Below are 57,671 nucleotides of genomic sequence, written 5' to 3'. Positions count from 1 at the left end.
CTTGCCGGAGCCGGTGCGGCCACGGCCGAGGACGTCCCGCCCGGCGAGGGAGTTCGGCAGGGTCGCGGCCTGGATCGGGAACGGTACGGTCACGCCTTGCGAACCCAGCGTGGCCAACAGCTCCCGGGGCATGTCGAGATCGGCGAAGCCCTCCACGGCGGGAAGCGCGGGAGTGACCGTCTCGGGGAGGGCGAACTCTCCCTGAATCGCGGCAGGCCGGCGTCCGTAACCGCCGGAACGGCTCGAGCCGCCCGACCGGTTCGGGGCCGACGAACCGAATCGGCTGCCGCCCCTCCCGGAGTCGGCACCGCCCTTACGGGTACGGGCGAAACGGTCGTTCGTACGTGTGCGGTTCATGCGGAACCTTCCTCGATGCGGCACATATCAAGGAACTCCCGCAGCGATGAGCAGCACGGAGAATTGCAAGAACGGGCCGGTGGAACGCGACAGCGCATCTGGCCGACGGAAATCCGTACGCGCACAGGCGCTGAAATGAGTGGCGCGGAGTGGACGCAATGTTCGGGCGTCCATCGCGATGAAGCCATGACGGGTTGTGCGCACCCCTGAAGGATGCTTCGCATGCGGTGAGCATACGGGTCTCCTGGTTGCCGTCCTCAGGAGAAACAGCTACGGGAAACGCAAGCAGCTGGGACCCGCACCCCAAAGGATGCGGGTCCCAGCTACGAAATGCGCGTCAGCGTCAGGCGGGAACGATGTTCTCGGCCGTCAAGCCCTTCTGACCCTGCGCGATGTCGAAGGTCACCTTCTGGCCCTCGAGCAGCTCACGGAAGCCCTGGGAGGCGATGTTCGAGTAGTGGGCGAACACGTCGGCGCCGCCACCGTCCTGCTCGATGAAGCCGAAACCCTTTTCCGCGTTGAACCACTTCACAGTACCAGCAGCCATGTCATTTCTCCTTCGGGGCAGTGCCTCGGGGTCCGCACCGTGCGGACCCTGTGTCGCTGCGATGATCACCCCGCCCGGAAAAAGACCGGATATACAAAAGCGCTTCCAGTGGCACAGGAGCCGAGCCGGAGGCACTTGAAGTTTTCGGGAACCACAACTGCAACTGGGATCGACAGTAGCACGCCGCAGCGGCCTGCGTGCGGGGAAAAATCCGAGTTCATTTATTGCGGCAGAGAATCTGTCTGCGTGTTCCATTGAAACCTCAGCCCGCGGGCACAGATATTGATCCAGCCGGAGCGCAACGTTCCGGGAAGCATGGGGCGCGCCAAACGGCAGGTCGGATCACGTTTTCAGACCTGCGCACCGATCTTCGGACCGGCCGGAGCGTCGAACGAGCCTCACGACGGCTACCGAGGTCGTCGGCGGGCTGGACGAGGTGATGAGGGCCGGGCAGGGCCTGCGAGGCGCCCCAGTCGCGTCGGTCGAAGCGGACCGTCACCCGCCCGGGCGGCAGATCACCGATCACGTCGTTCCATGTGTCGGCGAAACCGCCCCAGTGGTGGACGAACACCAAGGCTGGTGCGGAAAACAGGTCGAGCAACCGCCGGCGAACCTCAGCGATCCGGAGAAATCGGGGATCGGAACCCCTTTGCCGCAGGCTCCCCACTGACTTCGGTTTGTCAGGGTGACGCTGGATCGTCGAGGGCCGGGCCGGTGCGGCTATGAAGCCGTCGAGGGTGCCGGGCCGGTACTGCCTCCAGTGTCTGCCGCGATGCCCTCTGGTAGTAGCTCTCGACGTCCGCGTCGGGTGGGTTCGGGGCCGATGCCGCCCTCGCCGCCCACAAGCCCACAAGCCCATAAGTGGGAAGCCATGCCGCTCATGGTGGCGTAGGGCACGTCCGACCCGCAGCTGCACGGCGCGCTGGACGGTCAAAAGCCGGCCCACCTGCGGGTGGTCGTCGGGAAGTTCCCCGAGGTACCCCTCAACCACCGGCACCGGCGTCAAGCCTCGTCCTCACCCAGGAGCTGTACACCCTTGCCGCCCGCCAGGGCGTATACCGGGAGCTCACCCACGAATGGACGCGCCGCAGCCACGTCCGCTTCGAGAAGCACTGCGGATCCGGATACCGCACGCCGTCCGGACGCCTTCGCCGGAGGACTGCCCCTCCCACGACAACAGGTCGGCCCGACCCTCCCGAGGTTGACAGGAACAGAAAAGCGCAGGTCAGGAGCCCTTTGCTGCAGGCTCCAGAATCGCCACGCACTCCACGTGGTGCGTCATCGGAAAGAGGTCCCGGCAGGATGGATCTCGCATAACACCAGGTCAGGGGCCGTTTCCTGCTCCGCCGAAGGGCCCTTCGTGCGCACGGAGCGTCAAACGGGCGTCACGCCCAAGGGCCACGTCCTGGTCGGTCATTGCTGGGGATTTCATGACCCCTGCCAGTACAGCCAGCCGCTTGGCCTCCACGGCCCAGTAGCCGGACCGCCCGGTGAGCGAAGTGGTCAGTTGTCGGGTTTCTTCTTCGAGCGCCGAGGGGCGGCGGCCTGGGTGGGGCGAGCGCCGGCCTCGATCTGCTGGGCGTACACGGCGTTCGTCACGAGCTCGCGCGCGTATGCGGCGTCCAGTCGGCCAGGGCGGAAGAGGATGCGGTACATGATCGGCGCCACGACACGGTCGATCACCAGTTCCGCCTCGGGCACCGGCTCCCCCCGCCGCACCGCACGGGCCAACACGGCGTCGATCTGCTCTGCGGCATACGCCGAACACTGACCGGCATTGGTTCCGTCGGGGTCGCCGAGCAGGGCGTCCCGGATGTAGGCGCGCCCGGGCGGCGAGGCCATCTCGTCGAGGAACTGTTCCGCCCACGCGTCGAGATCGGCCCGCAGGCTTCCGAGATCGGCCGGATCCGTTTCCGGGCGCAGTCGTTCGACGGCCACGTCGGACAGGAGTTCCTGCAGGTCGCCCCAACGACGGTAGATCGTGGAGGGAGTCACGCCCGCCCGAGTGGCCACCATCGGGACCGTGAGCGCGTCGCGGCCCACCTCCCCTACGAGTTCGCGTACCGCCGCATGGACGGACTCCTGTACGCGTGCGCTGCGCCCGCCGGGGCGGACCATGGGCTTGGGACTCATGCGATCCACCCTAATGCGATTTTGTTGCTTCTAGGCGGTGGCCGGCGTCGGCGACCCGCGGGGCTACGTGTCCGGGCGCCCGAGCACGGCGGACGCCCCTGCAGCGACGCGACCACATGCCGGCTGGAACGTCCGCCTTCCCTCAGGCAGCGAGGGGAGCAAGCCGCCCCGCGCCGGCCACCGACTCCTCGTAGACCCGGCCCACCCGGAGCACCGTCGCGTCGTGGAAGGGGCGCGCCATCAGCTGCATACCGATCGGCAGTCCGGCGTGGTCGTGACCGACCGGCAGGGTGAGGGCCGGGACGCCGGTGATGTTCGCTGGGGCACAGAGGCGGACGTAGCTGTCCGACACGGCCTCGGTCGTGCCATCGGCCCACTCGACGGCTTCCTGCCCCGCCTCGGCGGCGGTCATCGGCACCGTCGGCCCGGCGAGGACGTCGATTCCGTCGAACATGCGAGCCCAGGCGTCTCGCATCAAGGTGCGGGCCCGCTGGGCGCGGAGGTAGTCGCCCGCAGAGGTGAGTTCGCCGGCCTCCAGCAGGATGCGAACGTCCGCCGCGTACAGGTCGGGGGTGGCCCGCAGCGACCGCTCGTGGTAGGCGGTGGCCTCGGGAACCATCAGCCCCCACTGAACGGCCTGGACGTAACGCGCCATCGGGATCTCGACGTCGACGAGCTCCGCCCCCAGCTCCGCCAGCCGCTCGATCGCGCCGCGTACGGACTCCTCGACCTCGGGCGTGACCCGGTCGAAGTAGTGGTTCCGCGGTACGCCGACCTTCAGTCCTCGCAGGTCGCCTCCCGGGAAGCGGTCCGGCATCGGGCCGGACACGCTCGCCGGGTCGCGCGGGTCGTGGCCGGCGGTCGCCGACAGCACCAGCGCGACGTCCTGGACGGTGCGGGTGAGAGGGCCCACGTGGTCCAGGGACCAGGACAGCGAGGTCACGCCTGTGCGTGGGACCAGGCCGTAGGTCGGCTTGAGGCCCACCACGCCGTTCAGGGCAGCGGGGACCCGGATGGAACCGCCCGTGTCCGTGCCCATGGCGAACGTCGCCCCGCCGGCGGCGACAGCTACCGCCGAGCCGCCGCTCGACCCGCCCGCAACCCGGCTGTGGTCCCAGGCGTTGTTCGTCTGCGGAGTGGTCAGGCCGTAGGCGAACTCGTGCGTGTGCGTCTTGCCCAGGAGGACGGCCCCGGCGGCGCCGAGCCGTTCGGCCACCCGGCTGTCGCGTTCCGCCACGTGCCCTGCCCGGACGTGCGAGCTCGCCGTGGTGGGTATCCCCTCCGCGTCGATCAGATCCTTGAGCGCCATGGGGATCCCGTGCAGTGGCCCGCGCGGTCCGCTTCCGGAGATCTCCCGTTCGGCGCGGACCGCTGCGGCCAGGGCCGCGTCGGCGGCGACGGTGACGTAGGCGCCCAGCCGTCCTTCGACGGCGGCAATACGGGCGAGCACCGATTCGGTGAGTTCGACGGGGGACAGCTCCCGTGCGCGCACCGCACGGGAGGCTTCGGTCAGCGACAGCTCAAACGGTTGCATCGGCGTTCCCCTGTCCGGCTCGGTAGGAGGACGCGGGAGGGGTCTCGCCGAAATCGAGCTCGCGCAACGTGCTGATCACGGAGTGGATGTAGTTGGCCGTCATGGCCACTCCTTCGTGTCGGCCGTCCCCGAGGGGGAGCCCCGCCCGCAGCGCCACTCGGGCTGCCTCTTGGGGGGTGAGTTCGCTGGTCATGGCTTCCTTCCGGATCTGTACGGCGCGACGGGCCGGGGCTGGTACAGGACCTCCGACCACCGCAAAAGCGAATCGTTTGCTTTAGTCGATCGTAGGACCTACGGTGGCTTAAAGCAAATGAATCGCTTTTAGCACTGGAAGGATCCTCATGCAGAGCGTCCCTGCGGGCCTCGCGCCTCCCCGCACCTCCCCATCCGGACGCCTGCCGTTCGCACTGCACGCCTCGATCCTGATCGCGCTGCTCGCCGCATCCAGCGCGCCGACCCCGCTGTACCCCCACTACCAGGCTCAGTGGCAGTTGTCGTCCCTCGACATCACCGTGGTCTTCAGCGCCTACGCCCTGGCGCTCCTGATCGCACTGCTGACGACCGGAACCCTTTCCGACCATGTCGGACGCCGCCCCGTGCTCCTGGGCGCGCTCGCGGTCCAGGTCGCCTCCATGGCACTGTTCGCGACGGCCGGCGGCCTGACCACCCTGATCGGCGCCCGCGTGCTGCAGGGCATCGCGACCGGCGCGGCGACCAGCGCGGCAGGTGCGGCTCTCCTCGACCTGGAAGACCCCGCCCGGCCGGGTCGCCCCGCTCTGGCCAACAGCATCGCGCCGGTGACGGGCATGGCGGCCGGCGTCCTGGCAGCCACCCTCATGGTGCGCTTCGCCCCCGTTCCGACGATCACGGTGTACGCGGCCCTGATCGCCGTGTTCGCCGCGCAGGCCATCGCCCTTGCCTCGACGCCCGAGACCGTCCGCCGCCGTCCCGGAGCACTGCGCTCGACGCGGCCCCACCTGGCGCTGCCGTCGGCGGCCGCCCACGCTCTCCTGCTCAACGGCGCCGGCGTCGTCGCCGTCTGGGCACTCGGCGGCTTCTACTCGTCCCTGGGACCGGGCTTCACACGGCTCATCTCCCCCGGCGGACCCGAATACGCCGGCGGCATGGTCTTCTTCACGCTGACGGCCGTCGCCGCCCCGACGGTGTACTTCACGCGCAGGATGCGTGCCGACGTCTCCGCTCTCCTCGGGAGCTGCGCGGTGATTCCGGCGGCCGTCCTGACCCTGGGTGCCCTCCATCTCGCCGGCCCCGTACTTCTCTTCGCCGGGGCGGCGCTGGCCGGGTTCGGCTTCGGAGCCGTCTCCCAGGGTGCGCTGCGCGCGGTCGTCGACTCGGTCCCGGCCCGGGAGAAGGGCGGCACGCTCGCCTCCTATCACGTACTCAGCTACCTGGCGATGAGTCTGCCCGCCATCGGCGCCGGCGCCCTCACCGCCGGCTTCGGGCTGCGTGCGGCAGCACTGGCCTACGCCGGCTGCGTGGCCGTACTGGCGACCGTCGCAGTCGCGACGCTGACCGCGTCGCTGCGCAGTCGGCGCCGGGCACCGTCCCCGGACACCCACTCCCGCCCGGCAACGAACAACTACTCATCCACCTCACCCGACACACCCGCTCCAGACATCTCCGTCCTCGCGACCCACAACAGGTAAGGAAAGCCGCCGTGTTCACCTCATCGCAAACGACCAAGTCCATCACTCCCCCCGCCTCTTCCTGGACGGTGGGCGACCACACCGTACGACGCATCGACGAAGTGGTCCTGCCCGCCCGGACCGGTCCGTGGCTGCTGCCCGGGGCAACCACCGACCTCGTGAGCCGGACTCCCTGGCTGAGCCCCGAATTCGCCGACGAACAAGGCGTCCTGCGCCTGGCGAGTCACAGCTTCGCCGTCGAGGTGGACGGCATGCGGGTGCTGGTGGACACCGGCATCGGAAACGGGAAGCGGCGCGCCAACCCCGCCTGGCACAACCTGAACAGCGACTACGAAGCACGGCTACGGGCGGCGGGCTTCGCGCCGGAGAGCGTTGACCTCGTGGTCCTGACCCACCTCCACGCCGACCACGTGGGGTGGAACACGCGTGCCGAGGGCGACGCCTGGGTGCCCACCTTCCCGAACGCGCGCTATCTCACCTCACGCACCGAGTGGGACTACTGGGCGGGTGTCGACATGGAGGAGCCGCGTCGGCAGATGTTCCGGGACTCGGTCCATCCCGTCCGGGAAGCAGGTCTGTTCGACCTCATCGATGTCGCGGACGAGGGCACGGACGTCGCGCCGGGCATCCGTCTGCTGCCCACCCCCGGCCACACACCGGGGCAGGTAGCGGTGGAACTGAGCAGCCGTGGCGAGACCGCATTGGTCACCGGTGACAGCATCCACCACCCGGTCCAGATGGCACATCCGGAGCTCTGCAGCTGTGTGGACGTCGCTCCCGAACTCGCGGCCAGGACCCGGAACCAGGTGCTCGGCTCACTGGCCGGTACGTCAACTCTCCTGCTTGGGAGCCACTTCCCGCCGCCGACCGCCGGACACGTGCTACGCGAGGACGGCGGGTTCCGACTGGTCCCGGCTCCCTCGGGGGTAACGCCCATCGGCGGCTGAAGCGGATCGGAGCACCCGGGACGTGCCGCGCACCGAGTCGCACCGAGTCCGTGCGGGTGACGTCCTGGGCGTCCGCGACCGGACGGCCCGGGAGCGGCTATGAGACTCCTCCGGCATGCGCTCCGTCGTCACCGATGGGGCCGGACGACGTCATGACCGATCACCGGCTTGCGCCCTTTGCGCAAGCCGGCTGTCGGCTGTCCCTCGTGGGCGACAGTCACGCCGACGCGTCGCGAACGAGGGCGACCCGCCGGCCCCACTCGCCCATCGCCGGCCGAGCAACGCGGCCCTGCTTCAGTCTCACGAGTCGAGCGTCATTCGAGCGTCAACAATGATGAACGCACGTCGCCGACATCATTCGTACGAACCCCGCCACACCCTGTAACCGCAGGTCAGACGTCCTTTGCGGCCTTTTCAAGAATCGCCACGCACTCCACGTGCGAGGTCATCGGAAAGGTGTCGACCTGCGCAAGCCACAGAAAAGGCCGGGGCAGAGGCGCATTCTCGGCTTGATGCACAGCTTGAAGGGGCCCAGAGCGTCAAACGAGCGTCACGGCGGACAGTGCCGGGTCGGTGTCGGGCCACTCGGTCTCGCGGGCGAGCGAGGCGGATCCCTCGGGATGATCCGGTTGCCGCAGTCTGTTCAGCCCTGGGCAGCACGGAGGAGGTCACGCGGTCTACCAGGATTTCTGGTCTCGCCTGGACACGCCCCACTCTCGTCGGCGCAACAGGTCCTCCGCCCATTGCGGAACCGCGACCGGCACGCCCGCGATCGCCACGGCCATGTCCGGTCACGATTCACGTGCGGCTCTGTCACCCGTTGAGCGCCACGCACTCCCGGAGCACCGGTTCCAGGCGCAGCTGGGTGTCCTCGCGATCGAAGACCTGGAGGGCGTCGAGGAAGTCGACGATCCACCGTGCTTCGTCCTCGTCATCGATCTTGAGCGCGACGGCGGTCACCGCGCCTTCCAGGTCGAAGAGGCCGTCCTTGAACTCGTCGGTGAGGGCCCGGTATCCGGCGGCCAGCAGCGGATCCGCGTACACGCCGGTCGCCTCGGCGAATGCGCGGGCCTGGGCCCGGTCCGCGCGGAGGTCGGCCAGACGACGCAACACCTCGTCGGGGTCGCCCAATTCCTCGTGCAGGCGGTGGGCCCGGTCCACCAGGAGCGGCCAGCCGCCGGTCAGTTCGTGGAGACGGTCCAGGCGGTCCTCCGTGTGGAACATGTTGATGCGCTGGGCCCAGCCGCGCAGGCTGCGGTGGTCGTGCCTACGCAGCACCACCGGTGCGGCCGAGGTGGGCTCGGTTCCCGTCAGCAGGGAGCGCCACAGGGTGAGCTGAGCGGGGTCGGTGACGATGACGACCGCGCGGGTGACCCCCGGAGTGGCGGGCAGCAGCGTCTCGGCCAGGTCAACGGCTTCGCGGCAGGTCTCGGGCCGGACCGGCTCCCGGTAGTTGACGAAGTCGCTGATGACGACCCGTCGTTCTCGGGGGCGTCCGCCGGTGAGTTCCTGTTTGTAGACGCTGGGCTTGCCCACGGGTGGCAGCGTCCAGCCGTCGATCGGTCCGGCGATCGTACGCAACGTCCGGGCGACGTCGGTGACTCCGGTGGCGGTGCTGCCGAGGACGACTCGGGTCCGGTTGGACCGCTCGCCCAGGAGGTCGTCGAGCTGGGTGTTGGTCAGCGGAGCCGGCCGCCCGTCGGGGAGCTCGGGGCGGCCCTCCTGCACGATGCTCTCCTGCAATTCACAGTCCTGTTCGGCCCTAAGCAGACGTGCCTCCACCTCGTGGGAGGTCCCGATCATGCGCAGGGCGTTGGGACCGCGCAGATGCCAGCCCAGTCCGTCGTGGTTGGGCGCGAGGATACCGAGACCCACCATCTCGGAGAGGTAGGCGCGGAAACCCTCGGTGTCGAGCTGTTCGAACCCCATGCGCCAGTACGTCTCGCACTCCTCGCGCAACTCGGTGTCGCTCAGCCGCACCTCCAGGCCGTGATGGCGGGCGTGGTACGCCAGCACATTGGCGATCACGTCGTAGCGGTGGTCGAGGCTCAGCGTGTCCTTGAAGGCCGCCGAGATGCCGTCCCGGAGCGCGGCGTCCGACTCCACGATCTCGATGTCGGTCACCTCCACCTCGTAAGGGGGTTCCCCGGCGCCGCGCCGCGTCCGCTTGCGGTGCATCAGCTCGACCAGCCGGTGCCCGAACATCTGCAGCAGGAACGGCTGGTACGAGCAGTAGCCGAGCACACGGTTGACGAGATCCAGGTCCTTGAACTCGAACCCGAGCGCCCGCATCGGCTCGACCAGCAGTTCCGCAGCCGACTGGGGAGCCAGCGGGCCGATCACCTTCGGGGTCTGAGCGAGGTGGCCGAACGGCCCGTTGCTCGCGAGCTTTGAGAAGCGCTGCACGGAGTGAAGTCCTGCGAAGACGACCTTCGCCGCGTCCTTGGTGTCGGACCCGAGACCCTTGAGCTTTTTGGTCTGGTCGAACCGCGGGGCGTCGGCCTCGAAGAACTGGTCGCACTCGTCGAGCAGGATCAACAGTCGGCGACGGGAGTCCCCGTTCAGCCAGCTCCGAATGCCGGCGCGCACCCGCTCGGAGATCTCCTGTCGTTTTCCGCGCCCCTGCGGCCGGTCATCGAGTACGTGTGCCACGGTCAGCTCCCTCAGCAGGACGCTCCACAGCGCCTCCGGCCCGCGCGAGCTGCCCTTGCCGATGTTCTCCTGGTCGAGGTTGACGTACACCGTCTGGTGATAGCCGGGGCGCTGCTCCGTGAACAGTTCCCCGGCATCAGCGAGCAGCGCCGACTTGCCTAGGCCGCGGCCTCCGTAGATGACCTGGGTGCCGCGCGGGTCGAGGATGCTCTTGCGTTCGGCGTCGCGGCCGTAGAACATCTCGCCGCCGATCCGGCCGCGCTTCTCCCTGATGTACGGGTTGACGCCGGAGAAGGGCAGCAGGGTCTGCGTGGCGGCGCTGACCTGGCGGTTTCCGCGGGCCGCGAGATAGGCGAGGGCCGCGTCGTCCACCACGAGCAGCGGCTGCAACCGGTCGGAGCCGGCGGCGAGTTCGACTCGGGCCTCACGGCTCAGCGTGCCGAAGTAGACGACGAGAAGGCTCGCTCCACTGGTGTCCCGCTCCGCCCAGCTCATGACGACCTTGGCGGGCGGCCTGCCCCAGACCATCATCACCCGCAGGTTGCCGCCCTGCTCCTTGATCTGCGAGCCGAACGCGGGCGCCTTCGCCCTGCCGTTGATCTCCACGCCGGTCGCTTCGAAGAGACGGTATTCCCGCCGGTGCTGGGATCGGTCGTCGAGCGGCCTGGCGCTCTTGGCGTCGTAGCCGAGGAGCTTGAGGAGAGGCGGCACCTGTCGCGTCGGAGCCACCTGGAGCCGGTCCTTGCGTTCGGTGGCGGCAAGCGCGCGCCACTCGTCGAGCGCGTCGGCCGCCAGCGCCGCCTCGTCGGTGGAGAGGCCGCCGTAGTCCAGGACGGGAACCATCGGATGCTTGCCGCCGGACCGGACCAGCTCGACGAGCTCATGGTCGATCCCTCCGGGCAGGCCGTCGGGCACGGCCGGGAAGAACTCGGTCAGATGGGACTCGCCGCCCTCGATCTCCGGGACCGGTTCGCCGATCTCCAGGAAGTAGACGAGGTCGGCAGCGGTGGCCAGGTCGTTCGTCTCCAGGCGCCGCAGGACCTGGGCCCGCTCCTCCACGGAGGGATCCAGGACGTCGAGCCGAGCCCGGATCCGGTCCGCCGCCTGCTCCCGGAAAGCCGGCAGGCCACTCCGTACCGTGTCGAGCGCCCGGCGCACGTGCAGCAGGTCGTGTTGGTCGGCGCTTTCGAGGCGGTTGTGGGCGTCGGCGAGCAACTCCTGAAGACCGAGGTCCTGATCCTCGGTCACGGCACCGTCGGCCTGCGCACGGTGCAGCTCGGCGACGAGTGCGTCGTGTGCCTTCCGCAACTGCGCACGCCGGGCGTTCTCCCTGTCGTCGATCTCGGCTTCCGCGGGCGGGACGAACTCCCCCGCCCCCGCGGCAGGCAGCAGCCCTCGTCCGGCCAGCTCGACGATGTCGCGGGCCGCGGTGAACGCGTCGTGGGAGAGCCGCTCGTCCAGAGCCTCCTGCCAGCTCCGGTGGACCGCGGTCAGCAGTTCGTCGAGCGACGGCCGCTCGTCACGGGTGTCACACACCTTCAGCAGCTCCGCGTCCAGCACGAGCGCTGGGTCGACGGGACCACTGGAACGCGTGGTCACGGTGTCGCCGGCCAGCAGAGCGAACAGCTCCTCCATCGAGGCGTGGGCCGCCCAGGCCATCGCGCCCGAGAGGGCATCCGGGCGCCGCGCCAACCGCTCCAGTTCGCCCAGCGCCGCTTCCCTGCCGTCCAGCAGGGACTGGCGCAGGGAGGAGATCTCCTTGACCGCCCGGTTGCCGTCGGAACGGTCGCCGCGACGGGTGCCGTCGACCGCCAGGCACCACTCCTTGACCAGGCTGACGGCCCGCTCCACGAGATGCACCAGGTCCTGCCGCCCGGAGCCTTGAAGCGGCTTGCCACTGGACGAGCGGTACTTGCGGTCCATGCGGTCGATCTCGCTGTTGACCTCGGCCAGTTTCGACAGCCGATCGGCCTGCTCCCGCACCTGCTGCAGCGCGTCGCGGTCGTCACCGACGACGGTCGTGAGCAGCGATCCGAGCATCCCGTCGTCGGGGGCGAGCCAGCGCTTGGCGATCTCCGTCGCCCGTGCGAACCGCAGCCGCTGCGGCGAGAGCAGGGCACGGCTTTGATCGCGCAGTTCCCGCAGCCGGGCCTCGGTCTCGGAGACGTCGGCGACCAGCGGCGAGGCGATCAGCAGGGCGCCGCTGAGGGCACGGTCGGCGACGGCGGCCGCCGCCTCCCCCAGCCGGTCCGGGAGCCTCGGCACCAGCGCCTTGAGCTGAGCGCCCACAGCGTGGTCACCGGTGATCAGCGCGGTACGCAGCAGGGCGGGCAGCAGGAGGAGTTCGCTGCCCTCGGTGTCCTGGCCCGCATATCCGCCGTACTCCTGGAGCAGGCCCGCCGTCAGCCGGGCACTCTGGCTGTCCCCAGAGGTGAGCAGCGCGGCGGCACCGGCCAGGCGGAGCGCCGCCACCTGGGGCTCGGGGTGGCCGGCGGCCCTTGCCACATGGTGGGCGAGTCCGAAGCGCCGCTCCACGACCAGCTGCGCCAAGACCCCCTCGACCGCGGCCTCATCGGTGGCGTCGTCCGCCGCCGGGGCCGCTTCTCGGACGGGCGTGTCCTCGAAGGGAGAAAGCGTGGGCGCGGCGGGTGCCTGGACGGGCGCGTCAGCGGACGTGGGGGGTGCCGAGTCGCTGTCGGCGGCCGGCCCGGCGTCTGCCTTGGGGGCGTGGACCGGCACGGCGGTCGTCGTGGCTTCCGGCTCGGCGGCGCGCTGGGGCGCGATCGCCTCGGTCGATGCGGCCGACTGCGCGGTTTCGTGTTCTGCGGTCGTCTCGGCGTCGGCGGGCTCGGCGGTGCCGTGTGCCTCGTCGGTCCCGGCGGGGTACGGGTCACCGTCCACCGGCTGGTCCAGCGTCAGCTCGGGAGCGATGAGCACGGCCATGGCGCACGTGGGTAGGACCCGTACGACCTGTCCCTGCAGTGCCAGGATCTCCGTGGCGGCATCCGCCTGTCGTCCCAGCCTGATGAGCCGGGCCAGGGCGGCGAGCGCGGCGCTCTCCTCGTGTTGCAGTTCCTCCCACACCGGCACGTCCAGCAGGCGGCGAGCCGCGCCGCGCACGGCCTCGGCGGCAGCGGCGGCAGCGGCGGAGCTGTCCGGGCGGCAGGCGACAGCCAGCAGTTCCCGCAGCGGCTCGCGGGCCTGGAGGTCACGCTCCCGCGCTGTCCGGTGTACGTGTGCAGCGCGCGTGATGTCCTCCAGGCGACGAGGCACCCCCTCGATCCCGGCGGCCCGGAACACCGCGTCCACGTCGTTGAAAACAGTGCTCAGCGCAGCGAGCCGAGCCAGGTCCTCGTCCTGCGGAGGGCGGCCGTCCATGACCGCGTCGGTGACCTTCTCCGCGGCCTGACGGGCCCCCACCAGGGCGGACTCCAGTTGCTGACATGCCTCCTCGGGAGCTGTCCCAGCCTTGGTCCCGGTGTTGTCGGACGCGGTAGCGGTCTCCTCGTGCGAAGTACCGCTGTCCGCTGCCGCGGTCTGCGGTGCGGGGGCGCTGGTGCCCGGCCGGTCGGCGACGGCAACGGCCCCTGGTTCACTGTCCTCCGCGAGCGCCAGCCCGTCGTCTTCCATCGCTCCAAGAACGAAATCGGGGTACGCCTCCACGAGGGGCCGCGCCGCGGCAGCGACGGCGGCGAGCCGGGCCGCCTCCTCGTCGTCGGCCGTCGCCCCGAACCAGTCCTGGTCCGCCGCCCAGGCAAGGATGTGGGCGTCGGTGACGGAGGCGTTGCACCACGCGAACACGCTGGCCCGGACCAGCGTGGCGCCCCACCGGGCAACAGGGTCGGGAACCGGCTCCCCGTCGTGCGCCAGGACGAAGGCGCCCACCTGATTCATCACGGTGACCGTGAGTCCCTTGATCCCGCTTGTGTAGGTGTGCTGCCGCGACTCGCGTCGCAGCCTGGTGAGGACGTCCCGGCACAGGGCACTGCTCACCCGTCGAGGGGCCGACATGCGGATGCCCAGACTGGTGAGCAACTCCTGGCGGTGCTTGGGCCGCAGGGAGTTGAAAGCGAGTTCCACCATGTCCGGCGTGAGGTCGTTCAGGGCGGCGACGGCCGGGGATTGCAAGGCGTTGAGCGCGGTGGCCAGGCCTTCCAGGTGCTCGGCCGAGACGCCCGGCGGGGACCACGGCGGCCCTGTGACGACGTGGTAGCGGTCCTGCATGTACACACACTCCGTTTCTGTTGGTGACAGGAAGATGTCTGTGGGTGACAGGAGGAAGAGAGGGGGCCGGAGCCGTGGACGCGCGAAACCGTGAAAGGTCAGCGGCCGCGCGTGTGCTCGGTCACGAACGTGTAGCCGTACGGCAGTTCCCAGCCGTCCGCCTTGCCGAGCCTGCGGCAGTACTCCCGGAAGGCCGCGCGCTGGACGTCGCTGGGCAGGCACCCCGGCCGCAGGCGGCGCAGATGACCTGCGACGAACTGAGCGCCGCGCAGTCCCTCACCGACCGGTTCGCCACCGCCCCACGGACGTATCACCCGCGGCCTGGCGGGGCGGTAGCCAATGAGGAGAATGGTCCGCTGTCCGTCACGCGGCGGGAAGTGCGGCTGCCCCCAGGCGTCCCGGCTGCCCAGGGCCGGCTCCAGAAGACGTTCCGCGAGCAGTTCCGCGACGGCCGAGTCCAGGGCGGCGGCCTGCGACCGGGCCGGTCGGCGCCCATAGACCGCGCTCGGCAGGACCGACCGGTCCATCAGGGCGTGACCGTCCAGGGTGAGCAGACCGCAACGGCGCACGGTGCGCATCACCAGTTGCCGGGGATCCAGCCCGACCGCGCTGTCACCGTAGCGGCTGCTGCCCGGCACGTCCTCCCTGGTGAGCACCCGAGGGTCGTAACAGTGCCCCGTCTCACGGTCACCGGCCTGCACCCGTTCCTTCAACCGCGTCGTGGCCAGCCGAATCACCGTGTCGCCACGGAGCCGGCGCAGCTCCAGCATCAGGCCGGGGAAAAAGTCACCGGGCCAGACGATTCCCGTCAACCGACCCGAGTCGTACCCGAGTTCGGCCGCGACGTACTGCACCGCCTCCTTCTCGTCCAACGTCTCACCAGCATGGTCGAGTTCGAGGCGAAGCGTGGGGTGCGCGCCGCGGGGCCGGCAGAGGTCCTGCGCGACGAACGGGGGCAGGGGAAACCAGCCGCCGATGAGATGGGCCAGCCGCAGGGGCGCCCTCCAGACGATCTCCTGCGCGTCGCTTCGCAGGAGTTCGCCGGTGCCGAGGGCGTCGCCGTCGGCGAGGGGCGCATCTACCGGTTCCAGCTCCACTTCCGTTTCCGGCTCCGGCGGTGCGGGCAGTGTGGAGTTCCAGCCGCGCCCGGCCGGGACCAGAGGGTCTCCGGGTGCCTCTGCGTCACCGGGATGGTGGGACCGCCACACCCCTCCCCCCTCGAAGGCGTCGTCGAGGGTGACCCGGGAGCCGTTGCCGAACAGGCCCTGGTCGCTGTCCCCTTGGACCACGTCGGCCAGCGCCACGTTCGCCCGGCACACCGCAGCGGCGTACCCCACTTCCCTTAGCCGTTCCTCCGCCCCGGGAAAACCGCGGAGCCGTGGTCCGACCGCTGTGTACACAGTGACCGGAGCGACGAGGCCGTGTCGCCGCCTCGCCGGGGTGGCCGCGCGCTCGACCGCGGCCACGAAAGACCTGAGGTCGTCGCCGCCCAGCGGTCCGGTGTCCCGCCAGCAGTCCGCGAGGGAGGTACGGGTCATGGCGTAGTGGCCCCAGGTGCGCAACACTGCACTGGAGTTGAGGACACCCCGCACCGTGTCAAGGAGACCGAGCAGTCCCGCCCGCAGATCGTCGTCGTGCGTGCCGCCCACCAGGGAGGCAAGGGAAACAGGGACGAAGGGGCTGAGAAGCTGTTCCCGAGCCGTCGTCAGGAGATGGTCCGCGTAGGCCGTCAGATCGTCGCGCCGGGCTGCCTGCAAGGACGGATAGCACACGTCGACGACGACATGCCCGTCCTCATTGATCCACCGCCCGCGCGTGCGTAAGCGATGAAGCTGGGCCGGTGACAGACTCAGTGCCGGACCGAAAGCGTGGAGGTCCGGCACCAGCAGCTCCCTGCGCCGTGGTTCGGCGTCTGTACCCGGCCTACCCGAGCCCTCGGCGCCCGCGGGTGCCCCCGACACCCAAGCCGGTACGTCACCGAGCGCGTCCACCTCCGGGTGCGCGCCCTCCCTGTAGACGATTTCGGCGTAAAGCGGGTCCGACCCGGTGGCGACACACACCATGGCCCCGACCGGGAGCACGGGAGCGCACTCACCGAAGGTGATGACGGGAAAATCATCGAGGCACAGCGGGCTTCCGCCGTAGCCGTCGCCGCCGAGCTCGTACCCGAAGTACACGGCGTTGAAGGCGACCGTAGTGTGCACCGGCGCCGGACGGGCCGCGACAACGGCTTCGAGATAGCTCCGCAGTCGACTGTGTTCCTGGCCAGGGACGGCGTCGTAGCCCCCCGTCATGGCAGACGTCAGGAGAGCCTGGTCACCGTACGGATCCGGCACCCCCGTCCGCTCGCGTTCTCCGACCCCTTTTGCTGACACATACGGGTCCCCACCCATGACACCTCCGCCGCATTACAGGTCGCCCCCGGCCCACCTGCGGTGATTCCCGCAGAGTATGCCCATCCTTGGGTTTCCTGTGGCGCTTTCATCACTTTGCGGTGGCCCACGACGATCGAATCCGCCTACCGCGTTCACGGATTTCGTAGAACCGGAGCGTTAACGCCATGAACACGGCCCGGCCGGAGAGGTACACCAGCGCCGCCACCTGACGCAGCAGTGAAGCTCCTACTACCAGGGGCGAGCCAGCCAGCCACGCAATAGGCTCCCGTAGCGGCCTGACGAGAAAGATCCACCACCCCGTGGACGGCACGACCGCCCGCTGGCAGTCGTAGTCACCCATGGCCAGGTCCACGATGCGCAACAGGCACAGCCCGGTGCATGGGCTGCTCGTACCGCCGCACTCCACCACCCCGTCGACACCGGACCGCCGGTCACCTTTCTGATGTGCCCGCCCATTGCCACGATCCGTGCAACTCGACGCACGGACCGCATACCGACCTCATACATGAGCTGACGCCCTGTCAAAGCGAACGTCCCATGAGCGTCAGGGCCGCCTTGCGCGGACCCTGTGAAGACCGGTGGCAACACTCGCCCACCTTCCCGTCCGGGATGGGAACCGCAGGTGTCGAGCACGCCCGGCTACACCCGAGCAGCCCACGAAAATCGCAGGTCAGATCCCCTTTGCAGTAAGCTCCAGAATCGCCACGCACTCCACATGAGGCGCCCTTGCCTCGTCGAACGTCAGGAAACGGGAAACCAGGTCGCGAGGCGCTTGGCGATCGCCGGTACATCGACGTTGTCCTGCGCAACGTCCTCGACGAACGGGCCGGCGATGGAAACGGGCGGTGGGACGGTACTCGCGCTGACGCCGTTGAACCGCAGGAAGACGCGCATGGCGAGCCAGGCGGTGCGCTTGTTGCCGTCGATCAGCGCATGGTTGCGGGCGACAGAGTGCAGCAGCGCCGCAGCCTTCTCGTGCAGCGTGGGATACAGCTCGGCTCCGAACACGTTCGTCCGGGGTCGCTCGATCGCCGACACCAGGAGGCCCATGTCACGCACGCTGTGCTCGGTACCGTTGACCGTACGGGCGATGGCCAGGATCTCGTCGAGCTGGATGTAGCGCACGTCGGTCACTTCAGGTAGTCCAGGATCTCCGCATCGCTGTCCATGAGCTCGGCCAGGACGTCATCGACCTTCAGCTCGGCCCGGTCCTGGGCGTCACGGATGGCCTCAATGGCAAGTTCCTGCTTGCTGCGGCCCTCCCGACGAGCCCGCTCGGTGAGCTTCGCGTCAAGGTCGTCGGGGAGTCGGAGTGTCATCGCCATACAGAGATGATACCAAGCCGGTATCAAGTGGCGCGGTCGGGCCGCACTCGGCTCCGCGGAGCGTGGAACCAGGCGGCCGTGCGCATCGCTACCGCGGAGGCCCAAAGACTTCCATTTCGAGCGTCATCCGAGCGTCAGGAATCCCGCAAGAGCCACTTGAGGCGTCGCCGTTGCAAGCGCCTCACTCACGAATTCGCAGGTCAGAGAGCTCTCAAAGATCGATCCGCCCGCTCGAACCGCTACACGGAGGGAAACAGGTCGAGTAACCCGCCCGAACAACAAACCGCAGGTCAGGCCCCCTTGCCAGCAGGCTCCAGAATCGCCACGCACTCCACGTGATGCGTCATCGGGAACAGGTCGAACACCCGCAGCGTCCGCACCCGGTACCCCCCGTCCCGGAAGTACCCCAGGTCCCGCGCCAGCGCCGCCGGGTCGCAGGCCACGTACGCGATCCGGCGGGCGCCCAGGGACGACAGGTGTTCCACCGTCTTGCGGCCGGCGCCGGCGCGCGGCGGGTCGAGGACGATCAGGTCGACCTCCGTGATGCCCGTGCGGGGCAGGACGGACTCGACCTTGCCCTGTTCGATGCGCACCCGGGGGAAGTCCGCGAGGTTGTGGCGGGCGTCCTCGACCGCGCGCTTGCCGGACTCGATGCCGAGGACCGCGCCCGACTCGCCGACCCGGTCGGCCAGCGCGCCCGCGAACAGGCCGACGCCGCAGTACAGGTCGAGGGCCATGTCGCCCTTGCGGGGCAGCAGGCCCTGCATGACGGCGGTGACGAGGGTGTCGGCGGCCTTCGGGTGGACCTGCCAGAAGCCGCCGCCGGCGACGCGGTGGGTGCGGCCGTCGGCGCGTTCGCGGACGAAGGGGCGGCCGTGGACGCGGTGGAGCTGGCCGGAGCGTTCGTCGACGCGCATGACGGAGACGGGGCGGTCGAGTTCGACGAGGGGGAGGCGGGCGCCCGGCTTGGGGGTGAGGACGACCTGACGGTCCTGGGAGCCCGTGGCGGCGATCGCCTCGACGGAGTCCATGCCCGTCCAGTCCCGCTTCTCGATGCCCAGCTCGCTGACGCCCTCGGCGGCGATCATGCAGTGGTCGATCGGCTCGACCTCGTGCGAGCGGTGCCGGCGCAGTCCCGCGCGGCCGTCGGCGGTGACGGCGTACTGCACGCGCGTGCGCCAGGCCGGGACCTGTCCGGCGGGGACCTTGTCGCCCTCGGCCGGCATCACCGTGCCGTCCCAGCCGGCCTCCTCGGGGGTGAGCCCGGCGAGGCGCTGGAGCTGCTCGGCGACGACCTCGCCCTTCAGGCGCCGCTGGGCGCCCGGCTTGGCGTGCTGCCAGTCGCAGCCGCCGCAGCGGCCGGGACCGGCGAAGGGGCAGGGGGCCTCGATCCGGTCCTTGGAGGCGTCCAGCACCCGCACCGCGTCCGCGCGGAGGAAGCGGGCCCCCTCCTCGCCCTCCGTGACCTGCGCGACGACCCGCTCACCGGGCAGCGCGTGCCGGACGAAGAGGACCTGGCCCTCGGACGTACGGGCGATGCAGTGGCCGCCGTGGGCGACGGGGCCGACCTCGACCTCGTACTCCTCCCCCACCAGCGATTTCCTCGGTTCTGCCTGCATGGCGGGGTGACTCCACAACATCGAGAGCGGACAGGCCCGTCAAGGCCCGGGACAACAGCCCACCAGTCTACGTGTGTGTGGAGGAGTCCTTCGCCCGCTCGGCCGGACCGCGGCGCACCGAGCCGGGCGCGGCCCAGTCCTGGCGCCTGCGGGCCCGCTGCTTGGCGGCCTCGGAGGATTCCAGCTGGTACGGCACCGAGGTCACCATCACGCCCGGTGTGAACAGCAGCCGGCCCTTGAGCCGCAGCGCGCTCTGGTTGTGCAGCAGGTGCTCGTACCAGTGACCGACCACGTACTCGGGGATGATCACGGAGACCACGTCGCGCGGGGACTCCTTGCGCAGGCTCTTGACGTAGTCGATGACCGGCCGCGTGACCTCCCGGTACGGCGAGTCGAGCACCTTCAGGGGTACGTCGATGCCGCGCCGTTCCCACTCCGCGCGCAGTGCCTTGGTGTCGTCCGGGTCCACGTTGACGCTGAGCGCCTCCAGGCTGTCGGAGCGCATCAGCTTGGCGTAGGCGAGCGCGCGCAGCGTGGGGCGGTGGATCTTGGAGATCAGGACGACCGAGTGGACGCGGGAGGGCCGCACCATGTCGTCGGCGGGGGTCTCCGGGGCGGCGATCTCCTCGGCGACGCGGTCGTAGTGCCGACGGATCGCCGTCATCGTCGCGTAGAAGATGCACATGCCGAGCAGCGCGACCCAGGCACCGTGGGTGAACTTGGTGACGAGGACGACGACCAGGACCAAACCGGTGAAGAAGGCGCCGAAGGTGTTGATGGCCCGGGAGCGGATCATGTGGCGGCGCTTGGCCTGGCCCTTCTCGGTGGCCAGCAGCCGGTTCCAGTGGCGGACCATGCCGATCTGGCTGAGCGTGAAGGACACGAACACGCCGACGATGTAGAGCTGGATCAGCCGCGTGGAGTCGGCGCCGTAGATCCACACCAGCAGTCCGGCGGCGCCGGCGAGCAGCACGATGCCGTTGGAGAAGGCGAGGCGGTCGCCGCGGGTGTGCAGCTGGCGGGGGAGGTAGCGGTCCTGGGCGAGGATCGAGCCGAGCAGCGGGAAACCGTTGTAGGCGGTGTTCGCGGCGAGGAACAGCACCAGCGCGGTGGCGGCCGCGAGGATCATGAACAGGAGGCTGCCGTGGCCGAAGACGGCCTCGGCGACCTGGGAGATCACCGGGTCCTGGACGTAGTCCGCGCCGAGCGGGGCGCCGTCGTGGATCAGGTCCTTGGCGGGGTTCTCGGCCATGCGGACGTCGGTGGCCATGGCCAGTCCGATGATGCCGCAGAACATGGTGACGGCGAGCAGGCCCATCATGGCGAGCGTGGTCGCGGCGTTGCGCGACTTGGGCTTGCGGAAGGCCGGTACGCCGTTGGAGATCGCCTCGACGCCGGTGAGCGCGGCACAGCCGGAGGAGAAGGCGCGCAGCAGCAGGAAGAGCAGGGCGAAGCCGGCGAGGCCCGGGTGTTCGGGCTTGATCTCGTAGTCCGCGGTCGGCGCCCGCATGTCGTCGCCGAGCACGACCCCGCGGAACGCCCCCCAGGCGATCATGGTGAAGACGCCCGCGACGAAGACGTAGGTGGGGATCGCGAAGAGCGTGCCCGACTCCTTGACACCGCGCAGGTTCATCAGCGTCAGCAGCACGATCACGCCGATCGCGCAGGCCACCTTGTGCTCGACGACGAACGGGACCGCCGAGCCCAGGTTCTCGATCCCGGAGGAGATCGACACGGCGACGGTGAGGACGTAGTCGACGAGCAGGGCGCTGGCGACGGTCAGTCCGGCCTTGGGGCCGAGGTTGGTGGTGGCCACCTCGTAGTCGCCGCCGCCGCTGGGGTAGGCGTGCACGTTCTGCCGGTAGGAGGCGACCACGGTGAACATCAGCACGACGACCGCGACGGCGATCCAGGGGCTGAAGTGGTACGCCGACAGGCCCGCGATCGACAGGACCAGCAGCACCTCGCCGGGGGCGTACGCCACGGAGGAGAGCGGGTCGGAGGCGAAGACGGGGAGTGCGACGCGCTTCGGCAGGAGCGTTTCACCCAGCCGGTCACTGCGCAGTGCGCGCCCGATCAGAATCCGTTTGGGCACGTCGGTCAATTTGGACACAGCAGTGGATCGTAAGCCTTCGGACCAGGGGTGGCCCAACCACCACCCCACATCCATACGGCATCCATACGCCTCTGCCCTCCGGGTGAAATCACCGGGTGACCGGATCGCGGATTCGGCAGGTCGGGGCAGTTCTATGCCTGTATGACCGAGCGTCGTCGCCTCCATGACCGAGCGTCGTCGCCCCTATGACCGAGCGTCGTCCGCCGCCCCGGCCGCTTCCCGTCCGTTGCCGCTCCGTGGAGGTTCCATGCACCCGATCCCCGAACTGATCGGCGCCGCGGCCGCCCTCGTCGGCCTCGGGATCCTCACGCTGGCGAGCGTGCGCAGCATCACGCGCCGCTGACCGTCCCGGGGACCGGCTCGGAGACCGGCTCGAGGTCTCCGGCGAGCAGGGCCTCCGGTCCGATGGCGGCCACCCGCGTCGACGGCACCGTGCAGGCGTACGCCCCCGCCACCGCCCCGAGCCGGGCGCAGCGGAGGGCGCCTTCGCCGCCGAGCCAGCCGTGCAGGAAGGCGGCCGCGAAGGCGTCGCCGGCCCCGTTGGAGTCGACGACCGGTGCCGGGGGCTCGGCCGCGGGAACACGGGTCAGTTCGTCGTCGGCCAGCAGGAGAGCGCCCTCGGCGCCCGCGGTGGCGACGACGATCCGGGCCCGGCCCCGCGCGGCGATCCGGCGCATGACGGGCTCCGGGTCGGTCAGGGCGGCGGCGGAGAGGAAGACGAGGTCCGCGGCGAGGGCGAAGGGCTCGTGGTAGGGGTTGACGCCGTCCCAGTCGTGCAGGTCGGTCGAGATCGTCACGCCCGACTCGCGCAGCAGGGGCAGGGCGTCGGCGCACGGCTGGGTGATGACGACGTGGGCGTGCCGGCTGACGGCGGCCAGCTCGCGCACCGTCTCCTCGGGCAGCCGGTCCGTCTCGGACCAGCGGGTCGCGTCGTACAGGGAGAGCCTCCGGCCGTCGGGGCCGACCAGGTTGACGGCGCGTTTGGTGCCGCACGGCTGCGGTACTGCGGTGAGCGCGATGCCGTGGTCCCGGTGCAGGGCGCGGACGAGGTCGCCCTCGTGGTCGTCGCCGATCAGGTCGAGGTGGTGGGTGCGCAGGCCGAGGGCGCTGGTGCCGAGGGCGACGAAATCGCCGCTCTGTCCCGCGCGGGTGACGATGCCCGGCCGGATCATGTGGCTGTCGGCGAGCGGCACGGGCAGCTCGGGCACGTGCACGATCGTGTCCACGCCCGCACCGCCCAGGACGAGGACGTCGATCTCGGTGGTCATGGCCGGCTCTCTCCTTGCCCCGGGCCTCGGTCGTGCCCGGGTGGTGCGGATACGTTGGACCCGGCACGCGAACGCGACGGCCGGGCCCCGGAGGGCGTCGGGACCGCGATCCCCCGGCATGATGTTGCCTGGCGGCCCGCATTCAGGCCGCGATGTTTGCCTGGCGAGCCGAAAGAGAGACATGAGCACGAAGGTCATGAAGGTCGAACGGCCTGCAGGAAGCGCGGTGTGACGCGATGCATATTGTCATCATGGGCTGCGGAAGGGTGGGTTCCGCCCTGGCCCAGAACCTGGAGGAACAGGGGCACACGGTCGCCGTGATCGACCAGGACCCCACCGCCTTCCGCCGGCTGGGCTCCTCGTTCGGCGGCCGCCGGGTCACCGGCGTCGGTTTCGACCAGGACACGCTGCGCGAGGCGGGCATCGAGGAGGCGGGCGCCTTCGCCGCCGTCTCCAGCGGTGACAACTCCAACATCATCGCCGCGCGGGTGGCCCGGGAGATGTTCGGCATCGAGAACGTCGCCGCCCGCATCTACGACCCGCGCCGCGCGGAGGTCTACCAGCGCCTGGGCATCCCCACCGTGGCGACCGTGCGCTGGACGGCCGACCAGATGCTGCGCCGGCTGCTCCCCTCGGGCGCCGAGCCGCTGTGGCGCGACCCCACCGGCGGGGTCCAGCTCGCCGAGGTGCACACCTCCACGGCCTGGGTGGGGCACCGGATCAGCAGGCTGCAGGACGAGACCGGCGTGCGGGTGGCCTTCCTGACCCGGCTCGGTGAGGCGATGCTGCCCAGCTCGCAGACGGTGCTGCAGGAGGGGGACCTGGTGCACGTGATGATGCGCACCGATGAGATCGACCGGGTCGAGGCGGCGTTCGCCAAGGGTCCCGAACAGGAGGGCGGTCACTGATGAGGGTCGCCATTGCCGGAGCCGGCGCCGTCGGCCGCTCGATCGCGGGCGAGCTGCTGGAGAACGGCCACGAGATCCTGCTGATCGACAAGGCGCCGACCGCCATCTCGGTCGAGCGCGTGCCGCAGGCGGAGTGGCTGCTCGCCGACGCCTGCGAGATCACCTCCCTGGACGAGGCGGCGCTCCAGCGCTGCAACGTCGTCATCGCCGCGACCGGCGACGACAAGGTCAACCTGGTCGTCTCGCTGCTCGCCAAGACCGAGTACGGCGTCCCGCGCGTCGTCGCCCGGGTGAACAACCCGAAGAACGAGTGGCTCTTCAACGAGTCCTGGGGCGTGGACGTCGCCGTCTCCACCCCGCGCCTGATGTCGGCCCTGGTGGAGGAGGCGGTGAGCGTCGGCGACCTGGTCCGGCTGCTGCGCTTCAGCCACGGCGACGCCAACCTGGTCGAGCTGACCCTGCCGGAGGAGTCGGCGCTGGCCGGCACGCAGGTCGGGGACGTCCAGTGGCCGCAGGACACCTCGCTGGTCACCATCATCCGCGGCACGCGCGTCCTGACGCCGACCCGGGAGGACTCCCTGGAGGCCGGCGACGAACTCCTCTTCGTGGCCGCCCAGGCGCGTGAGGAGCAACTGGAGGACCTGCTCTCGGTCCGCAAGGAGTCATGAAAAAGGGGCGCCCGGAGAACTCCGGGCGCCCAGACCCAGCCCGTCCGGCGTTTGAGGACGAGGCCGTTCAGGCCGAAGGGGGGTCTGGGGGCACAGCCCCCAGAGAGCAGGGCGCGCCTACTCGGAGGCAGCGGCCTTGCGCTCCTCCTCCGCCTCCATCTCGGCGAACACGTCGATGGGCGGGGGCGCCTTCGCCAGGAAGACCCACGTCAGGTACACGGCCAGCAGGAACGGCGGAATCTTCAGCGCGACCAGCACCCAGCCCAGCTGCGTGGTGTCCGCCCACCAGTACAGCGGGAACAGGATCGCGCTCTTGCCGAGCAGGATCAGCCCCCAGGCCCAACTGGCCTTGGTGTACGCCTTCTTCCGGCCGGGGTTCCGGGTGCGCCAGGAGAGGTTCTCCTTGAAGACGGGGCCCAGCATCAGACCGATCAGCGGGACGCCCGCCATCGCCGTGACGATGTACGCCAGGGCCAGGCCCAGCGTGTACAGCATGCCCGGCAGGTAGAAGTCCTTGGCGTTGCCGGTCATCATCGCGAAGACCACGCCGAAGGCGACACCGAAGACTCCGCTGAAGGCGTGCTTGACGGTGTCCTTCATCGCCAGCCGGACCACGACCATCACCAGCGCCACGGCGAGCGCCGCGATCGCCGACATGTGCAGGTCCTTGTTGACCGTGTAGATGCTGACGAAGAGCAGCCCGGGGAGCACCGTCTCGACCATGCCCCGCACCCCGCCGAACGCCTCGAAGAGGGCGGCTTCGGTCACCGCCCGGGCGTCGTCCGCGGATGTGTCTTCGGTCGTCGGCTTGTCGAGTGACGTCACCGGCTACTCCCGTCCGAGGGGTCTCAGTTCGTATTTCGGATTGAACAGCACCCGGCGGCCCCGGCTCATCGAGATCCGGCCCGATGCGATCAGCCTGCGCCCCGGTTCTATGCCCACGATGGAGCGCCTGCCGAGCCACACCACGTCGAGCGCGGCGGAGCCGTCGAACAGCTCGGCCTCCAGGGCCGGAACCCCCGCGCGCGGCCTCAGCGTGACCGTGCGCAAGGTACCAGTAACCGTGACGATCTGCCGGTCGCGGCAGTCGCCTATCCGCGTACAGCCGGCCGTCTCGGCGTCCTCACGCAGCTCCTCGGACTCCAGGTCCTCCTGAGACGAGGAGAGCCGGTCGAGCATGCGCCGGAACCGGCCTGCCGGCTTCTCGGGTCGAGGAACAGCACTCATGCTTGAAGCGTACCGGGGTGCACTGACGGTTACGTACCCCCTGCCGCCCCGGTCCGAACGGGCCCCTCCGCGGTACTCCGCGCGGGGACGCCCTGACCTTCACTTCTCGAAGCGGTAGCCCATGCCCGGCTCGGTGATGAGGTGCTTCGGATGTGACGGATCCGCCTCCAGCTTCCGCCGCAGCTGCGCCATGTACACGCGCAGGTAGTTCGTCTCCGTCCCGTACGACGGCCCCCACACCTCCCGCAGCAGCTGCTTCTGCGCCACCAGCCGGCCGCCGCCGCGCACCAGCACCTCCAGCAGGTGCCATTCGGTGGGGGTCAGCCGTATGTCCTTGCCGCCGCGGTTGACCTTCTTCGCGGCCAGGTCGACGGTGAAGGCGGCGGTCTCCACCACCGCGTCGCCCCCGTCGCCGGCGGGCTCCGCGCGGCGTACGGCGGCCCGCAGCCGGGCCAGCAGTTCGTCCATGCCGAAGGGCTTGGTGACGTAGTCGTCGGCCCCCGCGTCCAGTGCCTGGACCTTCTCGTCGGAGGCGTGCCGGGCGGACAGCACCAGGATCGGCACCCGGGTCCAGCCGCGCAGCCCCCTGATCACCTCGACGCCGTCCATGTCGGGCAGGCCGAGGTCGAGGACGACGACGTCGGGATGGCGGGCGGCGGCCGTACGGAGGGCGCCGGCGCCGTCGTGGGCGGAGTCGACCTCGTACGAGCGTGCCCTGAGGTTGATCACGAGGGCGCGCACGATCGCCGGGTCGTCGTCGACCACCAGCACACGGGTCATGAGGGCTGCCTTTCGGGTTCTGCGGCCGTTGCGGCCCGCGGGTTCTCCGGGTGCGCCGCGGCGGCGCGCAGGGTGAGCGTCATGGTGAGGCCGCCGCCGGGGGTGTCCTCGGCGTTCAGGGTGCCGCCCATGGCCTCGGCGAAGCCCCGGGCGACCGCCAGTCCGAGGCCGACACCGGCTCCGCGCGGGGCGTCACCGTGCCGCTGGAAGGGCTCGAAGATGTGGCCCTTGGCCTCGTCGGGGACGCCGGGGCCGCGGTCCACCACCCGCACCTCGATCCGGTCGGCGAGGGCGCTGGCGGCGACCAGGACGGGCAGGCCGGGGGGACTGTACTTGACGGCGTTCTCGATCACGTTGGCCATCGCCCGCTCCAGCAGCCCCGGGTCCACGGCGACCATGGGCAGCGCCTCGGGGATGTCCAGGGTCACGCTGCCCTCGGGCACCCCGCCGAGCGCCATCGGCACCACCTCGTCCAGGTCGATCCCGCGGATCAGGGGGGTGACCGTGCCGGTGTGCAGCCGGGACATGTCCAGCAGGTTGCCCACCAGGTGGTCCAGGCGGTCGGCGCCGTCCTCGATGCCCTCCAGCAGCTCGGCCCGGTCCTCGGGGGACCACTCGACGTCCTCGGAGCGCAGCGAGGAGACGGCGGCCTTGATCCCGGCCAGCGGGGTGCGCAGGTCGTGGCTGACGGCGGCCAGCAGCGCGGTGCGGATGCGGTTGCCCTCGGCGAGGGCGAGGGCCCGGTCGGCCTGCTCGCGCAGCCGGCGGCGGTCCAGGACGACGGCGGCCTGCGCGGCGAAGGCGGCCAGCACCCTGCGGTCCTCGGCGGGCGGCACCCGGCCGGTCAGCGCCAGCGCCATGTGGTCGCCGACCGGCACCTCCACGTCCGCGTCCTCGGGCCGTTCGACCGGGCGTCCGCGCCCCGCCCGGCCGGCGCAGGTCCACGGCTCGACGTCGCCCGCGCGTTCGAGGAGGGCGGCGGACTCCATGCCGAAGGTCTCCCGGACCCGCTCCAGCAGGTCCTCCAGGCCGGTCTCCCCGCGCAGCACGTTGCCGGCCAGGAACGAGAGGATCTCCGACTCGGCGCGCAGCCGGGCCGCCTGGTGGGTGCGCCGGGCCGCGAGGTCGACCACGGACGCCACCGCCGCGCCGACCGCGACGAAGATCACGATGGCGACGATGTTCTTCGGATCGGAAACGGTCCAGGTGTGCAGGGGCGGGGTGTAGAAGTAGTTCAGCAGCAGCGAGCCGACCGCCGCGGAGGCCAGCGCAGGCCAGAGCCCGCCGAGCAGGGCCGCCGCCACCGTCAGGGCCAGGAACAGCAACATGTCGTTGGCGAGTCCCAGGTCGACCGCGCTGAGCAGCAGCGCCACCGCCGCCGGGCCGGCCACCCCGACCGCCCAGCCCCAGGCCAGCCGGGAGCGCCCGAGCCGGGCGCCCCGGGCTCCGGGCAGCCCGCGGCCCTTGGCGACCTCCTCGTGGGTGACGATGTGCACGTCCAGGTCGGGTCCCGAGTCCCGGGCGACGGTCGCGCCGACGCCGGGGCCGAAGACGTACTGCCAGGCCGGGCGGCGCGAGGAGCCGAGCACGATCTGGGTGGCGTTGGCCCCGCGCGCGAAGGCGAGCAGGTCGGCCGGTATGTCGTCGCCGACGACGTGGTGGAAGGTGCCGCCGAGGTCCTCCACCAGGGTGCGCTGTTCGACCAGTTCCCCGGGGGAGGCCGCGGTGAGCCCGTCGCTGCGGGAGATGTAGACGGCGAGCAGCTCGCCGCCGGCGCCCTTCTCCGCCAGCCGCGCGGCCCGCCGGAGCAGGGTGCGGCCCTCGGGACCGCCGGTCAGACCGACGACGATCCGCTCGCGGGAGCCCCATATCGCCGAGACCTCGTGCTCGCTGCGGTAGCGCTGGAGGTGGGCGTCGACCCGGTCGGCCACCCACAGCAGCGCCAGCTCCCTGAGCGCGGTGAGGTTGCCGGGGCGGAAGTAGTTGGACAGGGCGGCGTCGACCTTGTCCGGCTGGTAGATGTTGCCGTGCGCCATGCGGCGGCGCAGCGCCTCGGGCGTCATGTCGACCAGCTCGATCTGGTCCGCCCGCCGCACCACCTCGTCGGGTACGGTATCCCGCTCCCGTACGCCGGTGATCGACTCCACGACGTCGCCCAGCGACTCCAGGTGCTGGATGTTCACCGTGGAGAGGACGTCGATCCCGGCGGCGAGCAGCTCCTCCACGTCCTGCCAGCGCTTGGCGTTGCGCGAGCCGGGGACGTTGGTGTGGGCGAGTTCGTCGACGAGGGCCACCCGGGGGCGGCGGGCGAGGACCGCGTCGAGGTCCATCTCGGTCAGGACGGCCCCGCGGTGCTCGATGTCCCGGTGCGGGATCCGCTCCAGTCCGTGCAGCAGCGCCTCGGTGCGGGGCCTGCCGTGCGGTTCGACGTGGGCCACCACGCAGTCGGTGCCGCGTCCGGCACGGCGGTGGGCCTCGGAGAGCATCGCGTACGTCTTGCCGACGCCCGGTGCCGCACCGAGGTGGATCCGAAGGTTGCCACGTCCCATGACCTCATTGTCTTCCCCCGTGCCGCCCGGCCGGACGCGGGGCCCGGCGGGGGTCAGTGCTCGGTGATCCCGCCGTCGCTCAGCTCCAGGACGCGGTCGGCGAGGTCGAGGAGGGTGGTGTCGTGGGTGGCGACGAGCGCGGTGACGTGTTCGCTGCGGACGACCGCGCGCAGCAGCTCCATCACGGCGTGCCCGGTCTCCGCGTCCAGCTGGCCGGTGGGCTCGTCGGCGATGAGGAGGGAGGGGCTGTTGGCGAGGGCGCGGGCGATGGCGACCCGCTGCTGCTGGCCGCCGGAGAGTTCGCCGGGCCGCTGGGCGGCGTGGTCGGCGAGGCCGACGAGGGACAGCAGCAGGTCGACGCGCTCCTCGCGCTCGCGCGGGTCGGCGCGGCGCAGCCGCAGCGGGACGCCGACGTTCTCTGCGGCGGTGAGGACGGGGATGAGGCCGAAGGACTGGAAGACGAAGCCGACGTGGTCCCGGCGCAGGGCGAGCAGCCCGTTCTCGTCGAGGCCGGCGAGGTCGCGTCCGCCGACGGCGACCCGCCCCCGGTCGGGGGTGTCGAGGCCGCCGACGATGTTCAGGAGCGTGGTCTTCCCTGACCCGGAGCGGCCCTTGAGGGCGACCAGTTCACCGCGCGGGACGTCGAAGGAGACACCGCGCAGCGCGTGGACGGCGGCGGCTCCGGTGCCGTACGACTTGTGCACGTCCTCGACGCGCACCATGGTCGCGGTGACCACCTGCCCCATCCGACCGCCCTCCCCCGTGGACCGGGCGCCAGTATCCCCGCTCGACGCCCGGTCGTTCAACGGTCGAACCGGGTTGCCTCCGGCACACGGACGTGCACGCGAGTGCCGCCGCGACCGCGGGCCACCGTGCCGCGGGGTGATGGGGGGCACTTCCCGCTCGGGCGGAGCCGAGAGTGGGGGAGGCACCCGTCGGCGCCGGGCCACGCGATCCGCCCCGGCCGGCCCCCGCGCCGGGCAGCGGCGTCGGCTCGCGCACACGAAAAGGGCCGCGCCCCGCCCGGGATGCGGCCCTTCGACCCGTCGGAGACCCGGTTAGCGGACCTCGGTGATCTCCGGTCCGCGCTGGAGCTGGCCCATGCCGCCGGCGAAGCGGGAGCCCCCCTCCTCCTGCTGCACGTTCTCGGGGACCATCTGCGCGTCGTTCGGCAGCTTCAGGACGATCGGGTCGCGCGGGGCCATCGGGCCCTCGCCGCGCACCACGACCGTGTCCCGGAAGATCTGCTCGAGGAGCCCGGCGGCCTGCGGCTGCACCGCGCCCTGGCCCGAGATCACTCCGCGCAGGAACCAGCGGGGACCGTCCACACCGACGAACCGCACGACCTGGAAGCCGCCGGTGCCGTCCGGCAGCTGCACCGGCACCTGGGCCCGCAGCTCCCAGCCCAGCGGGCCCTCGACCTCGTCGATGATGCCGCCCTGCTGGGTGATGCCGGCCGCGATCTCCTCGCGCACCTCGCTCCAGATGCCCTCCCGCTTGGGCGCGGCGAAGGCCTGCAGCTGGATGGCGCTGTCCCGCAGCACGACGGTGGCCGCGACGATCGCGTCGCCCGCGACCTCCACCCGCAGCTCCATGCCGTCGACACCGGGCACGAAAAGGCCGCCCAGGTCGACCCGGCCCTCGCCGGGCGCGCTGATCTCGGTGCTGTCCCAGGGACCGTCGGGCCGCGGCGCCGGCTCGAGCCTCAGCCGCTCGGCCTTCTCGCCCGCCTCAGCGTCGACACCGTCGACGACCTGCTCGGCCTCGCCGGCCGCACCGTCGGCGGCATCCTTCTTCTTGCGACGTCCGAACACGTCACTGTCCTTCCCGGTCGGATACGACCGAAGCGTATCGATTCCCACCCGCTGTGCCGCCGACGGCGGCCTGACCGCTTGTGCCGTTCTCGCCCTCCACCGAGGCGTGCCCGCCGGTGGACCCGAAGCCCCCCTCGGCCCGCGCCGAGCCGGGAAGCTCCGCCACCGGTACGAAGCGGACCCTCTCGACCTGCTGGACGACCAGTTGGGCAATCCGGTCGAAGCGCTCGAACCGCACGGTCTCGCGCGGATCGAGATTCACCACGATCACCTTGATCTCCCCACGGTACCCGGCATCAACCGTCCCCGGGGCATTCACCAGGGCGACGCCGCAGCGGGCGGCGAGACCGGATCGCGGGTGCACGAAGGCCGCGTACCCATCGGGCAGCGCCACAGACACCCCCGTGGGCAGTACCGCCCGCTCACCGGGAGCCAGTTCGCGGGCCTCGGTGGTCCGCAGATCGGCCCCCGCGTCCCCCGGGTGCTCGTACTCCGGAAGCGGTACGTCGGGGTCGACGCGTCTGATCAGTACCTCGAGCGCGCCGGAGCGGGGCCCGCTCACGGGTTCACCTCGAAGGCGCGGACGCGGCGGACCTGGTCGGGGTCCTCCATCGCGGCCCGGATCTCCTCCTGACGGCCGTGGTCGACGAAGTGGTCGACCTTGACCTCGATGAACAGGGCGTCGGCGCGCACCGCGACCGGCCCGTCGGGGCCGCCGACGCGTCCGGTGGCGGTGCAGTAGATCTTCCGTCCGGCCACCGCCGTCACCTCGGCCTGGAGGTGCAGCACGGTGCCGACCGGCACGGGCCGGACGAAGTCGGTCTCCAGCCTGCCGGTCACCGCGATCGTGCGCAGCAGCCAGTTGAGCGAGCCGAGCGTCTCGTCCAGGGCGGTGGCGAGCACCCCGCCGTGCGCGAGTCCCGGGGCGCCCTGGTGGGCGGGCCGCACGGTGAACTCGGCGGTGATCGACACGCCTTCGCCGGCGCGGGCCTCGAGGTGCAGCCCGTGGGGCTGTTCTCCGCCACAGCCGAAACACTGGCCGTAGTGCGCGCCCAGGAGCTCGCCGGGTGCGGGGGCGTCCGGATGGCGCACGGGGGTCACGGCGTCGGCCGGAGGCTGAAGAGCTGCGGAAGTACCACTCACAGCCGCAGACCTTACCCGCGCGTGGGTCCCGGCCCGGCACCGTGCCAAGCTTGGATTCATGCAGCTCTCCGCCACCCCGTACGAAGAACGCCTCACCGCCCCCCGCTCCTGGTGGCTGATCTCCTTCCTGGTGGGGGTCTCCCTGGCGCTGATCCTGCTGCCGTTCGGCACGCTGCCGATGCTCGGCGGCCTGGCCGGCGGCACCGCCGCGGCGGCCGTCGTGGCCAGTTCGTACGGCTCGGTGCGCATCCGGGTCGTGGGCGGCCACCTGATCGCGGGCGAAGCGAAGATCCCGGTGTCGGCGCTGGGCGAGGCGGAGGTCCTGGACGCCGACGAGGCCCGGGCCTGGCGCTCCCACAAGGCCGACCCGCGCTGCTTCATGCTGCTGCGGGCGTACATCCCGGGCGCACTGCGCGTGGACGTCACGGACCCGGCGGACCCGACTCCCTACGTCTTCCTGTCGACACGCGAGCCGGAACGGCTGGCGCGGGCGCTGCGGGCGGCGAAGGAGGCGGCGGACGCCGCCTAGCGGCGGTACGGGCGGCACGCGGGCGGGGTGCCGCCCGGAGGATTCATGGGGCCCGGTGCCCGTCGTCCTTCCCCGGGTGGCCGCCGAGCTCCTTGAGGGCGTCCTCGGGGAGGGCGTTCTCGGGGCGCTCCAGTGCGGGGAGGGCCGGCAGCGCGTCCCAGGGCACCTGGATCCCGCGCAGGTCGTCCCGGATGCGTGCGGCGAGCTTTCTGGTGTCCCTGCGGTTCATGGCGGCGCCCACGGCGGCCCCCACCAGGAACGGCATCAGGTTCGGCAGGTTGCGGACCGTGCGCTTCATGATCCGCTGGCGCAGTTCGCGCTTCATGCGGCTGTTCAGCGCCGCGCTCACGGTCGAGGGCTTGGTCGCCTCGATCCCGCGCTCCTCCGACCAGGAGTTGAGGTACACGGTGCTGCGCTGGGCGAGGGTGCCGGCCGGCCGTACCCCGTAGACCTCGTGGAGTTCGGCGATCAGCTTCAGTTCGATCGCGGCGACGCCGATGATCTCGGCGGCCAGCTCCGCCGGCATCGCGGGCGGTACGGGCATCATGGCCGCCGCGCCGACTCCGGCCCCGACCGTCGCCGTGGCCTTCGCGGCACCCGCCACGAGTTTGTCCGCGAGCTCCTCGGGGCCGAGGCCGGGGAACTGCCGGCGCAGCGTCCCGAGGTCGCGCACGGGCACCCGCGGGGCGATCTCGATGATCCGGTCCGCGAGGTGCGCCAGTCCCGCGCGGGCGCGGGCACCGCCCTTGCGGGCGCCCTCCAGGGCCTTCTCACGGATCACGGCGGCCCGCCGGTGCGCCACGGGCGCGGTGACCTCCAGGGGTGCCGGGAGGTCACTCCGGCCGGCTGCCGCTTCGAGCGAGGCCGCCCCGGTACCGGTTGAGCCCCGCTCTTGGTCACGCGTGTCGTGCTGCGGGCCCTCCTGGGGCCCCGGGTCCGCTCCCCTGGCGAAGAAGCGGCGCTTCCGCGGAGGGGTCGAGCCAGTCACGGCCGACCCCGCCTCAGTCGCAGTCGCGGCAGATCGGCTGGCCGTTCTTCTCGCGGGCCAGCTGGCTGCGGTGGTGGACCAGGAAGCAGCTCATGCAGGTGAACTCGTCCTGCTGCTTGGGCAGGACCCGGACGGCCAGCTCCTCGTTCGAGAGGTCCGCTCCGGGCAGTTCCAGGCCCTCGGCGGCCTCGAACTCGTCGACGTCCACGGCCGAGGCCGACTTGTCGTTCCGCCGGGCCTTCAGCTCTTCGAGGCTGTCCGAGTCGACGTCGTCGTCGGTCTTGCGTGGAGTGTCGTAGTCGGTTGCCATAGTCGCTCTCCCCCTCTGGGTGTATGCGGTGTCTCCAGCGCACGTAACGCGTGAGAGGCCGGACTTGTGCCCGACCTGAGGCGGAGATTTTGCCTCACATCAAGGTCTGTTACTCAATCGACACCCAACCGGACCCCTCATGAGTGATCGGGTTGGACGGCGATGGGGACCGTACACGGTCCGAATACCGCACTTCAAAAGCGCCTCACCGTGTACTTCCCGTGATCAGACCCCCTGAAAACCGGGACTTTCCCGACTTTCACGGGGATACATGATCACGGAGAGTGGACATCCGAGGAATCGCCCTTGTGATCGATCACACATGGGATTACCGGAGAGACGCCCCGAAAATTCCGCTCAAAGCGAACACCTCGTTGTGTCGGCGGCATCATCTCAGATCGGCAGGGTGACACGCATCACGAGCCCGCCCCCCTCACGCGGTTGTGCGTAGATGTGCCCGCCGTGCGCCCGGGCGACCGACCGCACGATGGACAGACCGAGTCCGACGCCCTTGTCGCTGCCCGTGCGCTCGGTGCGCAGCCGCCGGAACGGCTCGAAGAGGTTGTCGATCTCGTACGCGGGTACCACCGGGCCCGTGTTCGACACCACCAGGACCGCCTGTCCGTGCTCCACCTCGGTGGTGACCTCGACCCAGCCCTCCTCGGGCACGTTGTACCGCACGGCGTTCTGCACCAGGTTCAGCGCGATCCGCTCCAGCAGCACGCCGTTGCCCTGGACCACCGCGGGCCGGCGTGCGCCGCGGATCTCCACGCCCTTGGCCTCCGCCTCGCCGTGCACCTGGTCGATCGCCTGGGTGGCGACCTCGGCGAGGTCCACGGGTTTGCGCTCGACGATCTGGTTGTCGCTGCGGGCGAGCAGCAGCAGGCCCTCCACGAGCTGTTCACTGCGCTCGTTGGTGGACAGCAGCGTCTTGCCCAGCTGCTGGAGCTCCACCGGGGCGTGGGGATCGGAGAGGTGCACCTCCAGCAGGGTGCGGTTGATCGCCAGCGGGGTGCGCAGCTCGTGCGAGGCGTTGCCCACGAAGCGCTGCTGGGCGGTGAACGCCCGCTGGAGCCGCTCCAGCATGTCGTCGAAGGTGTCGGCCAGCTCCTTCAGCTCGTCGTCCGGGCCGTCCAGCTCGATCCGGCGGGACAGGTCCGAGCCGGCCACCGCGCGGGCGGTGCGGGTGATCCGGCCCAGCGGCGACAGGACGCGGCCGGCCATGGCGTAGCCGAAGGCGAAGGCGATGACGGCGAGGCCCAGCAGGGCCAGCAGGGAGCGGCTGAGCAGGTTGTCCAGGGCCACCTGGCGCTGGTGGTCGATGCATTCGCTGATCCGGGCGTTGAACTCGGACAGCTCCAGGTTGCCGTTGGTGATGCCCGGGCAGTCGTTGCTGGAGACCCTCAGACCGTCGAAGTCGACGATCTTGAACAGGGGTTGGCTGCCGGTGCGCAGGGCCTGGGCGGCGAGCAGGTAGATGATCGACAGCAGCAGGATGCCGGCGATCAGGAACATGCCGCCGTACAGCAGCGTGAGCCGTATGCGGATGGTGGGACGCAGCCACGGCAGCGGAGTGGCCGAGCGGGGGTCCCAGGTGGGCTTGGGGGGCGCCGTGGGGGGCGCGGGTGTGGCGGCCATCGGTCATCAGATCCGGTATCCGGAGCCGGGCACGGTCACGATGACCGGCGGCTCCCCCAGTTTGCGGCGCAGGGTCATCACGGTCACCCGCACCACGTTGGTGAACGGGTCCGTGTTCTCGTCCCAGGCCTTCTCCAACAGCTGCTCCGCGGAGACGACCGCGCCCTCGCTGCGCATGAGCACCTCCAGGACGGCGAACTCCTTCGGCGCGAGCTGCACCTCCTTGCCGTCGCGGAAGACCTCGCGGCGGTTGGGGTCGAGCTTGATCCCGGCACGCTCCAGAACGGGCGGCAGCGGCACGCTCGTACGCCGCCCGAGGGCGCGCACGCGCGCGATGAGCTCGCTGAACGCGAAGGGCTTGGGCAGGTAGTCGTCGGCGCCGATCTCCAGGCCCTCGACACGGTCGCTGACGTCGCCGGACGCCGTGAGCATCAGCACGCGCGTGGGCATGCCGAGCTCGACGATCCTGCGGCAGACGTCGTCGCCGTGCACGAGCGGGAGGTCGCGGTCGAGGACGACCACGTCGTAGTCGTTGACGCCGATGCGCTCCAGGGCGGCCGCACCGTCGTACACGACGTCGACGGCCATGGCCTCCCGGCGCAGTCCGGTGGCCACCGCATCGGCGAGCAGCTGCTCGTCCTCGACGACGAGTACGCGCACGTCGCTTGTCCTTCCTCATGTCCCGCCCTTGGTCGGACAGCGCCTCAGGGCGCACTCGGGCAGGGGTACGGGTGGGTGTGTTGACCTCCATCCTGCCCTTTTCGGCCATAAGTCGGCTGTAAGGCGGGGAGGGGACGGGGAAGGCGGGTGCGGGACCGGGGAACGTCCGGGCGAACGGGGCGGGAATACGAGAATTTCTCGCGCGGTTAGGTTTCCTCGGAAGAGAGCTTGGGGAGGACGGGTTTTACATCCCACGATCACGCTCCGCACGTACCGCACCACCATGCGGTGTGCGGCAGTCCGCTTCCGCAGAGCGGGCGTGGATGTCCGGCACCGTCGCCGCCCGGCCGAGCGGCGCTGGGCATCCGCCTCGGACGTGATCGTCCCTTCCGAACGGCACACCCCCGTGCCACCGACCCACCGACCCAGGACGAGGGGGCGCAGCATGGACGCATTCACCGCAGGACTTCTGCAGCGCATAAAGGCGACCGAGTCCGATCTGTCGCGGGCCCGCGACGACGGCGACGACTTCCTCGTCGACGTGGAACAGGGCGAACTCGACGACCTGCGCCGCCTCGCCGCCGAGCACGGCGTGGAGGTCGGCGCGTACAGCGTCTGACCGGCTCGCACCACACTCGCACCACAACGGGCCCCGGCGAATCCAGCGCCGGGGCCCGTTCGTGTCCGTGTGCTTCAGTCGTGCCAAGCCCCCAGGTCCTCCAGCAGCCGCTGGAGGGGCTCGAAGACGCCCGGGGTCGCGGCGACCGTGAGGTCCCAGGACGGGCGGTCTCCGGGGCGGCCGCCGGTCAGGGCGCCCGCCTCGCGGGCGATCAGGTCACCGGCGGCCAGGTCCCAGGGGTGCAGCCCGCGCTCGTAGTAGCCGTCGAGGCGCCCCGCGGCGAGGTCGCACAGGTCGATCGCGGCCGAGCCGCCGCGCCGGATGTCCCGCAGCAGGGGGATCATCCGCTGCGCCACGTCGGCCTGGTGGGCGCGGACCTCGGTGACGTAGTTGAAGCCGGTCGACACCAGGGCCTGGTCCAGGGGCGGCGAGGGACGGCAGGTCAGCCGCCGTTCGCCCGTCCAGGCGCCGGTGGCCCAGGCGCCGCCGCCGCGCACCGCGTGGTACGTCTCACCGCGCATGGGGGCCGCGACCGCCCCGGCCACGGTCTCGCCGTCCTGCTCGGCGGCGATGGAGACGGCCCAGGTGGGCAGGCCGTACAGATAGTTGACCGTGCCGTCGAGCGGGTCGATCACCCAGCGGACGCCGCTGCTGCCCTCGGTGGAGGCGCCCTCCTCGCCGAGGAAGCCGTCCTCCGGGCGGCGCTCGGCGATCAGCGTGGTGATCAGCTTCTCGGCCGCGATGTCCATCTCGGTGACGACGTCGATCGGGCTGGACTTGGTCGCGGCGACCGCGAGGTCGGCCGGTCGGCCGTCCCTCAGCAGCTCGCCCGCGCGGCGGGCCGCCTCCCGGGCGAGCTCCAGCAGTTCCGCGTGCAGGGGGTCGGTCACGGCGCTCCTCATGCGTAGGGGCTGTCGGCGCCCGCGGCGGCGGGGCGCGGGGCGCGGGCCGGGCAGCAGCCCACCGGGCAGAGGTCGTGGCTCGCGCCGAGCGCGCCCAGGGCGCACGGCGCGACGTCCTGCCCGCGTTCGGCGACGGCGCGTTCCACGATCAGCTCACGGATCGCGGCGGCGAACCGCGGGTCGGCGCCGACGGTCGCCGAACGGCGCACCGGGAGGCCCAGCTCCCCCGCCTTGGCCGTGGCCTCGGTGTCGAGGTCGTAGAGGACCTCCATGTGGTCGGAGACGAAGCCGATGGGGGCCATGACCACGGCCGGGACCCCGGCCGCGTGCCGCTCCTCGAGGTGGTCGCAGATGTCGGGCTCCAGCCAGGGGATGTGCGGGGCGCCGGAGCGGGACTGGTAGACGAGCTGCCAGGGGCGGTCGACGCCGGTGCGCTCGCGGACGGCGTCGGCGATCAGCCGGGCCACGTCCAGGTGCTGCCGGACGTACGCGCCGCCGTCGCCGTGCTCCTCCACCGGGCCGGAGGTGTCGGCGGCGGAGGTGGGGATCGAGTGGGTGCAGAAGGCGATGTGCGCGCCGTCCCGGACCTCCTCGGGCAGGTCGGCGAGCGACCGCACGACCCCGTCGATCATGGGCTCGACGAAGCCGGGGTGGTTGAAGTAGTGCCGCAGCTTGTCGATCTTCGGCAGCTCCAGCCCCTCCTGCTCCAGGGTCGCGAGCGCGTCGGCGAGGTTCTCGCGGTACTGGCGGCAGCCCGAGTACGAGGCGTAGGCGCTGGTGGCCAGGACGAGGATGCGGCGGCGGCCGTCGCGGACCATCTCGCGCAGGGTGTCGGTGAGGTAGGGCGCCCAGTTGCGGTTGCCCCAGTAGACCGGCAGGTCCAGGCCGTGGTCGGCGAAGTCCTTGCGCAGCGCGTCCAGCAGGGCGCGGTTCTGGTCGTTGATGGGGCTGACCCCGCCGAAGAGGAAGTAGTGCTGCCCGACTTCCTTCAGGCGTTCCTTGGGGATGCCGCGCCCGCGCGTCACGTTCTCCAGGAACGGGACCACGTCGTCCGGGCCTTCGGGACCGCCGAAAGAGAGCAGGAGCAGGGCGTCGTAAGGGCTGGCATCGAGCACGTCTGGCATGTCTCGATCCTGCCACCCGACGCTGACAGCCGGGACGGGGCGGGGGGTGCCACCGGCTACGACGCGGGATTCCCGAGTGCATTAGGGTGACCTAACCCGTAAGCTGTATCGATTGCGGTCGCACCTTACTGAGACCTTCGGAGAACCCGTGCCCAGCCCGTACCGCGCCCTGTTCGCCGCACCCGGCAGCAGGGCCTTCTCCGCCGCGGGGTTCCTCGGCCGGATGCCGCTGTCCATGATGGGCATCGGCGTGGTGACGATGATCTCCCAGCTCACCGGGCGGTACGGACTGGCCGGCGCGCTGTCGGCGACCATCGCGCTGGCCGCCGCCGTGGCGGGCCCGCAGGTCTCGCGTCTGGTGGACCAGTACGGGCAGCGGCGGGTGCTGCGCCCCGCGACGCTGGTCTCGCTCACCGCGGCGGCGGTGCTGCTGTTCGCCGCGCACTACGGCTGGCCGGACTGGGTCCTGTTCGTCGCGTGCGTCGGCATCGGCTGCGTGCCGAGCGTCGGCTCGATGATCCGGGCCCGCTGGGCCGCCCTGTACCGGGGCACGCCGAAACTGCACACCGCGTACTCGTTCGAGTCCGTGGTGGACGAGATGTGCTTCATCTTCGGGCCGATCATCTCCATCGGGCTGTCCACGGCCTGGTTCCCGGAGGCCGGCCCGCTGCTCGCGGCCTGCTTCCTGGCGGCCGGCGTCTTCTGGCTGACCGCGCAGCGCGCCACCGAGCCCGAGCCGCACCCGCGCGAGCACAAGGGCGGCGGCACGGCGCTGCGCGCCCCGGGCCTCCAGGTGCTGGTCGCGACGTTCGTGGCGACGGGGACGATCTTCGGTGCCGTGGACGTGGTCACCGTGGCGTTCGCCGAGGAGGAGGGGCACAAGGCCGCCGCGAGCGTGGTGCTCGCCGTGTACGCGCTGGGCTCCTGCGCGGCGGGCGTCGTGTTCGGGCTGCTGCACTTCGCGGGGGCGCCGGAACGCCGTTGGCTGCTGGGCGTGTGCGGCATGGCCGTGAGTATGATCCCACTCCTACTGGTCGGGAACCTGTCGTTTCTGGCCGTGGCGCTGTTCGTTGCGGGTCTGTCCATCGCTCCGACGATGATCACGACGATGTCCCTCATCGAAGAGCACGTACCACGCACGCAGCTCACCGAGGGCATGACCTGGGTGAGCACCGGACTCGCGGTCGGGGTCGCGCTCGGCTCCTCCGCGGCCGGCTGGGTGATCGACGCGGCCGGGGCGCGTGCCGGGTACGGGGTTCCGGCGGTGGCCGGCGCCGTCGCGGTCGCGGTCGGTTTCCTCGGGTACCGCCGGCTCAAGCGGCCGGCTCCGGGTCGGGGAGGCTCCGTTGGGCAGCACAGCGAGCACGAGGAACGGCACATGGCGTAACTGGGGCGGCAACGTCTCCGTCCGCCCCGCGCGGGAGACCGCGCCCGCCTCCGTCGACGAGCTGGCCGCCGCCGTGCGCCGGGCCGCCGAGGACGGCATGCCGGTGAAGGCGGTCGGCACCGGCCACTCCTTCACCTCCATAGCCGCCACCGACGGCCTGCTGATCCGCCCTCATCTGCTGACCGGCATACGTCACGTCGACCGCGCGGCCGGCACGGTCACGGTGGAGGCCGGTACCCCGCTCAGGAGGCTGAACGTGGCCCTCGCGCGGGAGGGTCTGTCGCTGGCCAACATGGGCGACATCATGGAGCAGACGGTCGCCGGGGCCACCAGTACAGGCACCCACGGCACGGGCCGCGACTCGGCCTCCGTCGCCGCCCAGATCCGGGGCCTGGAGCTGGTCACCGCCGACGGTTCGGTGCTCACCTGCTCCGAGGAGGAGAACCCGGACGTCTTCGCCGCCGCCCGGATCGGGCTCGGCGCCCTCGGCGTCGTCACCGCGATCACCTTCGCGGTGGAGCCGGTCTTCCTGCTCACGGCCCGTGAGGAACCGATGCCGTTCGACCGGGTCTGCGCCGAGTTCGACCGGCTGTACGCCGAGAACGAGCACTTCGAGTTCTACTGGTTCCCGCACACCGGCAACACCAACACCAAGCGCAACAACCGCAGCGCGGGCCCGGAGCGGCCGGTGCCGCGGCTCAGGGGCTGGTTCGAGGACGAGTTCCTCTCCAACGGCGTCTTCCAGGCGGCCAACTGGGTCGGCCGCGCGGTGCCCGCGACCGTTCCGGCCATCGCGCGGATCTCCAGCAGGGCGCTCTCCGCCCGGACGTACACCGACATCCCGTACAAGGTGTTCACCTCGCCGCGCCGGGTGCGCTTCGTGGAGATGGAGTACGCCGTTCCGCGCGAGGCCCTGGTGGAGACGCTGCGGGAGCTGAAGGCGATGGTCGACCGCTCGCCGCTGCGGGTCAGCTTCCCCGTCGAGGTGCGCACCGCGCCGGCCGACGACATCACGCTGTCCACCGCGTCCGGCCGGGACAGCGCCTACATCGCCGTCCACATGTTCAAGGGCACCCCCTATCAGGGGTATTTCACCGCGGCCGAGCGCATCTTCACCGCGCACGAGGGGCGACCTCACTGGGGGAAGATCCACACGCGGGACACGGAGTACCTCTCACGGGTGTATCCGCGCTTCGAGGAGTTCACGGCGCTCCGGGACCGGCTCGACCCGGAACGCCGGTTCCGGAACGACTACTTGCGGAGGGTCCTGGGGTCGTAGAGGATTCGTTGCGCGGCGTGCCAATCCACGCACGTGGCCCAAATGGAGTACTGTTGCGAGCCCTGGGTCCGGTCTCCCGTCAGGGTGCCCGTGGCCTTGAGGACCGCCGGGAGGGGGCTAGTTGCACAAGGTGACGCGGTTGGTCACTTAGCGTTGCGAATAGGTAACCGTGCCATAACGGCGATCCAGGGCCCGCGCCCGACACGCCGGGCAAATAGGCAAGGTTGTGGCAGGCTGCACCCGGGCAGGCCACACTCGACTAGCGGAAGCAGCGACGCACGTGACGTCGGCAGGCACCACCCGGGAGGTCCCCATGCCCGAACTGCGTGTCGTGGCCGTCTCGAATGACGGCACACGGCTTGTGCTGAAGGCTGCGGACAGCACGGAGTACACGCTTCCGATCGACGAACGGCTCCGCGCTGCCGTGCGCGGCGACCGTCCCCGCCTCGGCCAGATCGAGATCGAGGTGGAGAGCCATCTCCGCCCCCGTGACATCCAGGCGCGTATAAGGGCCGGCGCGACCGCGGAAGAGGTCGCCCAGATGGCCGGCATCCCCGTGGACCGCGTACGCCGCTTCGAGGGCCCCGTCCTCGCCGAGCGCGCGTTCATGGCCGAGCGCGCCCGCAAGACCCCGGTCCGCCGCCCCGGCGAGAACTCCGGTCCCCCGCTCGGTGAGGCGGTGCAGGAGCGGCTGCTGCTCCGCGGCGCGGAGAAGGACACCGTCCAGTGGGACTCCTGGCGCCGCGACGACGGCACCTGGGAGGTGCTGCTGGTCTACCGGGTCGCCGGCGAGCCGCACTCGGCGAGCTGGACCTACGACCCGCCCCGGCGGCTCGTCCAGGCCGTCGACGACGAGGCGCGCTCGCTGATCGGCGAGTCCGACGACCTCGCCGCGCCCGAGCCCAGCTTCCCGTTCGTGCCGCGCATCGCCCGGCTGCCGCGGGACCGCCCGCTCGACCGTCCCGGCGACCGCGAGCGGCCGAGCCTGCCCGCGCAGGCGTCCGAGCCCGACGAGGAGTCCCTGACCGCCACGGCGTCGGGCGAACGGGACTCGCTGACCAGCCTGCTGGAGGCGGTGCCGAGCTTCCGGGGCGACCTGGTGGTGCCGGAGCGCGCGCCCGAGACCGCTCCCGAGGAGCCGGACCCCGAGTCCGAGGCGGAGGAGCCGCCGGCCCCCGCGGCCTCGGCCGGGTCCGCCTACGCGGACGTCCTCATGCCGCGTTCCGTCGGCAGCCACCGGGACCGGCTCATCGGCTCGACCGACCGTCAGGCCGAGGCGGACGGTGTCCGTCCGGGCCGCCGCGCGGCGGTGCCGAGCTGGGACGAGATCGTGTTCGGGACGCGCCGGAAGAAACAGGAGTAGCCCGTTCGGACGGTTCGCGCCCGCGGCCGATTGACGTGACGCGAGGGGCGCCCGCCGCGCGGCGGGCGCCCCTTCGTGCGCTTCCGACGTGTTCGTACGTTTCTGAGACGTGTTCGTACGTTTCTGAACGGTCTACTGCGGATCCGGACCCACCGCGACCGGCCGCTCGGGGTCGGACGACCACTCCGACCAGGAACCGACGTACAGCGCCGCCGGGATGCCCGCGACCGCCAGCGCCAGCACCTCGTGCGCGCCGGAGACACCCGAGCCGCAGTACACGCCGACCGGTGAACCCTGTGACACGCCCAGTTCCTCGAAGCGGGCGCCCAGTTCGTCCGCGGGCAGGAAACGGCCGTCGGCGCCGACGTTCTCCGTCGTGGGCGCCGAGACCGCGCCGGGGATGTGCCCGCCCACCCGGTCGATCGGCTCCACCTCACCGCGGTACCGCTCCCCCGCGCGGGCGTCCAGCAGCACCCCCGAACGCGCCAGCGCCGCCGCACCGTCGGCGTCGAGCAGCCCGGCCGCCCCCGGCACCGGTACGAAGTCCCCCTCGGCCGGCCGCGGCACCGACGTCTCCAACGGCCCCTCCCAGGACGGCAACCCGCCGTCGAGGACCCGCACGTCCGGGTGACCCGTCCAGCGCAGCAGCCACCACGCACGGGCGGCACCCCAGCCCATGCCCCCGTCGTACACGACCACCGGCGTCCCGGACGACACGCCCGCCCGCCGCATCGCGGCGCCGAACACCGCGAGGTCCGGCAGCGGATGGCGTCCGTGACCGCCCGGCGCGGACGCCAGCTCCTCGTCGAGGTCGACGAAGACGGCGCCGGGAAGGTGCCCGGCCTCGTACGCGGCCCGCCCGTCGAACGGCGGCTCACCGGCCGCCGTGGCCACGCTGAGCTGCCAGCGGACGTCGAGCAGCACCGGCGGGTTGGCGCCCGCCAGTGCGCTCGCGAGTTCGGATGCGGAGATGATGGCGTTCATGGCCACCATCCTCGCGCACGGGGTGGCCGAGTCGCCCACGTCCGGCTACTCTGCTCGGCCGGACGACCCCGATCACAAGGCGTACCGGATCGGGCACATGCTGTACAACCGATCGACTCCCGTCGGCAAGCGCGCCGAAGGGGACGAGGACTCGCGCATCGGGCATCCTCCGGGAACAGGGCCCGCGCGGGAGTGTGCACCGGAACGGACCGCGGCCGGTGCCCCGATCGGCACGGGGATCACCCGCGGACCGCACGCGATGCGACCCCGCCGGGTCGAGGAGAGCACGGCCACCGCGCGGCGGCCGAGAAGAGAGTGACGATGACCGACGCACGGGGGAACGCCCGCCCGAACGGCGAGGCGCCCGCCCGGCACACGCCCGGCACACCCTGCTGGGTGAGCCTGATGGTGCACGGCCTGGAGGCGACCGAGGAGTTCTACGGGGCGCTGTTCGGCTGGGAGTTCAGCCCCGGCCCCCGGCAACTCGGCCCGTATGTGCGTGCCCTGCTCGACGGGCGTGAGGTGGCCGGCATCGGCGTGCTGCCGCCGGACCGTGAACTGCCGGTCGCCTGGACGCCCTACTTCGCCTCGGACGACGTGGACCTGACGGCGGACGTGGTGCGGTCGTGCGGCGGCACCATCGGGGTGGGCCCGCTGGACGCCGCCGACTCCGGCCGGCTGGCGATCGGCTCCGACCCCTGCGGTGCCGTCTTCGGCGTCCGGCAGGCGGCCGCGAACCCGGGCACCGCCGTCACCGGTGTGCCCGGCACGCCCGCCTGGCACGAACTGACGACCTTCGAGTCGGCCCGTACCGCCAAGTTCTACGAGACCGTGTTCGGTCACGACGAGGAGCCGGGGATCTCCGCCGACCCCGGCCACATCACCCTGTGCCTGGACGGCCGCCCCGTGGCCGGCGTCCACGGCGTGGGCGACGCCCTCCCCCGGCACCGGGGCCCGCACTGGACGACGTACTTCACGGTGGCCGACGCCGACGACGCGGTGGGCCGGGTCCTCCGCCTGGGCGGCCGGGTCCTCGAACCGCCCCGCGACGGCGTCCACGGCCGCGTCGCCGCGGTGGCGGACCCGGAGGGAGCGCGGTTCGCGCTGCTGAGGAGCCCGCGCTGACGCGCGGGCTCCTGTCCACCGCCGGCGGCTTCCGCGCGGCTTACTTGACGACGTACAGCGTCTTCGGCCAGCCGTAGCGCTTGGCCTTGGCGAAGAGGTCCTTGATGTCGGCCGGCTTCAGCTTGATGCAGCCGTTGGAGTAGTAGTCGCGCGTGCCGTCCCAGCGCTCGGACTCGATGGTGCCCTGCTTGCCGTTGGGCTTCATCTCGCTGTGCACGAACAGTTCCGTGCGCTTGGTGCCCTTGCTGCACTTCTTGTCGGACAGCTTGATGACGTAGCCGTTGATGATGCCGTCGAAGTTCGTGCGGTGGAACTCGATCTTGTACTTGCCGTTCTTCGTGTTGGTCCCGGGCAGCCACCCCTTGTTGGTGGCGCACTCGTTCTGGCTGCCGTTGCCGGAGCCGGCGCGGTACTTGGCGACGACCTTGTCCTTGGCGTTGGCGATGCTCTTCATCAGGTAGAGCTTGGAGTTGATCGGGTTGGACGTGTTCTTCTTGAAGTACAGGTAGTAGCTGCTCCCCGCCGCGTGGGCGTCCGGGGCGGTCGCGGTCGTGGTGACGGCCAGACCGCCGACCAGGGCGGTGGTGAGGGCGAGCGGGGCGATCCGGGTGCGCAGCCGGTGCGTGGACATGGGGCGACTCCTTCTGTCGTGAACGGGTTCGGTGGCGGCGCCGCGTCCGGTCCACCCCCGTGGGGCCGGAACGCGGCGGCAGTACCGGAGTCTTGGCGGGCGGATCCTGTCCGGCAAGGACTTGAGGTGTCCGGGACAGGGGGAAGACCGTCCGTCCTGGTCAACGGCTCGTCCTGGATTCGCAGTTGGGCTGTCCGATCTGCGCCGGACAAGAGTTGCCTACCGTGACGGGGGTGATGAGAATGACGGCATGGTGGTCTCGGAGGGCGTGAATCCCGCGGATGCGCGGACGGCACACGAGTACGTCGCCCTGCTGCGGGAGCTCAAGAAGCGCAGCGGACTGACCTACCGTCAGCTGGAGCAACGGGCCGCCGAGCGCGACGAGGTGCTGGCGCGCAGCACCCTGGCCGACGTCCTGCGGCGGGACGCGCTGCCGCGCGCGGAGGTGGTCGCGGCGCTGGTCCGGGCGTGCGGTGCCGGGCGGGACGTGCCGGAGTGGCTGGCGGCCAGGGAGCGGCTGGCGGCCGGGGAGGTCCCTGAGGCCGAGGGGACGGACCAGGAACCGGAATCCCCGGGCCGGCCACCGGAGTCGGCGGGCACCGGTCGCGGCAGGACCGCCCTGACCGCCACGATCGCCTCCCTCGGCACGGTCGCGCTGCTCGCCGTCGGCGCGACGGTGCTGTTCGAGCAGGACGACGGGAAACCCACCGGCGGTGCGGCGCACGGGGAGGCGACCACGAACCCGGCGGTCGCCCCCGGCCCAGCCGCCGGCTTCTCACGCGTCCGCCCGGCGCGCGCACCCGAGCTGTGCCTGACCGACGGGGACGTCCGCGCGGCCGGCACCGACGAGTCCAAGCTGGTCGCGGTGGAGCGGCCCTGCGCGGAGGCCGTCCCTCCACGCGTGTACCTCCAGCGGGCGGACGACGGCCTGTACCAGATCCAGTTCCACCACCCGGTGCACGGCCCCGGCTGCCTCACCGTCCTGGGCGACGGAGCGTTCAAGGGCACGCTCGAACCCTGGAAGGACTGCCGGGCGGGTGGCGACTCCCAGTGGTTCCGCATCGAGCGGGCCGACGGCACGGACGGGTGGCGGCTGCGGTCGGCACAGGACGACGCGCTGTGCGTGGGCATCCGCGGGGGTGCCGGGGAGGCGGGCGCGGCGGCCGTGATGGAGCGCTGCGCGGAACGGGGCGAGGACGACCAGGTGTTCCTGATCGGGCGGGAGTGACGGGGACCCGGTTGCCCCCTCGGCCCGCCCCAGGGTGTCAGCGGTGATCGGTGGTGGCGAAGTCGGGCAGCTCGGTGGAGAGCAGCTCGGCGGCGGCACCGTCGAGGAGCCGGGCCGTCTCCGTGGAGCGGGGGAGCATGGTCTTCTCGTAGGTGCGGACGGCTTCGCCGACGGTGTCGTGGCGGGCGAGGGCGAGGGCGAGGGCGAGTTCACAGGCGTCCAGCATGGCGAGGTTGACGCCGACGCCGAGCGGGGGCATGAGGTGGGCGGCGTCGCCGAGCAGGGTCACCGTGGGGTTGTGCTCCCAGGTGTGCGGGACGGGAAGGGCGAAGATCGGGCGGTCGACGGAGGGGCCGTCGTTGTCGCTGATCAGCCGGCGCAGCCGGGGTGACCAGTCGCGGTAGCGCTCCAGGAGGTGGGCGCGGATGCCGTCGGTGTCCTGGAGGGTGAGGCCGCCGGCGGTGATCCAGTCGGCCGGGACGCGCTGGATGAGGTGGACGCGGATGTGGTCGCCGCTGTTGCGCTGGGCGAACAGGCCGCGGTCGCCGTCGGCCGCGGCGGCGCCGCCCTGGCCCACTTCGCCCTCGAAGCCCCCCGCGCGGCCCACCCCCACGCCCCCCCGCGAGGTCGCCGACCGGGCCTTCGACCTCCTGGAACAGGGCTGGGGCGCGCTCATCCGGAGCAAGGCGTGAGCGAACGCGTCGCGGCGTGACCTGGCGGACGTGCGGAAGGCGTCGGATTCGTCCTGGCCGGAGCCGGGGAGGGAACCCGGGCTCCGCGCGGCGCAGCCGTGTCACGCGGTCCGGGGACCGCGGCGCATGCCGATGTGGACACAGCCCGTGCCGTCCCGCAACGTGGAGAAGACCACGGGCTGCAGTCCTCGCTGAACGCCGCGCCCACCCCCGTACCGGCGAAGACCGTGTCCGTCACCGGCACCAGGTCGATCTCCGGGGGTTCGGAGAAGTCCTTCATGCCGTCGACGAACTCGTACACCGCGTGTCCCGCGCCGTCCTGCTCGGCCACGGTGATGACCACGCCCTCACGCCGGTACGTGCCGACGAGCGGCGCGAGGTCGACCGCGGGCGGCCGGGCCGGCGGGGCGAAGGACCGCGGCCGCCATGGTGTGGTTGTCGCCCCGGCAGCGCGTGCGGGCGACGTGCGCCGCGGCCCGGACGAGTTCGTGGTCGACGGGGGTGGGTCCGCGTGGTCGTCTGCTCCGCCTTCGTCAGATGGTGACGCGCACCGTCTCCACCCAGTGCGGGGGCTGGGGCGCGCCGTCGCCGATCAGGGCCGCGATCAGGCGGCAGGACGGGACCTCGTCCGGCCAGGGGGTGAGTCCGTCGGTGAGGACGATGACGATCGAGGGGCGGTCGCGGGCCGCGAGGGCGGCGTCGATGCCGACGCGCATGTCCGTGCCGCCCCCGCCGCCGAGGGTGACCTGCTCGGTGGACGTCACCCGGGACACGGCGTGCACGTCGGCGTCGCAGGCGAGGACGGTGACGCGGTTGCCGCGCACGCCGACCTCGCGCAGGACGCCCGTGATCTCCCCCAGGGCGGCGGCGAGTTCCGCGTCGCCCATCGAGCCCGAGGTGTCGACGACGACGGCCACCCGGGGCAGCGGACGGCGCAGACTGGGCAGGACGACGCCGCGCAGCGCCGGGGTGCGGCGCGACGGGCGGCGGTAGGTGTAGTCGACGGCCCCTGCGGCCCACGCGGCGGCTTCCCGGACCGCGCCGGAGAGCGCCTGCCGCCAGTCCACCGTGGGTTCCAGGAGCTCCTCGGCCCAGCGCTGCCAGCCCGCGGGCAGGGTGCCGCGGGTGCGCTGGTGGGCGCGCATCGCCTCGGCGGTGAGTCGGCGCAGCGCCTGGGCCTCGACGTCGCCGAGCGCGGCGGGGCCGGCGGATCCGGGGAGGTCCCAGGGCGCGGGGCGGCCGTGGGCGCCCGATCCGCAGTCGTGTTCCCTCACGTGCGGGGGCAGTCGCGGCAGGTACGCCTCGAACAGCTGCCCGTCGGGGAGGCCGAAGAGGCGGGGCTCGACGCGTCCGGCGGGCAGGCGCAGGCCGTCGGCGAGGAGGTCGTCGTTGATCTCGCAGTCCTGGGCGACGTTGACGCGGTACCGGTCGCGCTGGTCGGCGGCGGGGAGCCGGCCGGCGCGGCCGTGGTGGTCACGGAGCAGGTGTGCCACCTCGTGGATCCAGACGCCCGCGAGTTCCTCCACGGGGGTCGCGTCGACGAAGGCGGGCGACACGTAGCAGCGCCAGTGGCGGTCCACGCCCATCGTCGGCACGTCGGGGCTGGGCACGACGGTGAGGGCGTACAGGGCCGACGCCAGGTAGGGGCGGTCGTTCGCCGCGCGGTAGCGGGCGGCGAGCAGTTTGGTGGTGTCCAGGCGGCTGCGGGGGTCCGTCATGCTCGTGGGTCTCAGCGGCCGCCGGGCAGGGCCCCGGACATCTGCAGCAGGTCCAGGAACCCGTCGATGCCGGGGGGTACGGGCCAGTCGAGCCGGCGCATCGACGCGAGGTCGGTGGCGGCCCGGGCGGCCACGTCCGGTACGCCCGCGTCCACGGCCTTGGCCAGGACCGCCCAGCCGGCCTCCCAGCGGGGCCGGGTGAGGTCGCTCTGGATGGCGGCGACGACCGCGATGAGGAAGGCGAGTTGGCGGTCGCCGCGCTCGGGCAGGGCGAACGCGTCGGGGTCGGCGAGGACCCGCTCGGGGTCGGGCAGGTCGAGGTGTTCCAAGTACGACAGCAGCTCGATGCCCGCGCCGTCCCCGACGGCACCGGTGAGCGCGGCGGCCGTCGCCTCGCGGCCGGCGCCGGTCGCGTATCCCGTGGCGAGCAGCCGCAGCGCCATCTCCCAGGTGCGGGGCGACGGCCAGGAGCGGCCCCGGCTCTCGGCGTCGGCGGGTATGTGGTGGACCAGTCCCGGGCGGGCCGTGAGGAATCCGGAGACCGCGCCGCGGGCCCGCGCGACGGCACCGGGCACCTTGGCCGGATCGACCGCGGGAACGGCCACCTCCGGCCAGGTGCCGGCCATGCCGCGGGCGACCGTGGCCGGGTCGTGGGTCCAGTCGAGGTGGACGAAGCGGTTGGCGAGCGGCGGGCTGAGGTGCCAGCCGTCCGCGGCGCTCGACGGCGGGTTGGCGGCGGCGACGATGCGTACCGCGTCGGGCAGGACGAGGCTGCCGACCCGGCGTTCGAGCACGACCCGCAGCAGCGCCGCCTGCACGGCCGGCGGCGCGGAGGACAGTTCGTCGAAGAAGAGCAGGCCCTGTCCGGCGCGGGTGAGCCGGACCGCCCAGTCGGGCGGGGCCATCGGCACCCCGGTCACGGCCGGGTCCTCCCCGACGATCGGCAGTCCCGCGAAGTCCGACGGTTCGTGCACGCTGGCGATGACCGTCTCCAGCGGCAGGCCGAGTCCGGCGGCGAGCTGCTCCAGGCCGGCGGACTTGCCGATGCCCGGTTCGCCCCACAGCAGGACCGGCTGATTGGCCGTCACGGCCAGGGCGAGCGCCTCCAGTTGGGGGTTGGCCGCGGGTTCGGTGCGCCGCGTGCGCAGCCTGGCGACGAGGTCGTCCGCGGCAGCCAGCGGGGCCGGTCCGGTGCGGGGAGCGGGGTCGGTGCTCAAAACGGCGGTTCCTTGCTGTACATGGCGAATCCGGGCTCGTCGGGCTCGGGCTCGTAAGGCTCGGGCTCGTCGGCCTCGGCCTCGGGCTCGACAGGCTCGTGGTCGTCCGCTTCCTCCTGCTCGTTGCGGTCCATGTACTCGTCCCACCAGTCGGCCCCGAGGCCCGGGTGTTCCTCCCGGACGCGCTTCCGGAGGAAGGCCAGGTCGGAACGCTTGTAGCGGCGGATGACCTGGGCCAGCGACAACTCCATCTGGTCTTCCACGTCGATCCGGGCGCCGGCGGCGAGGAGTGCCTCCACGAGGGCCCTGGAACCGCCGTCGTTGACCGCCACGAACAGCGGTGTGCGGTCCCGCTGGTCCCGGGCCTCCAGGTCGAGCCCCGCCGCGAGCAGCCGGGGCAGGAGCGGTTCGTGGTCGAGGAGGTGCAGTACGTGGAGCAGCGAGCGTCCGGAGGCGTCGCGGACCCGGGGATCCACGCCGGCGTCCAGGAGGTGGAGCACGCCGTGGGTGTCGCCGTGCTGGGCGCGCAGGAACAGGTCCTGCCGCTGGGCGCGCAGCGCCTTCGGCAGCCGGCCGTCGCCCGACGCCCAGGTCTGCTCGACGGCGAAGCACCCGGCGACGGCGCCGCCGAACGCGCGCAGGGCCCGTTCGCGCTGCTGCTCCTCGTCGCTGTGCGGCATGCGGAGCAGACCGCCCGGGCGGAAGCCCACCTCGTGCCATTCGCCGCGGCAGCGCACCCGGACGGGTTCGGGGACGGCGGGGCCCGGTGGGCCGCCGGTCCCGTCGGCGACCCGGAGGTCGGGGAACAGCGCCTCGCGGACCAGCGGATGCAGGTGTTCCGGCTCGACTCCGCCGACGTGCAGCAGGTCGAGGTCGGGGAGCCTGCGCCAGAGCGCCCCGGCCAGGAAGGGCACGCCCTTGGCCTCCCCGCGGTCGACGGCCCTGACCCCGAGACCGGTGGCCGTCGGCTCCAGCAGGATGCGTGTGCGCCAGTCGCCGACGACGAGGAAGCGGTCGCCGACACCCTCGTCCTTCAGCCGGCGGACCTCCCGCTCCAGACGGGTGTGGTCGAGCGCGAGCCGGCCGAGGAGTTCCGTCGGATCGGCCCGGTACCAGCCGGGGCCGCCGGCCGGGGGTGTCAGGTCGACCTCGATCCCGGCCGCGGTGAAGGCCGCCTCGACCTCGCCCTTCTGGTGCAGCAAGGTGACCCACTCGGCCCGGGCCGCCGCGTCACCGGGGCCGGGATCGGCCGTGGGCAGTTCGTCCGTACGGCGCGGCCGGCCGTCGGTGTGGAAGAAGGGGGGCCGTTCGGTGCCGCCGCCGCACCGCTCGCGCAGTTCGGCGGTGTGCCGCGCGTCCCACAGGTGCCGGGCGTACCGCCAGTCCTCGGTCGGGCTCCCGAAGACGCCGGCGCTCTTCTCGTCCGCGACCGTGCGGAACCGCAGGGTGATCCGCTGCGGGCCCTCCAGCATCGCGGGCGTGGTGAGGTGCAGGTACGGCGTGGAGCGGGGGCCTTCGCCCGCCCGCACCGGCCGGTAGCGGGCGAGGACGACGGTGCGGTCGGTGTCGAGGGTGGTCCGTCCGCCCAGCACCCGGGGCAGGTGCCAGCGCACCAGGTCCGGGACCAGGTGGCGCAGGTCGTCCGCCAGCGCCGCGGCGACGTCGTCGCCGCAGTGCTCGGCGACCTCCGGCAGGTCGATGTCGACGTCCACGCCGGCCGCCGCGCACGCGCCCCGCCAGTCACCGGCCGTACGGCGTTCGGTCGCGCGCTCGATCATCCTCCGGGGCACGGCGTAGCGGCGGACCCGCCGCCAGCTCGCCGCCTCCTCCGGTGGGAAACAGGGGAGTTCGGGGCGGCCGCTCAACGGTAGACACTTCCTATCGCGCGCAGGTCGGGGTGGGCCCCGGCCACGGGCCGCAGGCGCTGGGTGAAGGACCGCTTCACCTTCCGGGGCAGTCCGGGCCCCAGACCGACGTACTCCAGCGGTGAGTCGTCCGGCACCGCTGCCAGCAGGGACTTCGCGCCCCGGCCTGTGAGCCCGGTGTGGCACAGCTCCAGCCGGCGCAGCGGGCTGCCCGCGAGCGCGGCGGCCAGGGCGAGGGCACCTTCGTCGCCGGTGGCGTTGGCGGGGGCGCCGAGGCTCCGCTCCGACATCGGCCGCCCCAGGTCGAGCGTCTCGATGGCGCCCAGGGCGTCGGCGAGGGCGCGCGCCCCGGCGGGGCCGATGCCGTTGCCGCCCAGGCCCAGGCGCACCGGTCCCCCGGAGTCGGCGGCGGCCGCCGCGAGGACGGCGGCGCCCTCGTCGCCGAGGTGGTTGGCGGGCAGGTACAGCTCGCGCACGCCCGCCTCACGGATCAGCGCCGCCAGCAGGCCGGCGGCGTCGGCGGTCAGGCCGTTCCCGCCGAGGAAGAGGCGTTCCACCGGGCGCGGGCGGCCGGTGAGGGCGTCGAGCAGCGCGCGCAGACTCCTGGTGGTGACACCGGTGTTGACCAGGTCGAGGGTGCGCAGCGTGGTGTTGCGGCGGAGCATCGCGGCGAGCGCCGCCACGCCGTCGTCGCCCACCGGATTGCGCTTGAGCCACAGGGCGCGGACGGTGTCGTCCGCGGAGAGCGTGTCCGCGAGCGCGCCGGCGCCTTCCGGGCCGATGCGGTTGCAGCCGAGGTAGAGCGTGTGCAGGCCGTGGCCGTCGACGAGCGCGCGGGCGACCGTCGACGCCCCTTCGTCGCCGATGGCGTTGGTGCCGAGCAGGACGTGCCGGGCGTGCGGTGAGGCGGCGGCGACGGGCATCAGCCGGGCGGCGCCGGCCGCTCCGAGGCCCTGCTTGCACAGGTCGACACGGCCGTCCGCGCGCACGGTGCCGAGCGGGAACGTCTCGTCGGTCTCCACCGCCCGATCCGACCTCAGCCGGTCCAGCAGCGGGTCCAGGCCGACAGGGTCACTGATCGGGATGTCCGGGTGCTCGATCGCCGGGCAGCGCACGGGTGTCGGCTGCGTCATCACCACTCCACCGGTCCATCGCCGGTGCCCGGCCCGCCGAGGGCGGCACCGCCCTCCGCCCGCCCAGGACGGACCGACGCCAATCGACGTTCCTCCACGACAAGGGCGGCAAGGCCGGTCGGATTCGAACCGACGTCCTCCAGCTTGATGCTAGGGCGCGACGACCTCTGCGCTACAGCCTTGCCGTGGAAGATCATAGCGGGATCGGTCGTATTGTCGATCACCTGTTTGAATGAAGTCTTCCGCACGCCGCCCGCGCGCAGGGGGCGCCATCGGTGCGTCAGACGGCGGAGACGGGCAGCACGCCGGGCGACAGTGCCGCCGTGCGGGCCGTCGTGGCCGTCGTGCACGGGAACGACACTCCCTTGAACGCGCTCGTGGTACTGATCCGATGGCCGGGTTCCGGCCGCGTGAAGAGCACCATCGGAAGGCAGGGGGTCGTGGACCGGACGGATCTCCGAGAAGCCGTCCGGCTCACAGACCGTGCTCGTCCAACAGCCGCATCAGGTTCCGCTTGCGTTTCTGGGCGATGCGCAAGGCGGTGACGTAAGCGGCGAACTCGTCTTCCGTGCCCAGGTGGCGGTGGCAGTCGCGGATGCTCAGCAGCAGGCCGACGAGCTGCTCGTAGACCCTGTTGCCGGTCTCCTTGGTCAGCGGCTCGGCCAGGCGCAGGTAGACGCCGAGCGCGTCGGCGGGACGGGTGGCCCGCGCCTGGTCGGCAAGCGTGAGCCACTGCCGGTCGTGGGCGCCGGTCTGGGCAGCGGCCTGCCAGGCGGCATCGACATCCTTGTCGTCGAGCAAAGCGTCGACCAGGACGGGGCCGTCGTACCAGCTCCGTCGTGGCCGCTCCGCGTCGGCGCGCAGCAGGGCGAGGGCTCCCTCGCGCTCGGCCGGCCAGCTGTCCGCGGCCCGCGCGGCGGCGCGCAGCTGCTGGTACGCGAGCAGTGAGCGGCGGGCGCCGAAGTGGTCGCGGCGCACGGCGACGGCGTCGGCGATCCGGCCCGCCCGCGCATAGCGTTCGCAGAGGTGGTCGACGAGGGCGGTGTCCACGGCGGAGAGGTCCCGGGCGTCCCGGACACCGCGTTCCGCCCAGTCCAGGGCCTCGTCGAAACGCCGGGCGGCCTCCAGCTCACGGGCGATGACCAGGTGGGTGTGGCCGTTCGGTGCGAGATCGGCCGCGTGCACGGCGATCACCGCGTCGACGTTTCCCCCGGCCTTGGCCAGACGCTCCATCAGGTACTTCTCCGCCCAGCCGCGGCGGTTGCGCCGCCACGCCTCGACGGCCAGCTTCCGCAGGACGGCCATGCCCTCCTCTCCGAGGACGTCGTCGTAGTCGAGCGGATCGATGTCGGTCAGGCCGTCGTCGGTGTCGCCCAGCACATGGCCGACCAGCCAGCGTGCGAGCTCCTCGGGGTCGGGACGCGCCGCGCGGCACGCGTCGAGGTGGGCGCCGGCGAGGCCCGCACCGATCTCCCCGAGCCGGCCGTCGGAGTCGTCGACGCTTCCCACCGCCTCGGCCAGCAGCCGCATCGCCTCCCGCGCCAGGGTGATCGCGTCGGCGGCCCGGCCCGAGCCGGTCAGCGCGCCGATCGCGGACACCGCCTGCCGGGCCTGGTCGGCGTAGGCGCGGGCATCGGCGTACTCGACGTAGCCGTACTGCGCGAAGGGGCCGATGTCGAGCAGGTCGCGGATACGGGAACGGACCGCGGTGAGGTCTCCTCGGGCGCTCGCGGCCCGTAGTTCCAGGCGTCGCCGCACCTGCCGGTCCTCGTCGATCTGTTCCCGCAGCAGGGCGAGCAACTCGTCCTTGGACAGGGCGGACAGCCACCCGTCGAGGTCCTGCGCGCGTTCCCGGGCCGCCTTCCGCTGCCGCGGCAGGCTCTCCGGCCGGGCGAGCACGGTCAGACCGAGGGCGACCAGGTGCTTGCAGAAGTTGCCCTCAAGACCGTACGGGCAGTCGCACGCGCCGGACAGCCCGCCGGGCCCGTCCAGAGTCAGCTCCGCCTCGTACCGCTCCGCCCCGTGGACACTCGCGGTGACCCAGCCGTCCCCCACCTCGATCCCGGACACCGCGTCGAGATACCCGAGGGCTCGTTCGAAGGAACGGCCGCCGGCCAGCGCCTTGAGGTTCGCCTCGGTGAGGCCGCGCATCATTCTCTTCCGCCTTGCCATGACTGTGCAGTCGATCGCTCCCCAGCCTAGGGAGAGCCGAGGCTGCGAGTCGGCCACTTCGTCGAGTTCGACCCTCGACTCACCCGATACCAGTGGGTGTTCGGCCGCTCACGCCTCCCTCCCCGGGGCTCGTGGGGTTCACGGCCCTCGGCTGCCGCCTCGAGGCTCTGGCTCTCGCGGCCCAGGTCCCGGACCTGCGGCCGGTGCGTTCGCCGCACCCGTCCCTCAGCCGCACCGGTGCACGACGGGAGGTCGCACCCACGATTCCCTTGCCGCCCCCCGAACCCACCGGTGCCCCACGACCACACGGTCAGTCCGACGTGACCGGCAGTACGTCGGGCGACAGGGCCGCCGCGTGCGCCGTCGCGGCCGTCATGCGGCGGCGGTGGTGACGGCGGCACAGGACCTCGTAGCCGACCTCGTCCGCGGAGCCGGTGACGTCGCCGACGACCACCTGGGCGCCCTCGACGACCATGACCCCGCCGACCGTGCGCGCGTTGTGCGTGGCGCGGGCGCCGCACCAGCACAGGGCCTCCACCTGGAGCACCTCGACCCGGTCGGCCAGTTCCACCAGCCGCTGGGAGCCGGGGAACAGCTTGGAGCGGAAGTCCGTCGTGATGCCGAAGGCGTAGACGTCGAGTTCCAGGTCGTCCACCACGCGCGCGAGCTGGTCGATCTGCTCCGGGGCCAGGAACTGCGCCTCGTCCGCGATCACATAGTCCGCGCGCCGGCCCTGGGAGAGGTGGTCGACGAGGTACGCGTACAGGTCCGCGCCGTCGCCGACCTCCACCGCGTCCGTGACCAGGCCGAGGCGGGAGGACAGCTTGCCCTCGCCGGCCCGGTCGTTACGAGTGAAGATCATGCCGGTCAGGCCGCGCGCCGAACGGTTGTGCTCGATCTGGAGAGCCAGCGTCGACTTCCCGCAGTCCATCGTTCCGGAGAAGAACACCAACTCGGGCATGGGAGGTGGAGCACCTTTCGGCAGGGGTTGCGGGCGGAGGGTCAGGAGCGTACTTCGAGCAGCGGGACCAGCTGCTCGGCGGGGGTCATCGAGCCGTGGTTGCCGACCATCGCCGACTCCCTGGGCTCCCGCTCGGAGGCGATCAGCAGGACGTCGTCCCGCGCGGCGGCGACCACGTCGCCGATCCGGTGGTACACGCGTTCGTCGACCGCGGGCCCGAACCAGCCCGCCTCGATCGCCTCGTCGCGCGAGGCCACCCAGAACTGCTCGCCGAGCACCTCGCGCCAGCAGGTCAGCACGTCGTTCGCGGCGCCCGGTACGGCGTAGACGTGCCGGGCGCGGCCCTCGCCGCCGAGCAGGGCGACGCCCGCCTTCAGCTCCCAGTCCTCGTCGAAGTCGATGCGGTGGTCCTCGTCGAAGGGGACGTCGATCATGCCGTGGTCGGCGGTGACGTAGAGCGCGCTGCGCGGGGGGAGCTGTTCGGCCAGGCGCTGGACCAGGCGGTCGACGTACATGAGCTGGCCGCGCCAGGTGTCGGAGTCGACGCCGAAGCGGTGGCCCGCGCCGTCGACCTCGGCGTAGTACGTGTAGACCAGGGAGCGGTCGGCGGCGGCCAGTTGCTCGGCCGCGACGTCCATGCGCTCCTCGCCGGACAGCCGCCCGTGGAAGCTGCCGCCGCTGAGCGCGATCTTGGTCAGCGGGGTGTTCGCGAAGGCCGGGGAGGTGACCTGCGCGGCGTGCACGCCCGCGCGGTGGGCCAGCTCGAAGACGGTGGGGTACGGCTGCCAGGGGCCGGGCGGGGTCCAGGGCTGCCAGCGCAGCTGGTTCATCAGCTCGCCGGTGTCCGGGTTGCGCACGGTGTAGCCGGGCAGGCCGTGCGCGCCCGGCGGCAGGCCGGTGCCGACGGAGGCCAGGGAGGTGGCGGTCGTGGCCGGGTATCCGGCGGTGATCGGGCTTCCGGTGCCGCCGCGCGAGGAGGCCAGCAGGGACGTCATGAAGGGGGCCTCGTCCGGGTGCGCCTTCAGCTGCTCCCAGCCCAGCCCGTCGATCAGGAACACGCAGTTCCGGTCGGCGGGGGTCAGCTCGGGGATCGCGGCGGTCGTACCGGGGACGGCCATGCCGGCGGCGAGCGTGGGCAGCAGGTCGGCGAGCGAACCGGTGCCGTATGCGGGCAGGGGTGCGGAGTCGGGGGCGAGGGGCCGCGGGTGCGCGTCGTCCCAGGCGGTGGGGTGCGGGGGCGGGGGCGGCGTGGGCCGGGCAGGGGGTGCGGTC

The 57,671-nt window shown here is 71.7% G+C and carries 47 protein-coding genes and 3 pseudogenes (1 of these 50 running past the window's edge); 13 read left to right on the top strand and 37 right to left on the bottom strand.

Features of this window, described 5'->3' with window-relative positions; genetic code table 11:
* On the bottom strand, positions 1–357 hold the beginning of the coding sequence (locus KUM38_RS10525) for a DEAD/DEAH box helicase (protein WP_217129042.1). 1,140 nt of this gene lie to the left of the window's left edge; the window shows 357 of its 1,497 coding nt (coding positions 1–357); the start codon lies at positions 355–357; its stop codon lies off the left edge, out of view.
* Between the two features lie 343 nt (positions 358–700).
* Complete coding sequence (locus KUM38_RS10520) at positions 701–904, bottom strand: cold-shock protein (RefSeq protein ID WP_217129041.1); 204 nt, start codon at positions 902–904, stop codon at positions 701–703.
* Positions 905–1,912: 1,008 nt separating this feature from the next.
* Between KUM38_RS10520 and KUM38_RS41710 the strand changes: the two are divergent.
* Positions 1,913–2,078, top strand: a pseudogene (locus tag KUM38_RS41710) (TetR family transcriptional regulator); the annotation flags it as partial.
* A gap of 329 nt (positions 2,079–2,407) precedes the next feature.
* Here KUM38_RS41710 and KUM38_RS10515 read toward each other — a convergent pair.
* The 3 genes from KUM38_RS10515 to KUM38_RS10505 form a co-directional block, all read right to left on the bottom strand.
* Positions 2,408–3,037, bottom strand: coding sequence for a TetR/AcrR family transcriptional regulator (locus KUM38_RS10515; protein WP_217129040.1), 630 nt, complete (start codon positions 3,035–3,037; stop codon positions 2,408–2,410).
* 142 nt (positions 3,038–3,179) lie between these two features.
* A complete protein-coding gene (locus KUM38_RS10510) occupies positions 3,180–4,571 on the bottom strand; it encodes an amidase (protein WP_217129039.1) in 1,392 nt (463 codons plus the stop codon).
* The gene (locus KUM38_RS10505) at positions 4,558–4,764 is read right to left on the bottom strand and encodes a hypothetical protein (protein WP_142192665.1); all 207 of its coding nucleotides are present in this window, start codon (positions 4,762–4,764) and stop codon (positions 4,558–4,560) included. Before KUM38_RS10505 ends, KUM38_RS10510 begins: the two co-directional genes overlap by 14 nt.
* 148 nt (positions 4,765–4,912) lie before the next feature.
* On the opposite strand from KUM38_RS10505, the gene KUM38_RS10500 reads away from it, so the two are divergent.
* Both KUM38_RS10500 and KUM38_RS10495 read left to right on the top strand, forming a co-directional pair.
* A complete protein-coding gene (locus tag KUM38_RS10500; protein ID WP_217129038.1) occupies positions 4,913–6,238 on the top strand; it encodes an MFS transporter in 1,326 nt (441 codons plus the stop codon).
* Between the two features lie 11 nt (positions 6,239–6,249).
* Positions 6,250–7,185 (top strand): MBL fold metallo-hydrolase, encoded by a 936-nt coding sequence (locus KUM38_RS10495; protein WP_308408937.1) that lies wholly within the window; start codon positions 6,250–6,252, stop codon positions 7,183–7,185.
* An 813-nt stretch (positions 7,186–7,998) separates the two neighbouring features.
* On the opposite strand, the gene KUM38_RS10490 is transcribed toward KUM38_RS10495, so the two are convergent.
* From KUM38_RS10490 to KUM38_RS10460, 7 genes are all read right to left on the bottom strand, one after another.
* Positions 7,999–14,061: a hypothetical protein gene (locus tag KUM38_RS10490; protein WP_217129037.1), complete on the bottom strand. Its 6,063-nt coding sequence runs from the start codon at positions 14,059–14,061 to the stop codon at positions 7,999–8,001.
* Between the two features lie 98 nt (positions 14,062–14,159).
* Positions 14,160–16,355 (bottom strand): hypothetical protein, encoded by a 2,196-nt coding sequence (locus KUM38_RS10485; RefSeq protein WP_254396977.1) that lies wholly within the window; start codon positions 16,353–16,355, stop codon positions 14,160–14,162.
* An 843-nt stretch (positions 16,356–17,198) separates the two neighbouring features.
* Positions 17,199–17,591: a type II toxin-antitoxin system death-on-curing family toxin gene (locus tag KUM38_RS10480; protein WP_217129035.1), complete on the bottom strand. Its 393-nt coding sequence runs from the start codon at positions 17,589–17,591 to the stop codon at positions 17,199–17,201.
* Positions 17,588–17,782 (bottom strand): ribbon-helix-helix protein, CopG family, encoded by a 195-nt coding sequence (locus KUM38_RS10475; protein ID WP_007445201.1) that lies wholly within the window; start codon positions 17,780–17,782, stop codon positions 17,588–17,590. Before KUM38_RS10475 ends, KUM38_RS10480 begins: the two co-directional genes overlap by 4 nt.
* Before the next feature lie 290 nt (positions 17,783–18,072).
* Positions 18,073–19,401 (bottom strand): class I SAM-dependent RNA methyltransferase, encoded by a 1,329-nt coding sequence (locus KUM38_RS10470; RefSeq protein WP_217129034.1) that lies wholly within the window; start codon positions 19,399–19,401, stop codon positions 18,073–18,075.
* Between the two features lie 67 nt (positions 19,402–19,468).
* A complete protein-coding gene (locus KUM38_RS10465) occupies positions 19,469–21,514 on the bottom strand; it encodes an APC family permease (protein WP_217129033.1) in 2,046 nt (681 codons plus the stop codon).
* Positions 21,515–21,846: 332 nt separating this feature from the next.
* Positions 21,847–22,785 (bottom strand): PfkB family carbohydrate kinase, encoded by a 939-nt coding sequence (locus tag KUM38_RS10460; RefSeq protein ID WP_217129032.1) that lies wholly within the window; start codon positions 22,783–22,785, stop codon positions 21,847–21,849.
* Positions 22,786–23,021: 236 nt separating this feature from the next.
* On the opposite strand from KUM38_RS10460, the gene KUM38_RS10455 reads away from it, so the two are divergent.
* Both KUM38_RS10455 and KUM38_RS10450 read left to right on the top strand, forming a co-directional pair.
* Entirely contained in the window at positions 23,022–23,693 is a 672-nt protein-coding gene (locus tag KUM38_RS10455; protein ID WP_217129031.1) for a TrkA family potassium uptake protein, read from the top strand.
* A complete protein-coding gene (locus tag KUM38_RS10450) occupies positions 23,693–24,361 on the top strand; it encodes a TrkA family potassium uptake protein (protein WP_217129030.1) in 669 nt (222 codons plus the stop codon). Before KUM38_RS10455 ends, KUM38_RS10450 begins: the two co-directional genes overlap by 1 nt.
* Positions 24,362–24,478: 117 nt before the next feature.
* On the opposite strand, the gene KUM38_RS10445 is transcribed toward KUM38_RS10450, so the two are convergent.
* The 8 genes from KUM38_RS10445 to KUM38_RS10410 all read right to left on the bottom strand — a co-directional run bounded on the left by KUM38_RS10445 (position 24,479) and on the right by KUM38_RS10410 (position 31,874).
* Entirely contained in the window at positions 24,479–25,186 is a 708-nt protein-coding gene (locus tag KUM38_RS10445) for a DUF3159 domain-containing protein (protein WP_217129029.1), read from the bottom strand.
* Between the two features lie 3 nt (positions 25,187–25,189).
* Positions 25,190–25,588: an OB-fold nucleic acid binding domain-containing protein gene (locus KUM38_RS10440; protein ID WP_078661935.1), complete on the bottom strand. Its 399-nt coding sequence runs from the start codon at positions 25,586–25,588 to the stop codon at positions 25,190–25,192.
* A 99-nt stretch (positions 25,589–25,687) separates the two neighbouring features.
* Positions 25,688–26,368, bottom strand: coding sequence for a response regulator (locus KUM38_RS10435; RefSeq protein WP_217129028.1), 681 nt, complete (start codon positions 26,366–26,368; stop codon positions 25,688–25,690).
* Positions 26,365–28,917 (bottom strand): DUF4118 domain-containing protein, encoded by a 2,553-nt coding sequence (locus KUM38_RS10430; RefSeq protein ID WP_217129027.1) that lies wholly within the window; start codon positions 28,915–28,917, stop codon positions 26,365–26,367. The genes KUM38_RS10435 and KUM38_RS10430 overlap by 4 nt, the downstream gene beginning before the upstream one ends.
* Before the next feature lie 53 nt (positions 28,918–28,970).
* Positions 28,971–29,663: an ABC transporter ATP-binding protein gene (locus tag KUM38_RS10425; RefSeq protein WP_217129026.1), complete on the bottom strand. Its 693-nt coding sequence runs from the start codon at positions 29,661–29,663 to the stop codon at positions 28,971–28,973.
* A gap of 312 nt (positions 29,664–29,975) precedes the next feature.
* The gene (locus tag KUM38_RS10420) at positions 29,976–30,731 is read right to left on the bottom strand and encodes a DUF3710 domain-containing protein (RefSeq protein ID WP_217129025.1); all 756 of its coding nucleotides are present in this window, start codon (positions 30,729–30,731) and stop codon (positions 29,976–29,978) included.
* 1 nt (position 30,732) lies between these two features.
* On the bottom strand, positions 30,733–31,293 hold the full coding sequence (gene dut / locus KUM38_RS10415; RefSeq protein ID WP_217129024.1) for a dUTP diphosphatase: 561 nt from the start codon (positions 31,291–31,293) through the stop codon (positions 30,733–30,735).
* The gene (locus KUM38_RS10410; protein ID WP_217129023.1) at positions 31,290–31,874 is read right to left on the bottom strand and encodes a PaaI family thioesterase; all 585 of its coding nucleotides are present in this window, start codon (positions 31,872–31,874) and stop codon (positions 31,290–31,292) included. The genes dut and KUM38_RS10410 overlap by 4 nt, the downstream gene beginning before the upstream one ends.
* A gap of 58 nt (positions 31,875–31,932) precedes the next feature.
* Here KUM38_RS10410 and KUM38_RS10405 point away from each other — a divergent pair, with 58 nt between their 5' ends.
* Positions 31,933–32,403, top strand: a complete 471-nt coding sequence (locus tag KUM38_RS10405; RefSeq protein WP_217129022.1) for a DUF3093 domain-containing protein — start codon at positions 31,933–31,935, stop codon at positions 32,401–32,403.
* Positions 32,404–32,446: 43 nt separating this feature from the next.
* Here the strand turns inward: KUM38_RS10405 and KUM38_RS10400 are convergent, their stop codons facing one another.
* The 4 genes from KUM38_RS10400 to KUM38_RS10385 all read right to left on the bottom strand — a co-directional run bounded on the left by KUM38_RS10400 (position 32,447) and on the right by KUM38_RS10385 (position 35,999).
* Positions 32,447–33,391 carry a hypothetical protein gene (locus KUM38_RS10400; protein ID WP_217129021.1) on the bottom strand — a complete coding sequence of 315 codons (945 nt, stop codon included), beginning with the start codon at positions 33,389–33,391 and terminating at the stop codon, positions 32,447–32,449.
* 13 nt (positions 33,392–33,404) lie between these two features.
* Complete coding sequence (locus KUM38_RS10395; protein WP_003993510.1) at positions 33,405–33,701, bottom strand: DUF4193 domain-containing protein; 297 nt, start codon at positions 33,699–33,701, stop codon at positions 33,405–33,407.
* Between the two features lie 393 nt (positions 33,702–34,094).
* Positions 34,095–35,339: a HAMP domain-containing sensor histidine kinase gene (locus tag KUM38_RS10390; protein ID WP_217129020.1), complete on the bottom strand. Its 1,245-nt coding sequence runs from the start codon at positions 35,337–35,339 to the stop codon at positions 34,095–34,097.
* A gap of 6 nt (positions 35,340–35,345) precedes the next feature.
* On the bottom strand, positions 35,346–35,999 hold the full coding sequence (locus KUM38_RS10385) for a response regulator transcription factor (RefSeq protein WP_007387794.1): 654 nt from the start codon (positions 35,997–35,999) through the stop codon (positions 35,346–35,348).
* A gap of 445 nt (positions 36,000–36,444) precedes the next feature.
* On the opposite strand from KUM38_RS10385, the gene KUM38_RS10380 reads away from it, so the two are divergent.
* Positions 36,445–36,618: a hypothetical protein gene (locus tag KUM38_RS10380; protein ID WP_167748545.1), complete on the top strand. Its 174-nt coding sequence runs from the start codon at positions 36,445–36,447 to the stop codon at positions 36,616–36,618.
* A 74-nt stretch (positions 36,619–36,692) separates the two neighbouring features.
* Here the strand turns inward: KUM38_RS10380 and KUM38_RS10375 are convergent, their stop codons facing one another.
* Both KUM38_RS10375 and KUM38_RS10370 read right to left on the bottom strand, forming a co-directional pair.
* The gene (locus KUM38_RS10375; RefSeq protein WP_217129019.1) at positions 36,693–37,508 is read right to left on the bottom strand and encodes an inositol monophosphatase family protein; all 816 of its coding nucleotides are present in this window, start codon (positions 37,506–37,508) and stop codon (positions 36,693–36,695) included.
* Positions 37,509–37,516: 8 nt separating this feature from the next.
* Entirely contained in the window at positions 37,517–38,644 is a 1,128-nt protein-coding gene (locus KUM38_RS10370; RefSeq protein ID WP_217129018.1) for a ferrochelatase, read from the bottom strand.
* A gap of 148 nt (positions 38,645–38,792) precedes the next feature.
* On the opposite strand from KUM38_RS10370, the gene KUM38_RS10365 reads away from it, so the two are divergent.
* The 3 genes from KUM38_RS10365 to sepH all read left to right on the top strand — a co-directional run bounded on the left by KUM38_RS10365 (position 38,793) and on the right by sepH (position 42,673).
* Entirely contained in the window at positions 38,793–40,031 is a 1,239-nt protein-coding gene (locus tag KUM38_RS10365; protein ID WP_217129017.1) for an MFS transporter, read from the top strand.
* Positions 39,991–41,310 (top strand): D-arabinono-1,4-lactone oxidase, encoded by a 1,320-nt coding sequence (locus tag KUM38_RS10360; protein WP_217129016.1) that lies wholly within the window; start codon positions 39,991–39,993, stop codon positions 41,308–41,310. The genes KUM38_RS10365 and KUM38_RS10360 overlap by 41 nt, the downstream gene beginning before the upstream one ends.
* Positions 41,311–41,623: 313 nt before the next feature.
* Entirely contained in the window at positions 41,624–42,673 is a 1,050-nt protein-coding gene (gene sepH, locus KUM38_RS10355) for a septation protein SepH (RefSeq protein WP_217129015.1), read from the top strand.
* Positions 42,674–42,805: 132 nt separating this feature from the next.
* Here the strand turns inward: sepH and KUM38_RS10350 are convergent, their stop codons facing one another.
* Positions 42,806–43,657, bottom strand: a complete 852-nt coding sequence (locus KUM38_RS10350; RefSeq protein WP_217129014.1) for a sulfurtransferase — start codon at positions 43,655–43,657, stop codon at positions 42,806–42,808.
* Between KUM38_RS10350 and KUM38_RS10345 the strand changes: the two genes are divergently transcribed.
* Both KUM38_RS10345 and KUM38_RS10340 read left to right on the top strand, forming a co-directional pair.
* Entirely contained in the window at positions 43,656–43,976 is a 321-nt protein-coding gene (locus KUM38_RS10345) for a hypothetical protein (RefSeq protein ID WP_217129013.1), read from the top strand. The genes KUM38_RS10350 and KUM38_RS10345 overlap by 2 nt on opposite strands.
* 2 nt (positions 43,977–43,978) lie before the next feature.
* Positions 43,979–44,782: a VOC family protein gene (locus KUM38_RS10340; RefSeq protein ID WP_217129012.1), complete on the top strand. Its 804-nt coding sequence runs from the start codon at positions 43,979–43,981 to the stop codon at positions 44,780–44,782.
* A gap of 40 nt (positions 44,783–44,822) precedes the next feature.
* Here the strand turns inward: KUM38_RS10340 and KUM38_RS10335 are convergent, their stop codons facing one another.
* The gene (locus tag KUM38_RS10335) at positions 44,823–45,413 is read right to left on the bottom strand and encodes a L,D-transpeptidase family protein (protein ID WP_217129011.1); all 591 of its coding nucleotides are present in this window, start codon (positions 45,411–45,413) and stop codon (positions 44,823–44,825) included.
* A 250-nt stretch (positions 45,414–45,663) separates the two neighbouring features.
* Between KUM38_RS10335 and KUM38_RS10330 the strand changes: the two genes are divergently transcribed.
* Positions 45,664–46,641 carry a helix-turn-helix transcriptional regulator gene (locus KUM38_RS10330; RefSeq protein ID WP_217129010.1) on the top strand — a complete coding sequence of 326 codons (978 nt, stop codon included), beginning with the start codon at positions 45,664–45,666 and terminating at the stop codon, positions 46,639–46,641.
* 37 nt (positions 46,642–46,678) lie between these two features.
* Here the strand turns inward: KUM38_RS10330 and KUM38_RS10325 are convergent.
* The 9 genes and pseudogenes from KUM38_RS10325 to KUM38_RS10290 all read right to left on the bottom strand — a co-directional run.
* Positions 46,679–47,218: pseudogene (locus KUM38_RS10325) on the bottom strand (FAD-dependent oxidoreductase); the annotation flags it as partial.
* Between the two features lie 531 nt (positions 47,219–47,749).
* Positions 47,750–47,833 (bottom strand): annotated as a pseudogene (locus KUM38_RS41705) (cytidine deaminase); the annotation flags it as partial.
* A gap of 33 nt (positions 47,834–47,866) precedes the next feature.
* On the bottom strand, positions 47,867–49,051 hold the full coding sequence (locus KUM38_RS10320) for a VWA-like domain-containing protein (protein ID WP_217129009.1): 1,185 nt from the start codon (positions 49,049–49,051) through the stop codon (positions 47,867–47,869).
* 11 nt (positions 49,052–49,062) lie between these two features.
* Positions 49,063–50,268, bottom strand: coding sequence for an AAA family ATPase (locus KUM38_RS10315; protein WP_217129008.1), 1,206 nt, complete (start codon positions 50,266–50,268; stop codon positions 49,063–49,065).
* On the bottom strand, positions 50,265–52,133 hold the full coding sequence (locus KUM38_RS10310) for an ankyrin repeat domain-containing protein (RefSeq protein WP_217129007.1): 1,869 nt from the start codon (positions 52,131–52,133) through the stop codon (positions 50,265–50,267). The genes KUM38_RS10315 and KUM38_RS10310 overlap by 4 nt, the downstream gene beginning before the upstream one ends.
* Positions 52,130–53,266 carry a gala protein gene (locus KUM38_RS10305; protein ID WP_217129006.1) on the bottom strand — a complete coding sequence of 379 codons (1,137 nt, stop codon included), beginning with the start codon at positions 53,264–53,266 and terminating at the stop codon, positions 52,130–52,132. The genes KUM38_RS10310 and KUM38_RS10305 overlap by 4 nt, the downstream gene beginning before the upstream one ends.
* Positions 53,267–53,740: 474 nt before the next feature.
* Positions 53,741–55,417, bottom strand: a complete 1,677-nt coding sequence (locus KUM38_RS10300) for an SWIM zinc finger domain-containing protein (protein ID WP_217129272.1) — start codon at positions 55,415–55,417, stop codon at positions 53,741–53,743.
* A gap of 331 nt (positions 55,418–55,748) precedes the next feature.
* Positions 55,749–56,399: a thymidine kinase gene (locus tag KUM38_RS10295; protein WP_217129005.1), complete on the bottom strand. Its 651-nt coding sequence runs from the start codon at positions 56,397–56,399 to the stop codon at positions 55,749–55,751.
* Positions 56,400–56,440: 41 nt separating this feature from the next.
* The coding region (locus tag KUM38_RS10290) for an alkaline phosphatase family protein (protein ID WP_254396973.1) at positions 56,441–57,671 on the bottom strand (1,231 nt) is incomplete at its 5' end.

The organism is Streptomyces sp. AC558_RSS880, assembly GCF_019049255.1.
Lineage (GTDB): Bacteria > Actinomycetota > Actinomycetes > Streptomycetales > Streptomycetaceae > Streptomyces.
The sequence above is the reverse complement of the archived record's forward strand: the minus strand, read 5'-3'. Positions and strand labels throughout refer to the sequence as shown.

Coding starts and splice junctions, on each gene's coding strand:
- KUM38_RS10430 (WP_217129027.1), bottom strand. CDS start 28,917: ATGGGACGTGGCAACCTTCGGATCCACCTCGGTGCGGCACCGGGCGTC.
- KUM38_RS10370 (WP_217129018.1), bottom strand. CDS start 38,644: ATGCCAGACGTGCTCGATGCCAGCCCTTACGACGCCCTGCTCCTGCTC.
- KUM38_RS10425 (WP_217129026.1), bottom strand. CDS start 29,663: ATGGGGCAGGTGGTCACCGCGACCATGGTGCGCGTCGAGGACGTGCAC.
- KUM38_RS10335 (WP_217129011.1), bottom strand. CDS start 45,413: ATGTCCACGCACCGGCTGCGCACCCGGATCGCCCCGCTCGCCCTCACC.
- KUM38_RS10350 (WP_217129014.1), bottom strand. CDS start 43,657: ATGAACGCCATCATCTCCGCATCCGAACTCGCGAGCGCACTGGCGGGC.
- KUM38_RS10295 (WP_217129005.1), bottom strand. CDS start 56,399: ATGCCCGAGTTGGTGTTCTTCTCCGGAACGATGGACTGCGGGAAGTCG.
- KUM38_RS10390 (WP_217129020.1), bottom strand. CDS start 35,339: ATGGCCGCCACACCCGCGCCCCCCACGGCGCCCCCCAAGCCCACCTGG.
- KUM38_RS10475 (WP_007445201.1), bottom strand. CDS start 17,782: ATGGCGATGACACTCCGACTCCCCGACGACCTTGACGCGAAGCTCACC.
- KUM38_RS10505 (WP_142192665.1), bottom strand. CDS start 4,764: ATGACCAGCGAACTCACCCCCCAAGAGGCAGCCCGAGTGGCGCTGCGG.
- KUM38_RS10300 (WP_217129272.1), bottom strand. CDS start 55,417: ATGCGCGGCCTCACCGAGGCGAACCTCAAGGCGCTGGCCGGCGGCCGT.
- KUM38_RS10330 (WP_217129010.1), top strand. CDS start 45,664: ATGGTGGTCTCGGAGGGCGTGAATCCCGCGGATGCGCGGACGGCACAC.
- KUM38_RS10320 (WP_217129009.1), bottom strand. CDS start 49,051: ATGACGGACCCCCGCAGCCGCCTGGACACCACCAAACTGCTCGCCGCC.
- sepH (WP_217129015.1), top strand. CDS start 41,624: ATGCCCGAACTGCGTGTCGTGGCCGTCTCGAATGACGGCACACGGCTT.
- KUM38_RS10460 (WP_217129032.1), bottom strand. CDS start 22,785: ATGACCACCGAGATCGACGTCCTCGTCCTGGGCGGTGCGGGCGTGGAC.
- KUM38_RS10440 (WP_078661935.1), bottom strand. CDS start 25,588: ATGAGTGCTGTTCCTCGACCCGAGAAGCCGGCAGGCCGGTTCCGGCGC.
- KUM38_RS10485 (WP_254396977.1), bottom strand. CDS start 16,355: ATGACGGGGGGCTACGACGCCGTCCCTGGCCAGGAACACAGTCGACTG.
- KUM38_RS10305 (WP_217129006.1), bottom strand. CDS start 53,266: ATGACGCAGCCGACACCCGTGCGCTGCCCGGCGATCGAGCACCCGGAC.
- KUM38_RS10450 (WP_217129030.1), top strand. CDS start 23,693: ATGAGGGTCGCCATTGCCGGAGCCGGCGCCGTCGGCCGCTCGATCGCG.
- KUM38_RS10470 (WP_217129034.1), bottom strand. CDS start 19,401: ATGCAGGCAGAACCGAGGAAATCGCTGGTGGGGGAGGAGTACGAGGTC.
- KUM38_RS10490 (WP_217129037.1), bottom strand. CDS start 14,061: ATGCAGGACCGCTACCACGTCGTCACAGGGCCGCCGTGGTCCCCGCCG.
- KUM38_RS10510 (WP_217129039.1), bottom strand. CDS start 4,571: ATGCAACCGTTTGAGCTGTCGCTGACCGAAGCCTCCCGTGCGGTGCGC.
- KUM38_RS10520 (WP_217129041.1), bottom strand. CDS start 904: ATGGCTGCTGGTACTGTGAAGTGGTTCAACGCGGAAAAGGGTTTCGGC.
- KUM38_RS10345 (WP_217129013.1), top strand. CDS start 43,656: ATGGCCACCATCCTCGCGCACGGGGTGGCCGAGTCGCCCACGTCCGGC.
- KUM38_RS10455 (WP_217129031.1), top strand. CDS start 23,022: ATGCATATTGTCATCATGGGCTGCGGAAGGGTGGGTTCCGCCCTGGCC.
- KUM38_RS10515 (WP_217129040.1), bottom strand. CDS start 3,037: ATGAGTCCCAAGCCCATGGTCCGCCCCGGCGGGCGCAGCGCACGCGTA.
- KUM38_RS10500 (WP_217129038.1), top strand. CDS start 4,913: ATGCAGAGCGTCCCTGCGGGCCTCGCGCCTCCCCGCACCTCCCCATCC.
- KUM38_RS10340 (WP_217129012.1), top strand. CDS start 43,979: ATGACCGACGCACGGGGGAACGCCCGCCCGAACGGCGAGGCGCCCGCC.
- KUM38_RS10395 (WP_003993510.1), bottom strand. CDS start 33,701: ATGGCAACCGACTACGACACTCCACGCAAGACCGACGACGACGTCGAC.
- KUM38_RS10405 (WP_217129022.1), top strand. CDS start 31,933: ATGCAGCTCTCCGCCACCCCGTACGAAGAACGCCTCACCGCCCCCCGC.
- KUM38_RS10380 (WP_167748545.1), top strand. CDS start 36,445: ATGGACGCATTCACCGCAGGACTTCTGCAGCGCATAAAGGCGACCGAG.
- KUM38_RS10435 (WP_217129028.1), bottom strand. CDS start 26,368: ATGACCCGTGTGCTGGTGGTCGACGACGACCCGGCGATCGTGCGCGCC.